At 62.6% G+C, this 55207-nt stretch carries 54 protein-coding genes and 1 tRNA gene (2 of these 55 only partly in view); 27 read left to right on the top strand and 28 right to left on the bottom strand.

Annotation, left to right across the window (positions count from 1 at the left end):
• The 6 genes from AC1DWF_RS01340 to AC1DWF_RS01315 all read right to left on the bottom strand — a co-directional run.
• Positions 1–20: the 5' portion of an arsenate-mycothiol transferase ArsC gene (locus AC1DWF_RS01340; RefSeq protein WP_476782909.1), read on the bottom strand. The gene continues 439 nt to the left of window position 1, outside the view; only the first 20 of its 459 coding nucleotides appear in the window; its start codon is at positions 18–20; its stop codon lies off the left edge, out of view.
• Between the two features lie 3 nt (positions 21–23).
• Positions 24–509, bottom strand: a complete 486-nt coding sequence (locus tag AC1DWF_RS01335; RefSeq protein WP_067965312.1) for a UPF0262 family protein — start codon at positions 507–509, stop codon at positions 24–26.
• Between the two features lie 6 nt (positions 510–515).
• The gene (hisD, locus tag AC1DWF_RS01330; protein ID WP_476782910.1) at positions 516–1808 is read right to left on the bottom strand and encodes a histidinol dehydrogenase; all 1293 of its coding nucleotides are present in this window, start codon (positions 1806–1808) and stop codon (positions 516–518) included.
• 10 nt (positions 1809–1818) lie between these two features.
• A complete protein-coding gene (locus AC1DWF_RS01325) occupies positions 1819–2253 on the bottom strand; it encodes a DUF2948 family protein (RefSeq protein ID WP_476782911.1) in 435 nt (144 codons plus the stop codon).
• A gap of 152 nt (positions 2254–2405) precedes the next feature.
• On the bottom strand, positions 2406–3695 hold the full coding sequence (murA, locus tag AC1DWF_RS01320) for a UDP-N-acetylglucosamine 1-carboxyvinyltransferase (RefSeq protein WP_476782912.1): 1290 nt from the start codon (positions 3693–3695) through the stop codon (positions 2406–2408).
• A gap of 129 nt (positions 3696–3824) precedes the next feature.
• On the bottom strand, positions 3825–4013 hold the full coding sequence (locus tag AC1DWF_RS01315) for a hypothetical protein (RefSeq protein ID WP_476787773.1): 189 nt from the start codon (positions 4011–4013) through the stop codon (positions 3825–3827).
• Between the two features lie 158 nt (positions 4014–4171).
• Between AC1DWF_RS01315 and AC1DWF_RS01310 the strand changes: the two genes are divergently transcribed.
• Both AC1DWF_RS01310 and AC1DWF_RS01305 read left to right on the top strand, forming a co-directional pair.
• Positions 4172–4246 (top strand) — tRNA-Thr (locus tag AC1DWF_RS01310).
• A 282-nt stretch (positions 4247–4528) separates the two neighbouring features.
• A complete protein-coding gene (locus AC1DWF_RS01305; RefSeq protein ID WP_476787782.1) occupies positions 4529–5251 on the top strand; it encodes a DUF1194 domain-containing protein in 723 nt (240 codons plus the stop codon).
• Between the two features lie 43 nt (positions 5252–5294).
• Here AC1DWF_RS01305 and AC1DWF_RS01300 read toward each other — a convergent pair whose 3' ends face one another.
• Positions 5295–6269 (bottom strand): DUF535 family protein, encoded by a 975-nt coding sequence (locus tag AC1DWF_RS01300; RefSeq protein ID WP_476785971.1) that lies wholly within the window; start codon positions 6267–6269, stop codon positions 5295–5297.
• Between the two features lie 159 nt (positions 6270–6428).
• The gene (locus AC1DWF_RS01295) at positions 6429–7979 is read right to left on the bottom strand and encodes a phospholipase D family protein (protein ID WP_476785972.1); all 1551 of its coding nucleotides are present in this window, start codon (positions 7977–7979) and stop codon (positions 6429–6431) included.
• A gap of 171 nt (positions 7980–8150) precedes the next feature.
• Here AC1DWF_RS01295 and AC1DWF_RS01290 point away from each other — a divergent pair, with 171 nt between their 5' ends.
• The gene (locus AC1DWF_RS01290; RefSeq protein ID WP_476787772.1) at positions 8151–8987 is read left to right on the top strand and encodes an endonuclease/exonuclease/phosphatase family protein; all 837 of its coding nucleotides are present in this window, start codon (positions 8151–8153) and stop codon (positions 8985–8987) included.
• A gap of 111 nt (positions 8988–9098) precedes the next feature.
• Entirely contained in the window at positions 9099–10613 is a 1515-nt protein-coding gene (locus AC1DWF_RS01285; RefSeq protein WP_476787771.1) for an acetyl-CoA hydrolase/transferase family protein, read from the top strand.
• 5 nt (positions 10614–10618) lie between these two features.
• Here AC1DWF_RS01285 and AC1DWF_RS01280 read toward each other — a convergent pair whose 3' ends face one another.
• The gene (locus tag AC1DWF_RS01280; protein ID WP_476783440.1) at positions 10619–11392 is read right to left on the bottom strand and encodes an IclR family transcriptional regulator domain-containing protein; all 774 of its coding nucleotides are present in this window, start codon (positions 11390–11392) and stop codon (positions 10619–10621) included.
• 143 nt (positions 11393–11535) lie between these two features.
• Between AC1DWF_RS01280 and AC1DWF_RS01275 the strand changes: the two genes are divergently transcribed.
• The 3 genes from AC1DWF_RS01275 to pcaF are packed head-to-tail and all read left to right on the top strand — an operon-like array spanning position 11536 to position 14397.
• Positions 11536–12393 carry a CoA transferase subunit A gene (locus AC1DWF_RS01275; RefSeq protein WP_476783439.1) on the top strand — a complete coding sequence of 286 codons (858 nt, stop codon included), beginning with the start codon at positions 11536–11538 and terminating at the stop codon, positions 12391–12393.
• Complete coding sequence (locus AC1DWF_RS01270; RefSeq protein ID WP_476783438.1) at positions 12390–13199, top strand: CoA-transferase subunit beta; 810 nt, start codon at positions 12390–12392, stop codon at positions 13197–13199. The genes AC1DWF_RS01275 and AC1DWF_RS01270 overlap by 4 nt, the downstream gene beginning before the upstream one ends.
• Positions 13192–14397 carry a 3-oxoadipyl-CoA thiolase gene (gene pcaF / locus AC1DWF_RS01265; protein ID WP_476787770.1) on the top strand — a complete coding sequence of 402 codons (1206 nt, stop codon included), beginning with the start codon at positions 13192–13194 and terminating at the stop codon, positions 14395–14397. Before AC1DWF_RS01270 ends, pcaF begins: the two co-directional genes overlap by 8 nt.
• A gap of 61 nt (positions 14398–14458) precedes the next feature.
• Here the strand turns inward: pcaF and AC1DWF_RS01260 are convergent, their stop codons facing one another.
• On the bottom strand, positions 14459–15310 hold the full coding sequence (locus tag AC1DWF_RS01260; protein WP_476783442.1) for a sulfite exporter TauE/SafE family protein: 852 nt from the start codon (positions 15308–15310) through the stop codon (positions 14459–14461).
• 276 nt (positions 15311–15586) lie between these two features.
• Here AC1DWF_RS01260 and modA point away from each other — a divergent pair, with 276 nt between their 5' ends.
• From modA to AC1DWF_RS01240, 4 genes are read left to right on the top strand one after another with little or no spacing between them, the layout of a single operon-like run.
• A complete protein-coding gene (modA, locus tag AC1DWF_RS01255) occupies positions 15587–16393 on the top strand; it encodes a molybdate ABC transporter substrate-binding protein (protein ID WP_476783436.1) in 807 nt (268 codons plus the stop codon).
• 18 nt (positions 16394–16411) lie between these two features.
• Positions 16412–17113 (top strand): molybdate ABC transporter permease subunit, encoded by a 702-nt coding sequence (modB, locus tag AC1DWF_RS01250; RefSeq protein ID WP_476787769.1) that lies wholly within the window; start codon positions 16412–16414, stop codon positions 17111–17113.
• Positions 17110–18225: a molybdenum ABC transporter ATP-binding protein gene (modC, locus tag AC1DWF_RS01245; protein ID WP_476783434.1), complete on the top strand. Its 1116-nt coding sequence runs from the start codon at positions 17110–17112 to the stop codon at positions 18223–18225. The genes modB and modC overlap by 4 nt, the downstream gene beginning before the upstream one ends.
• Positions 18226–18237: 12 nt before the next feature.
• Complete coding sequence (locus AC1DWF_RS01240) at positions 18238–18579, top strand: winged helix-turn-helix domain-containing protein (protein WP_476783433.1); 342 nt, start codon at positions 18238–18240, stop codon at positions 18577–18579.
• 1 nt (position 18580) lies between these two features.
• On the opposite strand, the gene proC is transcribed toward AC1DWF_RS01240, so the two are convergent.
• The 4 genes from proC to AC1DWF_RS01220 form a co-directional block, all read right to left on the bottom strand.
• Positions 18581–19396, bottom strand: a complete 816-nt coding sequence (proC, locus tag AC1DWF_RS01235; RefSeq protein ID WP_476783432.1) for a pyrroline-5-carboxylate reductase — start codon at positions 19394–19396, stop codon at positions 18581–18583.
• Positions 19397–19462: 66 nt separating this feature from the next.
• Entirely contained in the window at positions 19463–20578 is a 1116-nt protein-coding gene (locus AC1DWF_RS01230; protein WP_476787768.1) for a metallophosphoesterase, read from the bottom strand.
• 44 nt (positions 20579–20622) lie between these two features.
• Positions 20623–21936 (bottom strand): O-antigen ligase family protein, encoded by a 1314-nt coding sequence (locus tag AC1DWF_RS01225; protein ID WP_476783430.1) that lies wholly within the window; start codon positions 21934–21936, stop codon positions 20623–20625.
• The gene (locus AC1DWF_RS01220) at positions 21905–22903 is read right to left on the bottom strand and encodes a glycosyltransferase family 2 protein (protein WP_476787766.1); all 999 of its coding nucleotides are present in this window, start codon (positions 22901–22903) and stop codon (positions 21905–21907) included. The genes AC1DWF_RS01225 and AC1DWF_RS01220 overlap by 32 nt, the downstream gene beginning before the upstream one ends.
• A gap of 161 nt (positions 22904–23064) precedes the next feature.
• Between AC1DWF_RS01220 and AC1DWF_RS01215 the strand changes: the two genes are divergently transcribed.
• The 3 genes from AC1DWF_RS01215 to AC1DWF_RS01205 are packed head-to-tail and all read left to right on the top strand — an operon-like array spanning position 23065 to position 25891.
• Positions 23065–24240 carry a glycosyltransferase gene (locus AC1DWF_RS01215; protein ID WP_476783556.1) on the top strand — a complete coding sequence of 392 codons (1176 nt, stop codon included), beginning with the start codon at positions 23065–23067 and terminating at the stop codon, positions 24238–24240.
• The gene (locus AC1DWF_RS01210; protein WP_476783555.1) at positions 24237–25004 is read left to right on the top strand and encodes a WecB/TagA/CpsF family glycosyltransferase; all 768 of its coding nucleotides are present in this window, start codon (positions 24237–24239) and stop codon (positions 25002–25004) included. Before AC1DWF_RS01215 ends, AC1DWF_RS01210 begins: the two co-directional genes overlap by 4 nt.
• Positions 25001–25891 (top strand): DUF6492 family protein, encoded by an 891-nt coding sequence (locus AC1DWF_RS01205; protein ID WP_476783554.1) that lies wholly within the window; start codon positions 25001–25003, stop codon positions 25889–25891. The genes AC1DWF_RS01210 and AC1DWF_RS01205 overlap by 4 nt, the downstream gene beginning before the upstream one ends.
• Before the next feature lies 1 nt (position 25892).
• Here the strand turns inward: AC1DWF_RS01205 and AC1DWF_RS01200 are convergent, their stop codons facing one another.
• The gene (locus tag AC1DWF_RS01200; protein ID WP_476783553.1) at positions 25893–27188 is read right to left on the bottom strand and encodes a lipopolysaccharide biosynthesis protein; all 1296 of its coding nucleotides are present in this window, start codon (positions 27186–27188) and stop codon (positions 25893–25895) included.
• A gap of 163 nt (positions 27189–27351) precedes the next feature.
• Between AC1DWF_RS01200 and AC1DWF_RS01195 the strand changes: the two genes are divergently transcribed.
• The 6 genes from AC1DWF_RS01195 to AC1DWF_RS01170 all read left to right on the top strand — a co-directional run bounded on the left by AC1DWF_RS01195 (position 27352) and on the right by AC1DWF_RS01170 (position 35716).
• Entirely contained in the window at positions 27352–29670 is a 2319-nt protein-coding gene (locus AC1DWF_RS01195; RefSeq protein WP_476787765.1) for a GumC family protein, read from the top strand.
• Positions 29671–29782: 112 nt separating this feature from the next.
• A complete protein-coding gene (folD, locus tag AC1DWF_RS01190) occupies positions 29783–30679 on the top strand; it encodes a bifunctional methylenetetrahydrofolate dehydrogenase/methenyltetrahydrofolate cyclohydrolase FolD (protein ID WP_476783551.1) in 897 nt (298 codons plus the stop codon).
• Between the two features lie 71 nt (positions 30680–30750).
• Positions 30751–31713 carry a GlxA family transcriptional regulator gene (locus AC1DWF_RS01185; protein WP_476783550.1) on the top strand — a complete coding sequence of 321 codons (963 nt, stop codon included), beginning with the start codon at positions 30751–30753 and terminating at the stop codon, positions 31711–31713.
• 74 nt (positions 31714–31787) lie between these two features.
• Positions 31788–33440 (top strand): vWA domain-containing protein, encoded by a 1653-nt coding sequence (locus tag AC1DWF_RS01180; protein ID WP_476783549.1) that lies wholly within the window; start codon positions 31788–31790, stop codon positions 33438–33440.
• A gap of 308 nt (positions 33441–33748) precedes the next feature.
• On the top strand, positions 33749–35275 hold the full coding sequence (locus AC1DWF_RS01175; RefSeq protein ID WP_476781350.1) for an ABC-F family ATP-binding cassette domain-containing protein: 1527 nt from the start codon (positions 33749–33751) through the stop codon (positions 35273–35275).
• 90 nt (positions 35276–35365) lie between these two features.
• Complete coding sequence (locus tag AC1DWF_RS01170; RefSeq protein WP_476781351.1) at positions 35366–35716, top strand: MliC family protein; 351 nt, start codon at positions 35366–35368, stop codon at positions 35714–35716.
• Between the two features lie 40 nt (positions 35717–35756).
• On the opposite strand, the gene edd is transcribed toward AC1DWF_RS01170, so the two are convergent.
• The 3 genes from edd to zwf all read right to left on the bottom strand — a co-directional run bounded on the left by edd (position 35757) and on the right by zwf (position 39814).
• Positions 35757–37580 carry a phosphogluconate dehydratase gene (edd, locus tag AC1DWF_RS01165; protein ID WP_476781352.1) on the bottom strand — a complete coding sequence of 608 codons (1824 nt, stop codon included), beginning with the start codon at positions 37578–37580 and terminating at the stop codon, positions 35757–35759.
• Between the two features lie 63 nt (positions 37581–37643).
• Positions 37644–38339 (bottom strand): 6-phosphogluconolactonase, encoded by a 696-nt coding sequence (gene pgl, locus AC1DWF_RS01160; RefSeq protein WP_476781389.1) that lies wholly within the window; start codon positions 38337–38339, stop codon positions 37644–37646.
• A gap of 5 nt (positions 38340–38344) precedes the next feature.
• Complete coding sequence (gene zwf / locus AC1DWF_RS01155) at positions 38345–39814, bottom strand: glucose-6-phosphate dehydrogenase (protein WP_476787763.1); 1470 nt, start codon at positions 39812–39814, stop codon at positions 38345–38347.
• A 258-nt stretch (positions 39815–40072) separates the two neighbouring features.
• Between zwf and AC1DWF_RS01150 the strand changes: the two genes are divergently transcribed.
• Entirely contained in the window at positions 40073–40819 is a 747-nt protein-coding gene (locus tag AC1DWF_RS01150) for an SDR family oxidoreductase (RefSeq protein WP_476781354.1), read from the top strand.
• Positions 40820–40928: 109 nt separating this feature from the next.
• Positions 40929–42053 (top strand): beta-ketoacyl-ACP synthase III, encoded by a 1125-nt coding sequence (locus tag AC1DWF_RS01145; RefSeq protein WP_476787762.1) that lies wholly within the window; start codon positions 40929–40931, stop codon positions 42051–42053.
• Here the strand turns inward: AC1DWF_RS01145 and AC1DWF_RS01140 are convergent.
• The 3 genes from AC1DWF_RS01140 to AC1DWF_RS01130 are packed head-to-tail and all read right to left on the bottom strand — an operon-like array spanning position 42040 to position 43709.
• Positions 42040–42753: an RNA polymerase sigma factor gene (locus AC1DWF_RS01140; protein ID WP_476781356.1), complete on the bottom strand. Its 714-nt coding sequence runs from the start codon at positions 42751–42753 to the stop codon at positions 42040–42042. The genes AC1DWF_RS01145 and AC1DWF_RS01140 overlap by 14 nt on opposite strands.
• A gap of 21 nt (positions 42754–42774) precedes the next feature.
• Complete coding sequence (locus AC1DWF_RS01135; RefSeq protein WP_476781357.1) at positions 42775–43302, bottom strand: plastocyanin/azurin family copper-binding protein; 528 nt, start codon at positions 43300–43302, stop codon at positions 42775–42777.
• Entirely contained in the window at positions 43299–43709 is a 411-nt protein-coding gene (locus tag AC1DWF_RS01130) for a DUF5602 domain-containing protein (protein ID WP_476781358.1), read from the bottom strand. The genes AC1DWF_RS01135 and AC1DWF_RS01130 overlap by 4 nt, the downstream gene beginning before the upstream one ends.
• A 186-nt stretch (positions 43710–43895) precedes the next feature.
• Here AC1DWF_RS01130 and AC1DWF_RS01125 point away from each other — a divergent pair, with 186 nt between their 5' ends.
• From AC1DWF_RS01125 to AC1DWF_RS01115, 3 genes are all read left to right on the top strand, one after another.
• The gene (locus AC1DWF_RS01125) at positions 43896–44279 is read left to right on the top strand and encodes a hypothetical protein (protein ID WP_476781359.1); all 384 of its coding nucleotides are present in this window, start codon (positions 43896–43898) and stop codon (positions 44277–44279) included.
• Positions 44280–44370: 91 nt separating this feature from the next.
• Positions 44371–45045 (top strand): response regulator, encoded by a 675-nt coding sequence (locus tag AC1DWF_RS01120; RefSeq protein WP_476781360.1) that lies wholly within the window; start codon positions 44371–44373, stop codon positions 45043–45045.
• Entirely contained in the window at positions 45042–46520 is a 1479-nt protein-coding gene (locus tag AC1DWF_RS01115) for a sensor histidine kinase (RefSeq protein ID WP_476781361.1), read from the top strand. Before AC1DWF_RS01120 ends, AC1DWF_RS01115 begins: the two co-directional genes overlap by 4 nt.
• On the opposite strand, the gene AC1DWF_RS01110 is transcribed toward AC1DWF_RS01115, so the two are convergent.
• The 3 genes from AC1DWF_RS01110 to AC1DWF_RS01100 form a co-directional block, all read right to left on the bottom strand.
• A complete protein-coding gene (locus AC1DWF_RS01110; protein WP_476841391.1) occupies positions 46489–47775 on the bottom strand; it encodes an NAD(P)/FAD-dependent oxidoreductase in 1287 nt (428 codons plus the stop codon). The two genes, AC1DWF_RS01115 and AC1DWF_RS01110, sit on opposite strands and share 32 nt — an antisense overlap.
• Positions 47776–47825: 50 nt before the next feature.
• The gene (locus AC1DWF_RS01105) at positions 47826–48194 is read right to left on the bottom strand and encodes a four helix bundle protein (RefSeq protein ID WP_476781363.1); all 369 of its coding nucleotides are present in this window, start codon (positions 48192–48194) and stop codon (positions 47826–47828) included.
• Between the two features lie 62 nt (positions 48195–48256).
• Positions 48257–49690 carry a glutamine synthetase family protein gene (locus AC1DWF_RS01100; protein ID WP_476781364.1) on the bottom strand — a complete coding sequence of 478 codons (1434 nt, stop codon included), beginning with the start codon at positions 49688–49690 and terminating at the stop codon, positions 48257–48259.
• 140 nt (positions 49691–49830) lie between these two features.
• Between AC1DWF_RS01100 and AC1DWF_RS01095 the strand changes: the two genes are divergently transcribed.
• The gene (locus AC1DWF_RS01095) at positions 49831–50541 is read left to right on the top strand and encodes an HAD family hydrolase (RefSeq protein WP_476787761.1); all 711 of its coding nucleotides are present in this window, start codon (positions 49831–49833) and stop codon (positions 50539–50541) included.
• Positions 50542–50543: 2 nt separating this feature from the next.
• Here the strand turns inward: AC1DWF_RS01095 and AC1DWF_RS01090 are convergent, their stop codons facing one another.
• The 3 genes from AC1DWF_RS01090 to aceA form a co-directional block, all read right to left on the bottom strand.
• Positions 50544–50990, bottom strand: coding sequence for a PleD family two-component system response regulator (locus AC1DWF_RS01090; protein ID WP_476781366.1), 447 nt, complete (start codon positions 50988–50990; stop codon positions 50544–50546).
• Between the two features lie 243 nt (positions 50991–51233).
• Positions 51234–51476 carry an SMc00767 family acetate metabolism repressor gene (locus tag AC1DWF_RS01085; RefSeq protein ID WP_067965227.1) on the bottom strand — a complete coding sequence of 81 codons (243 nt, stop codon included), beginning with the start codon at positions 51474–51476 and terminating at the stop codon, positions 51234–51236.
• A gap of 62 nt (positions 51477–51538) precedes the next feature.
• Positions 51539–52828: an isocitrate lyase gene (aceA, locus tag AC1DWF_RS01080; protein ID WP_476781367.1), complete on the bottom strand. Its 1290-nt coding sequence runs from the start codon at positions 52826–52828 to the stop codon at positions 51539–51541.
• A 245-nt stretch (positions 52829–53073) separates the two neighbouring features.
• Between aceA and AC1DWF_RS01075 the strand changes: the two genes are divergently transcribed.
• Positions 53074–54516 (top strand): helix-turn-helix domain-containing protein, encoded by a 1443-nt coding sequence (locus tag AC1DWF_RS01075; RefSeq protein WP_476781368.1) that lies wholly within the window; start codon positions 53074–53076, stop codon positions 54514–54516.
• Between the two features lie 3 nt (positions 54517–54519).
• Here AC1DWF_RS01075 and AC1DWF_RS01070 read toward each other — a convergent pair whose 3' ends face one another.
• A protein-coding gene (locus AC1DWF_RS01070) for a putative bifunctional diguanylate cyclase/phosphodiesterase (RefSeq protein WP_476781369.1) crosses the window boundary here: on the bottom strand, positions 54520–55207 show its end. The gene runs 1364 nt beyond the window's last position; the window shows 688 of its 2052 coding nt (coding positions 1365–2052); its start codon lies off the right edge, out of view; its stop codon occupies positions 54520–54522.

Raw genomic sequence — 55207 nt, 5'->3', positions numbered from 1 at the left:
GAGGTGCCGTTTGCCGCCATATGTCATCCGCGCCAGTGAAGCACGCAGATCAGCGTGAAGAGGCGACGGGCCGTGTCGAAGTCGATCTCGATCTTGCCGGAGAGGCGGTCGAGCAGCGTTTGCGATCCCTCATTGTGCAGGCCGCGCCTGCCCATGTCGATCGCCTCGATCTGGCTGGGCGTCGAAGAGCGGATCGCTTCATAGTAGCTTTCACAGATCATGAAGTAGTCCTTCACGATGCGACGGAACGGCGTCAGCGACAGGATGTGGGTGACAACCGCTTCGCCATGCTCGCGCGAGATGGCGAAGACCAGCCTGGCGTCGACCAGCGACAGCTTGAGCCGGTAGGGCCCATGGCCGTCGTCATTGATCGGATGGAAGCTGTTTTCCTCGATCAGGTCGAAGATCGCGACCGCGCGCTCGTGCTCCACGTCGGGCGTCGAACGGCCGATCGATTCGTCGAGTTCGACGTCGACCAGGCGGGAGCGTGCGTGGCCTTTGTCGGACATCGCCGCCTACATGTTCAATCTGATGGCGACGGAGCGCGCATGGGCGTCGAGTCCTTCGGCCTTGGCCAATGCGATCGCCGCAGGCGCCAGCGCCCGCAACTGTTCGGGGCCGAGCTTCAGGATGGAGCTGCGCTTGACGAAATCGAGCACTGTCAGGCCCGAGGAAAAGCGTGCCGAGCGCGCCGTGGGCAGCACATGGTTCGGACCGCCGACATAGTCGCCGATAACCTCGGGCGTATGCTTGCCAACGAAGATCGAGCCCGCGTTGCGGACGCGTTCAAGCAGCGCTTCCGGCTCGGCGGTGGCAAGTTCGAGATGTTCGGCAGCGATTCGGTCGATCAGCGGGATTGCTGCCTCAAAGTCGCTGACCAGGATCACCGCGCCAAAGTCGCGCCAACTGGCCGCGGCCGTCTCGGCGCGGGGCAGGAGCTTGATCTGGCGCTCGACAGCTTCTTCCACCGATTTGCCGAAGGCGGCATCGTTGGTGATCAGGATCGACTGCGCCGATACGTCATGTTCGGCCTGGGCCAGCAGATCGGCGGCAAGCCAATCGGGATCGTTGTCGCTGTCGGCGACGATCAGCACTTCCGAGGGGCCGGCGATCATGTCGATGCCGACGGTGCCGAACACCTGGCGCTTGGCAGCCGCCACATAGGCGTTGCCGGGGCCGACGATCTTGGCGACGGGGCGGATGGTTTCGGTGCCATAGGCAAGGGCGGCAATCGCCTGGGCGCCGCCGACGCGGTAGATTTCGGACACGCCGGCGAGATCGGCTGCGACCAGCACCAGCGGATTGATGACGCCGCCGGTGGCGGGCACCACGATGACGATGCGCTCGACGCCGGCGACCTGGGCCGGCACGGCGTTCATCAGCACCGAACTCGGATAGCTCGCCGTGCCGCCGGGAACATACAGCCCGACGGCCTCGACGGCAGTCCAGCGCGAACCGAGCTCGACGCCGATCGAATCGACGTAGCGGTCGTCCTTGGGCATCTGGCGGGCATGGTGCGAGCGGATACGGTCGCGGGCAAAGCGCAGCGCCTCGACAATCTCGGGGTCGGCGTCGACATAGGCCTGATCGATATCCGCGCGCGTCACGGCGATGCCGAGTGTGGTGAGGTCGGCGCGGTCGAATTTCTTGGTGTAGTCGATTAGGGCCGCGTCGCCACGGCTGCGCACGTCGTCGATGATGGCGCGCACAGTGGCGTCGACGTCGGGCGACACCTCGCGCTTGGTGGTCAGGAAGGCGGCGAAGCGCTTCTCGAAACCGGCGTCGGATTGGCTAAGCGTGATGGCCATGGAAAAATGCTCAGGTCTTGTGAATGGGGCGGGAGGAGGCCTGCCAGGCAGCGCCGGTGTCGGTCAATCTGGCTTCGATCACCTCGACCTCGAGCCGGATTGCGGCATCGCCGGAAAACAACAGCTCGATTGTTCCGGCAGGACCCTCGTCCTGCGCAAAACCGATCGCCAGAAGTTCCAGCACTTCGTCGGTCTTGGTACGCGAAATGCCGAACATCTTGACCGACAGCACGCGGTCGAAATGCAAGATCGAGCGCCGGCGCTCATATTTCGGGCGGAAGAAACCCTTCTTGGTTTCCCAGGCGAAGCGGTTCATCGCCATCGCAAAGCGCTTGGCGGGTGCATCGAAAGCGAGGTCGCCGACCTTGATCACCGCATCCTGTACATGAGCCGAGACGATCTCCAGATCTTCTTCGTCGAGGGCGACTAGCTTGAGCTGATTCATGTCCGGTCGGCTGCCTGTGCGGGAAGGTGATGCTTCCGGCTTTGTTAGGCGGTCTTGGTGCCAAAGGGAAGGCAGTATGGCAGTAGGGCAGTATGGGAATAGGGCGGTCAGAACCGACTGCCTTACTGCCCTATTGCCCTACTGCCTTAAAATCACCCGCTGATGCGCTCGATCACCGCACCGCAGCGCGACAGCTTTTCTTCGAGCCGCTCGAAGCCGCGGTCGAGATGGTAGACGCGGTTGACCGTCGTTTCGCCTTCGGCGGCAAGGCCGGCGATGACCAGCGACACCGAAGCGCGCAGGTCAGTCGCCATCACCGGCGCGCCCTTGAGCTTGGAAACGCCTTCGACGATCGCCGTCTGGCCAGAAAGCGTGATGTGGGCGCCAAGGCGGGCGAGCTCCTGCACATGCATGAAGCGGTTTTCGAAGATCGTCTCGGTGATCTTCGACTTGCCTTTCGACATCGTCATCAGGCCCATGAATTGCGCCTGAAGATCGGTCGGGAAGCCTGGGAATGGCTCGGTGGTGACGTCGACCGGCGAGATGCCCGAGCCGTTGCGCAGCACGCGGATGCCGGAATTGGTCTCGATGATCTCGGCACCGGTCTGGGAGATCACGTCGAGCGCGCCCTGCAAAAGGTCGGCACGCGCACCTTCGAGCAGAACGTCGCCGCCGGTCATGGCGACCGCCATGGCATAGGTTCCGGTCTCGATGCGGTCGGGGATGACGCGGTGGCGCGCGCCCGACAGCGAATCGACGCCTTCGATGGTGATGGTCGAGGTGCCCGCGCCTGATATCTTGGCACCCATGGCGTTGAGGCACTCGGCGAGATTGACGACTTCGGGCTCACGGGCAGCGTTTTCGAGCACTGTTTCGCCACGCGCAAGCGTTGCCGCCATCATCAGCACATGGGTGGCGCCGACCGAAATCTTGGGGAAGGTGTAACGATTGCCAGTGAGGCGGTTCTTGGCGGAAGCCAGGATGTAGCCGTTTTCGACCTCGATCTTGGCGCCGAGCGCCTGCAGGCCGTCGATGAACAGGTCGACCGGCCGCGTGCCGATGGCGCAACCGCCCGGCAGCGACACCTTGGCTTCGCCCATGCGGGCAAGCAGCGGCCCGATGACCCAGAAGCTGGCGCGCATCTTGGAGACCAGCTCATAAGGAGCTGTCGTGTCGACGATGTTGCGGGCGGTGAACGAGATGGTGCGCGAATAACCTTCGCCCTGGCGCTCGCGGCGCCCCGAGACGGAATAGTCGACGCCATGATTGCCGAGAATGCGGATCAGCTGCTCGACATCGGCCAGATGCGGCACGTTTTCGAGCGTCAGCGTATCGTCGGTGAGCAGCGAGGCGATCATCAGGGGAAGGGCAGCATTCTTCGCGCCCGAGATCGGGATGATTCCGGTCAGCTCGTTGCCGCCGACAATTCTGATGCGATCCATTGGCCGTCGTTTCTCCGGGGGAACCCGGTTCTGGCGAGAAATTTTCTTGCCGCCGTCTAGACCATCGCGCTTTCAGGTTCAAGAAACCCGGTTTTGCCGGTCTGTGCGCCAAGTGCCTGCCGTTGCCGATCAGGCTTTCTCGGGTTTTTCCGTCTGTCCCTCAGCCGCTGCAAGGCCTTCCGGCCTCGCATCGGCTTCGCCTGTGCGTCGCGAGCGGGCCTGCGCCTTGCGTTTCATCAGGTTGGCGCGCAACTCGACTGCGAGCCGTGCCTGACGCTTGTCGGCACCGCTTGAGGGCATTTTTGGTTTCGACGACATATGGTGGTCCCCGCTTGTCGATCGTTCATAGCGGCTTGGCAACGGAAATGGCCAGTATTGTGGCGTAAGCGGGCCTGTGGAAAATGATACACGATTTGGTGCAACTGATAACTTGCGCTGCCGGGAATCATGTGGCACAAGCCGCCCCGTTCACGGTTGCTGCCGTAGCTCAGTGGTAGAGCACTCCCTTGGTAAGGGAGAGGTCGAGAGTTCAATCCTCTCTGGCAGCACCATTCTCCTCCCCTAATTGAAATCGTTGGATCCTGCGCTGCAGGGTTGCCGCCCATTCTGACGTTACAAGTCCTGTAACAAATCAGCGTGGGAATCGATGGCTGGCAAGGTTCGGCATCATATCCATCGAGGCGGGCGGTTATTTCGCTTGTCTTGCGATTCGGAAGGAGCTTCGGCTGGCCGGCATCAAACCGCGAAGCGGCGATCTACCAAAACTTGGAATATAACGTATTGTTGAGATGAGGCCGGGGGCTGACCGGAGGCTGAGGTGAACGTGCAGTCGCATCGGCGCAGCCACATTTGTCGCGCTGCCCGCACATTCCGCCGATGCAGATGTCGCGATCGCTTTCGCGGTCGATGTATCATCGTCTGTCGATGCATCTACGGCTGACATGCAGCGCGAGGGCCATGCTGAAGCATTGGTGGCGCCAGAGGTCCTCGCAGCAATTGCCCGCAACTATTTTGGATGCGTGGGGATCACCTATTTTGAGTGGTCCAGCCACGGGCATTTGCGCACCGTTCTGCCGTGGACAACGGTATGTGGGCTGGAGGACGCGAAAACCGCGGCTTCGACTATCCTCAAAAGCGGTACACGCACCGGTAACGTTGGTGGCGATACGTCCATTTCCTTCGCCATTGACCAGGGAAGTCTACTTCTCGACCAGTTCCCTGGAGCGGCGACCAGAAAGATAATTGATATCTCTGCCAATGGCACCAACAACGACGGCTTGCCCGTTCAGCAGAGCCGAATTCAGGCGATCACGAAGGGGTATACAATTAATGCAATCGCTGTGTCGCCACTTCTACGTGGGGTAAAATATGATCTCGCCAGCTATTTTGCCGCGAATATCATAGGCGGTCCGAACGCCTTCGTTCTCACGCCTGCCGCCAAGGGAGACTACGCGACCGCTCTCCGCCGCAAGCTGGTAGGCGAGATCAGTCTGTCGATCGGCAGATGGGAAGTGGATGGTGCAATCTATAACTATCGGCAGTTTTCGATTGAGTAACATTGGAAGGGCGAGTCTGAGGGCCTCGGATATTTGCGGAACGTCATTTGTGCCAGTGGGCAACCGCATCTCTGCCCGACGCACTGCAAATCCCGATGCCGATGTCCCAAAAAGCCCGTTTGCTTTGTTCGCGCCGGTTTGGGCTGTCGATTTGAGGCGCTGCTGGCGCTGGCAACTGGAAACCGAACGGTTCAGCGGGTGCGCCGCCGCGCTCCGTCCAATATTCGTCCAGATCGGCCTGCATCAGCCGCCGGCGTTTGCGGCGGCGCTGGTTGATGACATGCGTTGCATTGGAAACGGCCATGATGTGCGGCGGATTGGTCACCGAAACCAGGCCATGAAGCACGAGCAACATCGCATCCTTGGGCCGCAACCCGCCAAGGCAACGGGTTGCGGAGATGACCGAGCGCTTCGCCTCGGTGCCCTTGGGGCCTTGCATGCCGCCGATCGCCAGGCTGGGGGCGCCGTCTTCGCCACGGACAAGCACGAAGCTGGCCGTCCATAAGCTGTAATCGTCGCTCGCCCGCGACATTTTGAGGGCGAAGACGCCTTCGTGACGGCTGCCGCAATGAGCGGCCAGCAGCATCTGCATGTTGTAGTTTTCGCCGCGTCCGCTGACGCTGCCGAGATCGAGGCGCTCGCCCCGCCAAAGGGCCGCGAGATCGTCGTGCCTCAGCATCTTGGCCGCGATGCGGAAATGCTCCGTCATCAGCTTGAGACGAACGGGGCTTGGGATCCCCTGGACAAAAAAGACATCCAGCGACTTGCGCAGCAGGTCGTCATGCGGACGGCCGAGTGAGTGCAGTCGCGAAAAATCGTCGAGGAATTTTATCCAGCCAAAGGTGCTGACCGGACGGCAGGCGAATCGCAGGCAAAACACCACCGAGCGCTTGAGCGAGACGCGTGCACCAAGGCCAAGCGTCTGGAGGAAGACCGAGGGCCGCCTCGCGGCGCGTGCCGGCAATGATTGGACCGGCGCGACGCACTGATCCAGTTCCGGCTTCCATTCATGTCGCACGGGATCGCTCCTTTAGACTGCTTGCGCCGGTTCCGCGGAATTCTGGAACCGGCCGGGCGATCTAAAGAGCGAGCCGCATTGCGCCTGCATTGCATCTTTTTGTTCAGCGCGCGGCTTTTGATGTGACGTCGATTGGTGTGTTTGGCCGAGCTTGTCAGTTCACAGCTGGGATTCGATCGGCAGATAGCTGATGACCTTGGCCAGCAAGCGGCGCCGGAGGCTAGCGCGTGGTTCGTGCGTGAGTTCGCGTGCGCCGTTGGCGGCACGGTCGCGCCAGGTCAGTCTGCCGCCGTGCAGCGAAAGTTTGTAGCTGCCGCGCGGCGAGATCTGTGCCGCGATCACCGCTTCCACTTCACCGGCCAGCTCGTTTTGGCGGAACAGCACGCCCATTTCGGTGTTGAGCGAGGTGGAGCGCGGGTCGAAGTTGAAGGAGCCGACGAAGCCTGCCTGTCCATCGGCGATGAACGCCTTGGTGTGCAGGCTCGCGCCTTTGGAGCCGAACAGCGACATGTCGGTGCGCTCGTCGTCGGGCTTCAATTCGTAGATATCGATACCGCTTTTCAGCAGCGGCTTGCGGTATCGCACATAAGCGCCGTGGACCGCAGCGACGTCGGTGGCGGCGAGCGAATTGGTCAACACGGTGACCGCAACCCCATCCTTGGCCAGTGTCGTCAACTGATGGGTGCCAGCCTCGCCGGGGATGAAGTAGGGCGAAACGATCTTCAGCTCGCGCTTCGCGGAAGCCAATATTGGTTTGATAGCCGTCATCAGCCAGCTGTCCTGGCCTCCGCCATAGGCCTTTTCCGGCGGGTCGGAGGCGACTTCAGCCTCGTTTGTCCAGCGCAGCTTGCCCATGCCCGACGACGCCCATTGCCTGCTCTCCTCGGTGACACGGTGGATGTAAGGCTCGGCGAGGCCGGTGGTTGCCGTGCGCTCAAGGCGGACGCGTAGCGCCGGCAGGTCGCCTTTCGCCATGCCGGTGACATGACGGATCGGCAGCACCGCCTCGCTGTTCCAGAAGCGGTCGAAGATGGCTTCCGTCTGGTCGACCACGTCGCCGACGAGCAAAAGGTCCATGTCGCGGAAATTGGAATCCTCGGACGCGTCGAAATAGGCATCCCCGATATTGCGTCCGCCAACGATGGCCAGCCGGCCGTCGGCGATCCAGGCCTTGTTGTGCATGCGCCGCGTCGTCCTCACCGCGCGCAGCAAAAGTTCCAGGCCGCGCTGCAGGCCGAAGGCCCGTGCCCAGCTCGGATTGAACAGGCGAACCTCGATGTTGGGGTGGCTGTCGAGTGCGAGGTAGTTCGGGTCGTAGCCCTTGGCGTTGATGTCGTCGAGCATGAGCCGCACGCGCACGCCGCGATCGGCGGCGGTGAGCACCTCGCGCGCCAAAAGGCCGCCGGTCAGGTCGTCCTTCCAATAGTAATATTGCAGGTCGAGGCTGCGCTGCGCGTTGCGCGCGGTATAGGCGCGGACGGCAAAGGCATGAAGATTGGAGGAAAGCAGTGCCAGCCCGCTCTGATGCGGGCGGTTTGCCAATAGCGGGGCAACCATCGAATCGAACGGGGTTTCGTTTTCTGCCGTCGCAAGTGCCTGGGACGGCGCGCCGCGCGCGCGTTTGGCAAAGCGGCCATAGGCATAGACCGCAAACAGGGAGGCAAGGACCAGCGTTCCGACGACAGCTATGGCAATTGCGATGAGATTCATGCGTCGGGCGGCCAATTTGTTAAGTATGGAACCATAGCCTCACGATACCATTTCGGTGGAAGGCTATCGTGACGCATGTGGAAAAACTCGAACACCACGACCATATAGGCTAGAGTTGGCAACACGCCTGCCGCAACTGAACACGAATTTCCCAGAGATTCCAGACAAGTGATGGCTAGCAGACTAGGCTTTGAGATTCCCGCCGCAGCCGGTGCAGGGCACCCGCCTACAGCACAGCCGAAGCAGAACGCGTCTTCGAGCGCTGCAACGGGCAGCCACAGCGAAATCGTCGTTGCCTCATACAACGTCCACAAATGTGTCGGGCTGGACCGTCGTTTCGATCCTCAGCGCACGATGGAAGTCATTTCCGAGATCGGCGCCGATGTGATTGCGCTGCAGGAAGCCGACCAGCGCTTTGGCGAGCGTGCCGGCTTGCTCGACCTCGACGCGCTCGCRCGCGAGACCGGGCTAGTTCCGGTTCCGCTTGCCGGCCGACGCATGAGCCATGGCTGGCACGGCAATGTGGTGCTGTTTCGCAAGGGGTCGGTGAGCTCGGCGCGGCAGATCGTTCTGCCCGGGGCCGAGCCGCGCGGAGCTGTCGTCGTCGATCTCGAACTCGAAGCGGGTCCCTTGCGCATCATCGCGGCGCATTTCGGACTGCTGCGCCACTCGCGCAAGCTGCAGGCTGGTACGCTTTTGACCGCAGCCGAACTGCACAGCGACAAGCCGACGGTGCTTGTCGGCGACCTCAACGAATGGCGGCTGGGCAAACGCTCGTCGCTGCGCAGTCTGGAGCCGGCCTTCGGCCCGATGCATGCGATCGTTCCGAGCTTTCCCTCGCGCTTTCCTGTATTGGCGCTCGACCGCGTCATGGCGAGGCCGCACAATTTGCTCACCGAGATCGAGGCCCACGATACGGCACTTGCGCGTATCGCCTCCGATCATCTGCCGATCCGGGCCGTCATCCGGCTGAACGTCAAGCGTAACGGCTTGGCCGAAGCGGCCTGACGCCGCCCGCATCCGCGTCACAATCGCCCCTTGCACCGACATGAGGATGCCATATCAGGTAGCCTCAATGGGGGCGAGGAACGAAGCGCAACGGCTGGAGCGAGGCGAGACATGGTGCAAACGCGGATAGGCTGCGAAAGCCTGCGATCCAAGGTGATGAGCGCCGAGGATGCGGCCTCGCTGATCAAGTCGGGCTCCACAGTCGGGATGAGCGGCTTCACGGGTTCGGGCTATCCCAAGACAGTGCCCTTGGCTCTAGCGGCCCGCATCGAGGCGGAGCATGCCAAAGGCAATCCGTTCCGGCTGCGTGTCTGGACCGGCGCTTCGACCGGCCCCGAACTCGACGGGGCGCTTGCCAAGGCCGACGGCATCGAGTTCCGTCTTCCCTACAATTCCGATCCCATTGCCCGCGAAAAGATCAATCGCGGCGAGATGGAATATTTCGACATGCATCTGAGTCAGGTCGCGCCGATGGCCTGGCAGGGCTTTCTCGGCCCGCTCGATACGGCGGTCGTCGAGGTTTCAGGCATTTTGCCGGATGGCTCGCTGATTCCGTCGTCGTCGGTCGGCAACAACAAGACCTGGCTCGACCGAGCCGACCAAGTGATACTTGAGGTCAACCGCTGGCAAAACAGCCAGTTGGAAGGCATGCACGACATCTACTATGGCACCGCCCTGCCGCCGCATCGCGTGCCGATCCCGCTGGTGAAACCGGACGACCGTATCGGCGAGAGCGTCTTCCGTTGCGATCCTGCCAAGATCGTCGCCATTGTCGAGACCGATGCGCCCGACCGCAATTTGCCGTTCTCCAAGCCCGACGACGTCGCCCATGCCATCGCCGGGCATTTGCTGGAATTCTACGCTCATGAGGTTGCGAAGGGCCGGTTGCCGGCGTCGCTACTGCCGATCCAGTCGGGTGTCGGCAACATCGCCAATGCCGTGCTGACCGGGCTGGTCGACGGCCCGTTCGAAAACATGACCGCCTACACCGAGGTGATCCAGGACGGCATGCTGGACCTGATCGATTCCGGCAAGCTGCGCATGGCCTCGGCCACCGCCTTTTCGCTCAGCCCCGACGCTGCCGACCGGTTGAACACCGACATGGGGCGCTACCGCGACAAGATGATTCTGAGGCCCCAGGAGATCAGCAACCACCCCGAACTGATCCGACGCCTCGGCTGCATCGCCATGAACGGGCTGATCGAGGCCGACATCTACGGCAACGTCAACTCGACCCACATCATGGGCTCGCGCATCCAGAACGGCATCGGCGGCTCGGGCGATTTTGCCCGCAACGCCTATGTCTCGATCTTCATGACGCCGTCGACGGCCAAGGGCGGCAAGATCTCGGCCATCGTGCCGCAGGCAAGTCATGTCGACCACATCAACCAGGATGTGCAGGTGCTCGTCACCGAGCAAGGGCTGGCCGATCTGCGCGGCCTGTCGCCCAAGCAGCGCGCGCGGCTCATCATCGAAACCTGCGCTCATCCGGATTATCGGCCCGCATTGGCCGACTATTTCGAGCGCGCGCTGAAGCATTCATACGGATTGCAGTCGCCGTCGCTGCTCAACGAAGCGCTGTCGTGGCATCAGCGCTACATCGAGACCGGATCGATGCGTGCCTGATTCGCTTACTGCACGACGAAAAAATCGCTGATCCGCTGCGCCATCTGCCTGAGCATGGGCAGGATCTCAGCTTCCATGTCGGCCGGCGTGTGACGTTGGGTCTGCGTTGAGACATTGATCGCGGCGATGATCGCATTGGAGCGGTCGCGCAGCGGCACGGCTATCGAGCGCAGGCCGATTTCCAGCTCTTCGTCGACGATCGCGAAATCGTCGTTGCGCACCTGAGCGATGATCCCGGAAAGCCGCGTCCTGTCGACGGTCGTCTTGGGCGTGCGCTGTGTGATCGTTGCCCGCGCCAGGAATGTTTCGAGATCGCTTTCCCCGAGGCCCGAAAGCAGCACGCGCCCCATGGCCGTGCAGTGGGCGGGCAAATGCGCTCCGACTTGCAGGTCCACCGCGATGATGCGCGGGCCTGGAACACGCGCGACATAGACCATGTCTTCGCCTGACAGGATCGCCGCCGAACAGGATTCATGCAGCTTGGCTGCGGTCTCGCGCATGAAGGGTTCGGCGAATGTCCATAACGGCACGCCATGCAGCCAGATGCGGGCCTGCGCCAGAAGACGCGGCGACAGCGAGAAGTTCCGTCCCGCCTGTACGGCATAGCCCGTCGCCACCAGTGTCAGCAGGAAGCGCCGGGCGCCGGCGCGGGTGAGGCCTGCTTTTTCGGCGGTCTCGGTCAGAGTCAGTCCGGCAGGATTGGCGGCCAGGATCTCCATGACGGCGAGCCCGCGTTCCAGCGAAGTGACGTGATCCCGGCCGGTTTCGTCGTCGCTCATGCGGCATTCCTCGGGAAATAGCGGCGCAACGAAGTCATCTCATTGACTCCAGCGTCATCTTGGCTCAAAAATGTATCGCATAGAAAACAAATGTTCGCAATACGAACTTTTGAACGGACTTTGGACAAACGGGACGAAACGCGATGACCAAATTTCTCCCCCTGTCGCAGGCGGTCGCCGACAATCTCAACAACGGCGACACCGTGGCCTTCGAAGGGTTCACGCACCTCATTCCCACCGCGGCCGCGCATGAGGCGATCCGCCAGGGCTTCAAGGACCTGACGCTGGTCCGCATGACGCCTGACCTGATCTACGACCAGATGATCGGCATGGGCATGGCCAGGAAGGCGATCTTCTCCTACGCAGGCAATCCCGGCGTTGGCCTGCTGCGCCGTCTGCGCGACGCGGTCGAGAACGGCTTTCCGCATGCGCTCGAGATCGAAGAGCACAGCCATGCCGCCATGGCCAACGCCTATGAGGCGGGCGCCGCCGGCCTGCCTTGCGCGATCTTCCGCGGTTATCGCGGCGCAGAGCTCGCCAGGGTCAATCCGAACATCAAGTCGGTGACATGCCCGTTTACCGGCGAGGTGCTCGCCGCCGTTCCGTCGGTTCGTCCTGACGTCACTTTCATCCATGCCCAGAAGGCCAACAAAAAGGGCGACGTGCTGGTTGAAGGCATCATCGGCATCCAGAAGGAAGCAGCCCTTGCCGCCAAGCGCGCCGTGGTCACGGTCGAGGAAGTGGTCGACAATTTCGACGACCTGCACCCGAACCTGACGGTTCTGCCGAACTGGTCGGTCACCGCGATTTCCGTGGTGCCGGGCGGAGCCCACCCGTCCTACGCCCATGGCTATTACATTCGCGACAACGCTTCTTATCTCGAATGGGACGAGATCGCTGCCGACCGCGACCGCTTCCGCGAGTGGATGCAAAAGAACGTCATCGAAAAGAGCGCCGACGACTTTGCGGCCCGCGTCGAACACCTGAGGAACGTGGCATGAGCGAACTCGGCTTCACCCCCAACGAAATGATGACGATTGCCGCCTCGCGCGCCTTGAAGGGCGACGACGTCTGCTTCGTCGGCATCGGCGCGCCATCGGCCGCCTGCAATGTCGCGCGGCTGACACATGCGCCCGACATCACGCTGATCTATGAATCGGGCACCATTGGCACCGCGCCCGACGTCCTACCGCTGTCGATCGGCGACGGTGAGCTGTGCGACACGGCCGTCACCACAGTCTCGGTGCCAGAGATGTTCCGCTACTGGCTGCAGGGCGGACGCATTTCGATCGGCTTCCTTGGTGCCGCCCAACTCGACAAGTTCGGCAACATCAACACGACTGTCATCGGCGACTACGCCCACCCCAAGACCCGCCTGCCGGGCGGGGGTGGCGCACCGGAGATCGCGACGTCGTCGAAGGAAATCTACATCACCATGGCGCAGTCCAAGCGCGGCATGGTTGAAAAGATCGACTTCTACACCTCCTTCGGCCACGGCGAGGGCGGCGATCATCGCCAGCGTCTCGGCATCGACACCAAGGGCCCGACGCTTTTGATCACCGATCTGGCGATCTGGAAGCCGGACCCCGTCACCAAGGAGTTCACCGTCGTTTCTCTGCATCCGGGTGTGACCCGCGACAAGGTGCAAGAGACTTGTGGTTGGACAGTCAAGTTTGCCGACACGCTTGAGGAAACCCCAGCACCGACTGAATTGGAACTCAAGACGCTGCGTGATCTCAAGGCACGCACCGACGCAGCCCACAAGGGCGAAGCGGTTGGCGCAAAGAGAGGATCGAAGGATGGCTGAGGCCTATATCTGCGACTACATCCGCACGCCGATAGGCCGCTTCGCCGGTTCATTGGCGTCGGTCCGCGCCGACGATCTTGGCGCCGTGCCGCTCAAGGCGCTGATGGAGCGCAGTGCCGGCGTCGATTGGGCAGCGGTCGACGACGTCATCTATGGCTGCGCCAACCAGGCCGGCGAGGACAACCGCAACGTTGCCCGCATGTCGCTGCTTCTGGCCGGCCTGCCTCAGGACGTGTCGGGCACGACCATCAACCGGCTCTGCGGTTCGGGAATGGACGCGCTGATAGCGGCTGCCCGCGCCATCAAATCAGGCGAAGCCGAGTTGATGATCGCTGGCGGTGTCGAAAGCATGAGCCGCGCGCCCTTCGTCATGCCCAAGGCGGACGCGGCGTTCTCGCGCCATGCCGAAATCCATGACACCACCATTGGCTGGCGCTTCGTCAATCCTTTGATGAAGAAGCAGTACGGCGTCGATTCGATGCCCGAGACCGGCGAGAACGTGGCGGAAGACTTCTCCGTGTCGCGCGCCGATCAGGACGCCTTTGCTGTGCGCAGCCAAAACAAGGCTGTCGCCGCCCAGGAAAACGGTCGCCTAGGCAAGGAGATCACGCCGGTGACCATCCCGCAGCGCAAGGGCGATGCGGTTGTCGTGTCGAATGACGAGCATCCGCGTGCCGGCACGACCATCGAAACGCTTGCCAAGCTGCCGACGCCGTTCCGTCAGGGCGGGACGGTGACGGCCGGCAACGCCTCGGGCGTCAATGACGGCGCGGCAGCGTTGATCGTCGCCTCGGAAGCCGCGGTGAAGAAATACGGTCTGACGCCGATCGCGCGCGTGCTCGGCGGTGCGGCTGCCGGCGTTGCGCCGCGCATCATGGGCATTGGCCCTGCACCGGCGACCAAGAAGCTGTGCGCCCGGCTGGGCATTTCACCTTCCGATTTCGACGTCATCGAACTCAACGAAGCATTCGCCTCCCAAGGCATCGCCGTGCTCCGTGACCTTGGCATTGCCGAGGATGCGGAGCACGTGAACCCGAATGGCGGGGCCATCGCACTGGGCCATCCGCTTGGCATGTCGGGCGCCCGCATCGCTGGTACCGCGGCGCTGGAGCTCGGCTTGCGCGGTGGCAAGCTGGCGCTTGCCACCATGTGCATCGGTGTCGGGCAAGGTATTGCGATCGCTCTCGAAAGAGCGTGAGCCGTATCCGGATACCGAAAATGAAAACGCCCGGCATTGCCGGGCGTTTTGGTCAGTAAGCTCACTCGAAGAGACTGAACAGGAATCGCACGCTGATCAGCAACAGGAATATGCCGAAGGCGACTTCCAGTTTCCGCTTCGACAGCGAATGCGCCAGGCGCGCGCCCAAAGGCGCAGTCAGCACGCTGGTTGGCACAAACAAGATCAGCCCGACGAGCGAGACATAGCCCAGCGAGAGCGGAAACTGCAGGGCTGCGACATCCGGGTACTCCGCCGCGCGGGGCCAGCCGGCATAGATGTAGCCGAGCGCACCCGGGATGGAGATCAGCACGCCGAGGCCGGAGGATGTCGCAACCGCCTGATGGATCGGCCGGCCGTAAAAGGTCATGAACAGGTTGGAGAGCTGGCCGCCGCCGATACCCATCAGGCTCGACAGCACGCCGATGATCCAGCCATAGATGTTCATGATGAGCTTGCCCGGCATGTCGAGCCCGAGCCGCCACGAATCCTTGCCGAACAAAAGCCGGATCGCCGAGAAACCGGCGACGACGACGAACACCGCCTTGAACAGATCGGCCGGTGCGTAGCGCGCTATCACGCTGCCCATGATGACGCCGACAATGACCGGTATGGCCCATTGCTTGAGGATCGCCATGTCGACAGCGCCCTTGGCACGGTGTGCGTTGAACGAGCGTATCGAGGTCGGGATGATGATGGCGAGAGAGGTGCCGACGCACAGCGGCATGCGAACCTCCTCGGGAACTCCGACGGACTGGAACAGTTCGTAGAGCACCGGCACGATGACGGTGCCACCGCCGACACCGAAGACTCCAGCGAGCAGGCCGGTAATGGCGCCGGCGCCCAGAAGGGCTACGGCGAGCCAGATGATTTCAAACGTCGATATGCCGGCCATGTCAGGAAAACTCACGCGAGAATGATGCGGGGGCTACAAGACGCAGCGCGTCCGGCGAGGCTCCCCTAGGGTTAGCGGCGCCACATATGGCACGAAGCATTGGGTCAGTCTCCCCCCGAATGCGATGCCAGACTGAGACTCCATTGGCCGTCAAAACATCGCAACAGTTTTGCGGAAAACCACCCGGATGGGTGGTTGCCTGTGATGTGTTATATCCATATGAATATAACGAATCCGTAGCTTTGCTGCGGCTCGCGCAATCATGGAGGACTGACGATGTTCACGCGTAGGGGATTTGGGGTGCGGCTCGCCGCGATGGTCGGTGGTCTTGCAGCGGTGCTATCGCTCGGCCTGCCGGCAGCACGCGCCGATGGCGATGTGGTCGTGTTCGCTGCGGCCAGCCTCAAGAACGCGCTTGATGCCGTTGACGCCGCCTGGAAGGCCGAAGGCGGCAAGTCCGCTACCGCCTCTTATGCCGCAAGCTCAGCACTCGCCAAGCAGATCGAAGAGGGCGCGCCCGCCGACGTGTTCATCTCCGCCGACCTCGACTGGATGAAGTATCTCTCCGACAAGAAGCTCATCAAGGATGGCTCGGAAGTGAAGCTGCTCGGCAACCGCATCGTGCTCGTTGCGCCAAAGGATTCCGCCGCCAAGACCGAGATCGCTCCTAATTTCGACCTCGCAGCACTGCTCGGCGACGGCCATCTCGCCATGGGCGACGTCAAGGCCGTGCCCGCCGGCAAATACGGCAAGGCGGCACTGGAAAAGCTCGGCGTCTGGTCGTCTGTCGAAGGCAAGATCGCCCAGGCTGAAAACGTGCGCGCAGCGCTCAAGCTGGTCTCTACCGGCGAAGCCCCGCTCGGCATCGTCTACCAGACCGATGCGAAGGCCGAACCCGGCGTGAAGATTGTTGGCATTTTCCCGGAAGACTCGCATCCTCCCATCGTCTATCCGGTAGGCCTGACGGCGGACTCGAAGAGCGCGGACGCGGCTGCGTACGTGAAATATCTTCAGTCCGCCAAGGCTAAGGAGCTGTTCGAGGCGCAAGGTTTCACTATGCTTGCGCCCGTCGCTTCCAACTAAAGGCATTCAGACTGACGCATGACATGGCTGGACCTCACTCCTGACGAATGGAATGCGGTCCACCTGTCGATCAAGGTGGGGCTGTGGGCGATGGCCGCCAGCCTGCCTTTCGGCATTGCGATTGCCCTGTTGCTGGCGCGTGGCAAATTCTGGGGCAAGTCGCTGCTCAACGGCGTCGTCCATTTGCCGCTCGTCCTGCCGCCCGTCGTCACCGGCTACTTGTTGCTTTTGAGCTTCGGCCGACGCGGGCCCATCGGCTCGTTCCTCGACGAGCATTTCGACATCGTCTTTTCATTTCGCTGGACCGGTGCCGCCCTTGCCTGCGCTGTCATGGGCTTTCCGCTGATGGTGCGAGCCATCCGCCTATCCATCGAGGCGGTCGACCGCAGGCTCGAGTCGGCAGCCGGCACGCTGGGCGCGAGCCCGCTTTGGGTATTTCTCACGGTGACGCTACCTTTGATCCTGCCCGGCGTCGTTGCCGGCATGATCCTGTCTTTCGCCAAGGCGATGGGCGAGTTCGGCGCCACTATCACCTTCGTCTCCAACATCCCCGGCGAAACCCAGACGCTGCCATCGGCGATCTACACGTTCACCCAGGTGCCCGGCGGTGACGCTGGCGCAATGCGGCTGACGCTGATCTCGATTGCCATTTCGATGATAGCGCTGATCGTCTCCGAGATATTCGCCCGCCGCATCGGCCAACGCATGGATGTCGGATGACACTGCTCGTCGATGTCCGCCACCGCCTCGGCGCGCTGAACCTTGAGGCCCGTTTCGAAAGTGCGGGTCACCTGACCGCTTTGTTCGGCCCGTCCGGCTCGGGAAAAACCTCGCTCATCAACATCATCGCTGGCCTGATCCGCCCTGATGCCGGTCGCATCGTCATAGGCGAGAGGACGCTGGTCGACACGACGGCTCGAAAATTCGTGCCCGCCCACAGGCGCCGGGTCGGTTTCGTCTTCCAGGACGCGCGGCTGTTTCCGCATCTCACAGTGCGCTCGAACCTGCTCTATGGCCGCTGGTTCACTCCGCGCACGGAACGCTACGCGGAGTTCGATCGCGTCGTCGACATGCTTGGCATCGGCCATCTCCTGGCGCGGCGTCCTGCGCTGCTTTCGGGTGGCGAAAAGCAACGCGTCGCCATCGGCCGAGCCCTGCTGGCAAGCCCGAGACTGCTCCTGATGGACGAGCCGCTGGCTTCGCTCGACGACGCCCGAAAGTCTGAGATCATGCCTTATCTCGAACGGCTTCGCGACGAGACCAGGATCCCGATCGTCTATGTCAGCCATTCCATATCGGAGGTCGCCCGGCTCGCCACCGACATCGTGGTGATGGCTGAGGGCAAGGTTGCAGCGTCCGGGCCGACAATCGAGATCATGCAGCGCCTAGACCTGTTGCCGCCGGAAGAGGTGGGCGAGGGCGGTGCCGTGCTCGACATGAAGGTCCTGCACCATGACGAAATTTTTGGCATGACCGTCCTTGGCGCTGCAGCTGGCGAAATGCGTGTACCGCGCATCGGGCTGGCCGAAGGCACGACAGTTCGCGTCCGGGTGAGGGCGCGCGACGTGATGATCGCCACCGAGCGGCCGCAAGGGTTGAGCGCGCTCAATATCCTGCCCGGCCGCATCGCCGAGATCGGCAAGGTCAATGGTGCGCAGATAGACCTTCGGCTCGACTGCCACGGTGATATGCTCGTCTCGCGGATCACCCGCCAGTCGCTGGAGACTCTTCAGCTTAGTGTTGGCCGCGACGTCTTTGCCGTCATCAAGACCGTTGCATTCGATCGCGCCAATCTTTCTCCAGGGGCGCCGCTTGTGCTAACCAGCGACTGACTGGAGCAGCCGATGCCATCTCTGACCTTGCGCTTGTATCTCGACCCAAAGGGCCGCCTGGGGCCGGGCAAGGTCGAACTTCTCGAACAGATTGCCGTCACCGGCTCGATCTCGGCTGCGGCGCGCGCCATGGAGATGTCCTACAAGCGCGCCTGGGACCTTGTCGAAGAACTCAAGGAAATGTTCGGCAAGCCGCTGGTAGCGGCCAAGACCGGGGGCAAGCATGGCGGCGGTGCCGAGCTGACGCTTGTCGGTGAGGAGGTCGTGCGCCAGTTCCGCGACATGGAGCGCGCGGTGAACGAGGCCGCAGCGCCCCACATCAAGGCGCTGCAAGCCGAAGCTGACGCGAAATAGTTTATTTCCCGAGTTCGATCGAACGAACCCGGGCTGCCTCGACGGCCTCCGTGAGCAGGTTCTTCAGCCGGTCTTCGCCCATCAAAACGCTGAGCGCTGCCGCCGTCGTGCCATTCGGGCTGGTCACCTGGCGGCGCAGGACGGCAGGGTCTTCGCGGCTTTCGGCGGCGAGGCTTGCGGCGCCATAAACTGTCTGCATCGCAAGGAGCGAGGCCGTCTTGGACGGAAGTCCGGCATTTTCGGCTGCTGCCGTCAGGCACTCGATGAAATGGAAGATGTAGGCCGGTCCCGAACCGGAAACCGCCGTCACTGCATCCATAAGCCCTTCGTCGGCGATGGTCGCGACCTCGCCGCTGGCCGACAAAAGGTCGCCGACGATGTCCTTGGCTTTTTCGGTGACGTGTTCGTTGGAGTAGAGAACCATCATGCCTTTGCCGATGGCCGCCGGCGTATTGGGCATGCAGCGCGCGATCGGCGTGTGGCTGCCGAGGATCTCGGCGAATGTGGCGACGGGAGTGCCCGCAGCTACGCTGACGAAAGTGGCCTTGGCATTGCCGAAGCGGCGATAGCCTGATGTGACTTCGCGAATGACCTGCGGCTTGACCGCAACGACGATGATCTCGGGGTCGGCATCGACCGGTATGCCGCCAACTTCCGAAGCGACCCGGCTGCCGAGTTCAGCCGCCCGGGCACGAAGCTCCGCGTTGGGCTCGACCACGAAGGTTTCATCAGGCGCGAGCTTGCCCGAATTGAGCCAGCCCGTGAGCATGGCGTAGCCCATGTTGCCGCAGCCGGCGAGGATCAGTCTGATGGTCATGCAAAGCCCTCCGAACGCAACTGACATAGACTGTCTTGAGGCCATGCGGAAGGGTGCTGTGCCACTTCAGCGTGTGCCGTCCAACGCCTTGCTGAAAGCGTTGGTGAAGGTGACGCCGCCACGCGGGCCGGCCTCGGCCAAAACGACGTCCATGAAGGCGTCTGTTATCCGGATCACGGCAAAGCCGCCCATGAAGGCTGCTTTCGGCTTGAACAGGTCGAGCCCGTCGCGCTGGTAGATCATCGCGGTGTCGTGCTGGTGGCCGTGGAAGACGCCAATCACGTTGGTGCCGCCGATGGCTTCAAGCAGCGCGCGCCGTTCGTCATCGCTCCACCAGTGCGGCTCGCCGCGTCCCTTGTCATTGAATGTATGGGCATCCGCGTCCCACCTCTCAGTCGAGAACGGGTCCCAACCATAATGCTGGAACAGCATTACCGGCCGCCCGTCGCTGGCAAAGGTCTTGAGGTCCTGCTTGAGCCAGTCGAGCGCGCTGATCGCGCCCTTGGCGGTGTCGCCGGCGAATCTGTGGGTCTGGACGAGGTGCAGGCCGCCCCAGTCCCATGAATAGCAGTCGGATGGCGCTTCGTAGTCGGTGGCCGGGACCGGTGGCTTGAAGAATACGCTGGGGCGGTGGTTGATCTCGACATAGTCGCGCATCTCGCGTCGGTACCAGTCGACATGCGGTGGCGGGCCGTCCTGGTCGAGATCGTGATTGCCGAGCCCCACATAGACAGGCACATGCACGCGGTCGGGGCCGTTGCCTTCCTGGTAGCGCTGGCTGAACTGCAGAAGCTGCGTGCCTTCATGCGGTTGCGTCACCTGGCCGCCGCCGTCGTCGGTCATGTCGCCGCCGATCACCAAACCGAGCGAACGCCCGATCCTTTGGCCGGCACCCGCCAATCCACTTGGCACGCCGCCGATCTCGCGCGGCCACGCGAATTCGCCGACCTCGTTCAGCGCCGCGATATGCCGGCGCAGATTTTCGTCGGTCTTGCCTTCGGCCTGGCAATTGGGACTGAGACCGCTTGCCATGCGGCAGGCGTGGATGTCGGCCGAAAACAGGAAGGTCGCGTCGATCTTCGGCCAGGTGGCACTACGCGCCGTGGGCACCTTGAGCAACGAGGCGAGGCCGATGCCCAGTGTCTGGGCAAGCATCTGGCGTCTGGAAACAGTGGCGATCATAGCGCGAGAATGTCTTTCTCGCCGCGCATGATCAAGAGCGCTGCTCAGGCACTCGACTTGTGGATGACCGTGCGTGAGACCAGCCGGAGCCCGAGTACGCCGAAGACGAAGAACATCCACACCGGGTCGGTACGGCGGAAGAAGAAGCTTTCGAGGAAGGCGTTGAGCGACGTAAACAGCACCACCATCATGAAGAAGTCGCCGAGGAAGACGTTTTCCTTGTAGAGCGGGATGCGCATGTAATCGCGCATCGGTGCGATCAGGAAGACATAGATCGCCACCACGAGTGCCGGGAGTCCCATGGCCACCGCGAGATCGATGTAGCCATTGTGGCCATGCACGATCCCGCTGATGTCCCAGCCCTGGTCGAAGGTATGATCGATCCTGGTGACAATGGGCGTACCCCAGAAGCTTTCATAGCCGTAGCCGAACCAGGGCTGCCTGGCGATCATCTTGCCGGCAAACTCCCAGATCGTGGTGCGGCCGGTATAGGTGAGATCCGGGAAAAGATGGGCGGCAAGCTGCTTGAGCGGGTCGATGAAGACGATGCCGAGCGTGGCTAGTGCTGTGCCGGTCACGGCAAGCGCAAACACCAGGGGCACGCCAAGCCGCATGCCGATCATTCCGGGCAAAAGCACCAGCAGGATCGAAAGCGGCACAAGGCCCGCCGTGGTCTTCGAGCCGGTATGCGCCATGAAGACCATGGCAAGCAGAAACAGAACGATACCCGACCTGCACCAGCCGCGGCGGAACAGGTAGATGCCGGCGAAACTGAAACAAGCCATGACGGGTGCTGCGATGTTCTTGTGGGAGAAGGCGCCTCGCCAAAGCCCGGAGTGTTCGGGTTCGAAGCCGCCGGAGCCATGGATCGCAACGCTCGGATAGAAAATGACGCCGCCATAGCAAAGCCCGACGACGACGAAACCGGCGAAGGCGAGCACAGTCGAATAGGCTTCGCCGTCACGCGGCAGCGCCAGCACGGTTGCCATGGCGATGATACCGATGAGGGTGAATGTGGCGGCGCGGAAGGCGGCGCCGGGGTCGATGGCATTTGCCACCGAAATCATGAAGAAGCACAAAAGCAGCAGCCACGGCAGGCCCGCCAGTGCGCGCAGCCTGCCCGGACCGGCAAGGGTCAGCAGCGAAAACATGGCAAATGCGCCGAGCGATCCGAAGCCGAGCTGGTTGACGATATCGCCACCGCCATCGAGGTTGGCGCTCGCTGGCTGGAACGGCCGGAACGACACGATGACGATGGTCAGCACCACCGCAGCGACGGCCGTGGCGACGCCCGCTGGGTTGAACGCCGCCGAAAGCGGCGCGGTGTCAGTTCTTCTCAGGCTGCCGGTATTGCTCATTGGCATAACCGAAGTCGGCCATCACACGGCCGAGCGCCACATGGATCGGATAGATCGCCACCGACGGCGAGCCGGTGACGACAAGGCGCTTCAAGGCACGCAGGGGCGAAGCGGCGAGAAGTGCGAGGCTTTTGAGGAAGACGCGCGTATTGGCGAATGGCGTGCCAGCATATTTCTTCTTGGCAACCAGTGTCGAGATGACACCGTTGCGCAAGGAACGGGCGCGGATCCAGTCGGCCTCGAGGCGCCGTTCCGGCACAGTTTCGAACAGTTTTGCTTCGGCGCACCAGCCGAGCTTGAAGCCCTTTTGCGCAGCCCGGCTCAGGAAGTCCGAATCGCCGCCGCCCATGAAGTTGAAACGCAGGTCTAGGAAGGGCGGACCCATGGCCAAAAGTACATGGCGGCCGACGAGAAGGTTGCCCGAGGAATAGAGCGCTGGAACTGGTCCGGTGGTGGAGTAGGGCGGCGCGAAAACCGGATGCGTCGCCCAAACCTGATGTGCAGGGTCGGCGAAGACGGGCACCTGCGGTCCACCGACTATGTCGACACCAAGGCTTTCGGCGGCGGTGCACATGGTTTCAAGCCACAGCGGATCGGCCAGTTCATCGTCGTCGATCACCAGAAGCTTGGTGAAATTCGGAAAGTGCAGGAGCGCTGTGTGCCAGCCGGCATTATAGGCACTGCAATTGCCGCGCTCATGAGCGACGATGACGAGCCCTGCCATCGCACCGCTTTCAAACAACGGCAGCGCGGCGCGCATGCCTTCGCCGCCTTCGGCGTCGTTTTCCATGACGATGACAGCGAATCGCCGCGCGGTTTTTTGCTTGGCGAGCGAATCGAGCGTTGCCAGCAACTGCTGTGGCCGGCGGAAGGTCGGTAGCGTGACCACCACTTCCACATCATCCACCGCCAAAGCAGGCGACATGCCTGCAATGGTCACGGATTTGAGAGGTGGCAGAGCATCCATGAAAGGGCACCGGTTTTAGATGCCCCTCCCTATCACCGGCACCATAACGGTCGGTTAAATAGACCGCGAGCAGGTCGGTGGCCGTATTCCACAGCCCGCGCGAATTGCTTAATGAAGACTTCACCGCACGCTGCTAGGGCATGGGCAGGAATTTTGTTGCGATGCATCTGCTGTTTGCCACATCCATCGTGCCTGACGGGGCGCTTTCCTCAGGCTACGAGATCGCCAATCAGGCGATCATCGATGCGCTGCGCCGTGCCGGCGTGCGCGTGACCGTGCTCGGCTTTGGCTGGCCGGGCAAGGCGCCGTCCGATCCTGAAAACACCATTCTCCTTGCTTCGCTCGATGTGCGTACCGACGCGGCACCCCTGCAGCGCAAACTCGCCTGGCTGGCGAGCGCGGTTGCCTCGGGCCTGACATTCGCGTCAGCCAAGCTGCGCGTGGTTTCCGATGAGACGGTGCGCGAGGCGATCAAGGCAGCCGGCCCGTTCGACGGCTACATCCTCAATTCGGTCCAGATGGTTGCTGCTTTCGAAAGCGTCTTTCAGGACCGGCCTTCGATCTTCGTCGCGCACAATGTCGAGTTCCGCTCGGCGGCGGAGAATTCGCAAGCCGCCAATGGTGCGTTTCAACGCGCCTTGTTCCGGCGAGAAGCAAGGCTCCTCGAAGTCATCGAGAAGCGGTTGTGCCGCAAGGCGCGTTTTGTCTTCACGCTGGCCGAGGAGGATCGCGCCGAGCTCGGCGTTGCCTCCGACACGCGCTCGGTGGCGCTGCCGCTGGTGACGCGTTCGGAGCTTTCGACCGGACGGGGCATGCGAAACATCGAATGCGAGGCGGCTCTGATCGGCACCTGGACCTGGGAGCCCAACCGTATCGGCCTCGACTGGTTCCTGGGCAAGGTCGTGCCGCATCTGCGCAAGGATTTCCGCATCCATATCGCTGGCAGTGTCCCGGCCGGCGTGTCTTCGCCGCATCCCGGCGTCAAGTTCGTTGGCCGGGTGCCGGACGCCCAGGCCTTCGTACGCAGTGCTGCGGTCATCCCGCTCGTCAGCACGTCCGGCAGCGGTGTCCAGCTCAAGACCATCGAGACCTTTGAACTGGGCCTGCCTTCGGTGGCAACTGCACACTCGCTGCGCGGCATCACCCACAAGCCTCAGAATTGCATCATGACCGACGATCCCGCAGCCTTCGCCAGGGCGCTCGAACAAAGCGTCGATCAGAGGGTCGCGGACGTCGACGGCAGCGATTTCCACCGCCGGCAGATCGCGGCACTCGACAGCGCGATTGCGCTTGGCCTCGCCAAGCTTGGTGCCGGCGCGCGTGAGGTGGCGGCGTGAGCGTGGCGGCTGTGCCGGTCCGGCGCATCCTCGGCATCCGGGTCGCCAGCCTGCGACGCGACGAGGCGGTCTCTCATTTGTCTCGGCGGCTCAGGGAAAAGACCTTCACCAAGGTCACCTTCCTCAATGCCCACAATGCCAACATCGCCTGTTCCGACAAGGAATTTGCCGCAACCCTCGACGATTTCCTGGTCCTCGCTGACGGCGTCGGTGTCGATCTCGCCGCGCGCTGGCTCTATGGAGCGCCTTTTCCCGACAATCTCAATGGCACCGACTTCGTGCCTGCCTTGCTCGAGGCGTCGGAGAGGCCGCTGACGGTCGCATTGCTCGGCGCAAAGCGCGCCAATGCCGAGCGCGCCGCGGAGCGGTTGGCCGAGATCGCGCCAAAGCATCGTTTCGTCGTTGTTCACGATGGCTTCTTCACCGCTTCGGAAGAACCCACGATCGTCGCCGATATTGGCGCGCTTCGCCCAGACATCTTGCTCGTCGCCATGGGGGTTCCGCGCCAGGAGTTCTGGATCGCGCGCAACCTGGGACCTGAACATTGCACACTGCCGATCGCCGTCGGCGCGCTGCTCGACTTCCTCAGCGGCTCGGTGCCGCGCGCGCCGAAGTGGATGCGCCAATTGCGCCTCGAATGGTTGTTCCGTCTGATAATTGAGCCAGGCCGGCTGTGGCGGCGCTACATCGTTGGCAATCCGCTGTTTCTTCTCCGGGTGTTGCGGCAGAAACTGACGGGGCAGGGCGGGGAGGACCGCTCTTGAACGCCAATGGCACATCGGTGGCTCCGGATGCCGCACTGGTGACGGCCAGCTATGCCGCCGATTTCGAGCGCTGCCGCCTGCTGTGCGAGACTGTCGATCGACACGTCGTGGGGGCATCGCACCACTACCTGCTGGTTGAGCATCGCGACGTGGCGCTGTTTCGCCAACTCGAAGGCAGCCGCCGCACCGTGATCGACGAGCGCGATCTGTTGCCGTCCTGGCTGCGCGACATGCCCGACCCGACAAGCCTGTTTAAGCGCCGCATCTGGCTGAGTCTCAAGGCACCGCCGCTGCGTGGCTGGCACGTCCAGCAGCTGCGGCGCATGGCCATTGCCGAGCGGATCGAGCAGGAGATACTTGTCTATGTCGATTCCGACGTCGCGTTCCTGAAGCCGTTCGATTGCGCCAGGTTCTGGCACGACGGCAGGTTACGGCTGTTTCGCCGCGACGATGCGCTGCTTGCCCCCGGCCACGAGAACCATCGCATGTGGTCCGCGAACGCGGCCGCCGTGCTTGGCATCGCCGCGCCTGAAATTTCGCCGCACGACTACATCTCCACGCTGATCGCCTGGCGTCGCTCAAGCGTACGCGACATGCTCGCCCGGATTGAAAAGATCAGCGGCCGGCATTGGGTCGAAGCAGTGTGCGCACGGCGCAAATTCTCCGAATGCATGATCTATGGCCGCTTCGTCGACGAGGTCATCGACGGTGCCGGGCATTACCACGGCTCGGAGGAGTTCTGTCGGGTTCATTGGACCGGAACGCCACTTTCGGATGCGCAGTTCGAAGCCTTCGTAGCAGCGATGGCGCCCGAGCAGGTGGCTATCGGCATGCAATCCTTCATCGGTACCGATCTCGGCCGTATCCGCAGGCTTGTCACGGCCTGAACTAAATCGCCCGGGCTGGCCGACGCAGAGCCGAATAGGTCACCGCGGCCGAGGCGAGGTAGAGCAGCGCGAACATGCCGTTCAGCGACCATATAAGCGTCTCGGTGTCGGCGACCTGCAGCAGTAGCATGGACAGCAAGGCAGCCTTCAGTCCTGCGAGCATGGCCAGGTTGCCGGCGCGGATCAGCGTCTGGCCGCGCGCGAACAAAAGCTCTGCGTGATATTCGACGAGATTGCGCAAGGCCGGCACGAACAGCGCGAGCCCAACCAGAGGTGCAGCCTCCGAGACGTTGCGTCCGAGGAAATTGGGATAGAAGTGCAGCACCACGGCGAGGAACAGCAGGGCCGATGTGGAGACAATAAGGATGCCGGCTTCGATGCCGATCTTGACCTTCAGCTTGGCCAACATCTGCGGCGCCCGCATCATGCGCTGCACCAGCATCATCGAGAAGGTGCGGATCGGGATGGCCGTGAGGTCGACCAGCCGCATGACGATGGCATAGATGCCCGCGAGATGCGGCCCGCCCATGGCCAGCACCAGCAGCTTGTCGAATTCCATCTGCAGATAAAACAGCACCTCGGCGCCGGCGACATAGATCGAATCCGAAAGCCGTCGCCAGTAGAGATCCGGTGTCAGCCTCAGCCGCTGGCGCGGATAAAACATGCCGAAAGCCAATGTCAGCGAGACGAGATTGCAGGCGACGTAGAAGCCGGCCCAGGCTTCGACCGTGTGGCTGGGCCAGAAAATGAACAATGCCGCCGCCGCAGATTTTATCGCTGACGTCAGGATAGCCAGTATTGCCGCCTTGCCGAAGCGCCCGAGACCGTTGTTGACGATCATTGCCACCTCGACCGGCCGCCAGAGCAGGGCTTCGGCGCAGATCACGGTGGCGAAAATCGCGGCGGGCAATGTGTTTTTGAAGAACAGGAACCAGGTGAGCGCCGAGGCCGCCGCCAGCAACGGCAGCGACAGCAGCGCCAGCATCAGGAAGCCTGCGGTGTAGCTGCCGATCAGTCGGGGACGTATTGTCGCCGTCCGGTAGAGAGCCGAGATGAAGCCGAAGGCAAGCGTGCGCGACAGCATCACGCCGGCGGCTGAGGCGGTGGCGAAAAGACCGAAATCGGCGATCGACAAGGTGTTGGCGAGCGCCACGAAATAGATCAGCGAAAAGACCAGTCGTCCGGCAGAGCCGCTGATCGCCGAGAAATAGTCGCGCAGGACAGCGCGCCGACCAGACAGGAAACTGCCGATACGCTGGCGCAGCGGCATGCGCGGTATGTCATTTGCCTGGGTCATGATCGGGCCGGAGAATAGGGGCCAAAACTTAATGTGCCGTTCCGCGACGGATGCATAAAATGCCACAAAGGCGGATAATTAACCTTTTGTTTCCCACGCCTGTTTAGCTTGGGTTAACGACCGGACAATGATCCGGACTATCCTGTTGGAAGCTGCCCGAAACATGGACGAATCTGGAAATCGCGACGACTGGAGGCGCAAGCGCTCGCTGCTTGCGCAGGACCAGGACGACGCTACGTCCAAGTCCAAGGGGGCCTCGCTTCTCTCGATCTCCGTTGATGAGCACCAGGAGGCTGGGGCGCAGGATCCGGTGACCCGGCATCGCATGGCGCGCCTGCGCCGTGAAGCCGACAGTGCCGCCCGTGACGCACTCGCCGAGGCCCCGCTTGCGGCGGAGGTGAAGCCGAACAACGAGCGTCCGGCTGTCAAAGAGGCGTCCGCAAGCGAAAGCGCAGCGCCGGCTCCGTCCTCGATGATAGGTAACTGGCGCGACAGACTGCTTGGCCCCACGGTTCCCGCTGCCGCGATGGTTCAGCCTGTGGTCCCGGACATGGCGTCATACGATCAAAGCGACCATGACGATGTCCGTTGGAAGCCGCTGATCGATCCGATGAAAGTCATCGGCGGGATTACCCGCTCGAAGCTGCTGATCGTCTCGACCACATTGGTGGGCGCGCTCATGGGCGTGGCAATCGCGCTGTCGACGCCCAAGATGTATCAGGCGTGGACCGAGATGATCGTCGATCCGCGCAACCTCAAGCTCTCCGACCAGGAATTGACTGTTGGCAATCTGCCTTCGGACGCGACGCTTGCCGTCGTCGAAAACCAGGTGCGCGTGCTGACGTCGGGGTCGGTACTGACCAAGGTCGTCGACAAGCTCAACCTTGCGGAAGATCCGGAGTTCAATGGCACCGCTGGAGGCGGTTTCAGTGTTCGTTCTTTCCTGCGCTCGTTGATTTCCCGCGATGATACGGCAGCTGGAGATTCGGCCGGTCGCAGGCACACTTTGGCGACGACGCATCTCGCCGAAGCGCTGACCATCGAGCGCGGTGCAAATACGTTCGTCGTCTCGATTGGAGCAAAGACGGAAGACGCCGAAAAGTCGGCTCTCATCGCCAACACGATGACTGAAGTCTTCATGCAGACCTTTGGCGAGTTGCAGGCGGGAACCGCGGGACGCGCAACCGACGAACTTAGTGCCCGCCTTAATGAAATGCGCAAGTCGGTTGAAACAGCCGAACGCAAGGTCGAGGCCTTCAAGGCCGAAAATGAACTGATCGATCCGCAGGGACGGTTGATCACCGACGATGAGATCCAGCGCGTCAACGACCAGCTGACTGCTGCGCGCTCGCGTACCTTGGAACTCAACGCACGCGCTGCATCGACACGCGGTCTCGGCGTCGACGCGGTCTTGAGCGGCACCTTGCCGGAGGCGATCAGCTCTCCCACCATCAATGAGTTGCGGGCGCAGTACGCAGCGCTTACCCAGGAGGCCGATCGGGCGGCTGTGAGACTTGGTCCTCGCCATCCCGAACGTCTGGCCATCGAGGCCCAGTTGACCGGCGCGCGCGAGCGCATCGCAACGGAGCTGCGCCGTGTCGCGGCTTCCATCCAGGTCGAGCTCAAGCGCGCCGTTCAGATGGAGCAGGAGCTCGCCGCCCGGCTCGCCCAATTGAAGGTGCGCCAGGGCAGCGTCGGCGATGAGCTTGTCACGCTGCGCGAGCTCGAACGCGACGTCACCGCCAAGCGCGCCGTCTACGAGGCGTTCCTGCTCAGGGCGCGTGAAACGGGCGAGCAAAGGGACATCAACTCGGCCAATGTGACCGTCATTTCGACTGCTTCGCCGCCGCTTCAATCGACCGGGCCGTCGCGTGCCATGATCTCGATCGCCGGCATGCTGCTTGGTTTTGCATCGGGCGTGGGCATCGGTGCYTTGCGTGGCGCGCTCGAAAGCCTGCGCGATACCGCCAACCGCCGTGCTCGCGCCAAGCCGGTGTCGCGCCGCAGGCCCGAGGAGACGACTGGAAGCGAGCCGGACGCGCGGGGCACGGCACCGAGGCCAGAGGCCAGGACAACTCCGTCATTGGTAGTCGCCAGCGCGCGTGAGCATCCCGTTGTCGATCAACCTATGTCAGGGCCACTGATGCAGCCGCCGGCCGGTGAGGTTGGTTTCGCGTCGCCCTATCCGCCCTATCCGCAGGCAGGCTATGGTCCAAAACTGCCGCCTCAAGCAGGCTACGGACCTGCTGTAACAGCTCCAGGTTACGCCGCGCCGTATCCTTATCCACCCGCATATAAGCCGCAGTCGGCTGGCCATTATCCATGGTCGCCCGTGCCGCAGCAGGCAGCCCCCGCGCCTCAGGTTCCGCGTGCCGAGCCGCCGGCAGCGCAAAACCAGATCGACGAGATCAGCGAGAGCCTGCGCGAGGTTCGTAAGGAGTTGAACCAACTCAGGGAGCGGCGCACGCGCCGCTACTTCTGAAATTCTCCCGGGCGGTTTCGAGTTTACGGCACCGGACGCCGCAATGGCGAGGTTGCTGGTCGGAAATTTGATGACAATGCCGCCTCGAACGATGCAGCAGACGGAGTGAGCCATGGCTGAGATCATTGACGGGAAGAGTGTCGCAGCCGAGGTCGTCGAAGGCGTCAAGAAGTCGGCGGCCACACTTGCCGAGCATGGCGTGAAGCCGGGGCTCGCCGTGGTCATCGTTGGCCAGGATCCGGCCAGCCAGGTCTATGTCGCCAACAAGTCGCGCACCGCCAAGGAATGCGGTTTCCATTCGGTCCAGCACACGCTTGCCGCCGAAACCTCGGAAGCCGAACTGGTGGCCCTGGTCGAAGCACTCAATGCCGATCCTGATATCCACGGCATTCTTGTGCAGCTGCCGCTGCCCGGCCACATCGATGCCGGCAAGATCATCCAGACGATCGCGCCGGACAAGGATGTCGACGGCTTCCATTTCATCAATGTCGGCAAGCTCGCCACCGGCGAACTCGACACGGCGCTGGTGCCTTGCACGCCGTTTGGCTCGATGCTGCTGATCGAGCGCAAGCACGGCAAGGACCTTTCGGGACTCAACGCTGTCGTTGTCGGCCGCTCCAACATCGTTGGCAAGCCGATGGCCAATCTCCTGCTTGCCGCTAATGCGACGGTCACCATAGCCCATAGCCGCACCAAGGATCTGCCGGCGCTCTGCCGCACCGCCGATATTCTCGTCGCTGCTGTCGGTCGGCCCGAAATGGTCAAGGGCGACTGGGTTAAGTCGGGTGCGACTGTCATCGACGTCGGCATCAATCGCATTCCGGCGCCTGAAAAAGGCGAAGGCAAGTGGCGCCTTGTGGGGGACGTCGAGTTTGCCTCGGCCGCCAAGAACGCCGGCGCCATCACGCCGGTGCCTGGCGGCGTCGGCCCGATGACCATCGCCATGCTGATGGCCAATACGCTGGTGTCGGCCTATCGCCACGCCGGCCTCGAATATCGKGGGTTCTGAGTGAAAGCGGCGTTGTTGAAACCGGCGCCGCTTCCTTGCCCAAGTCTGCGCTTTCTGTAGATTTGGCTTCGATGTCAGAGCCTCACCCCGAAGGTCGCCAGTTCGCATTCCTGCTGGTCGACAAATTTTCGATGTTCTCGCTCGTTGCCGCCATCGACACCTGTCGGTCGGCCAACCGGTTGCTCGGTCGCGACGTCTATGGCTGGACCACTGTTTCGGCCGATGGCGAGGCGGTGATCGCCTCCAATGGCCTGCCGCTCAAGGTCGATTATTCAGTCGCCGATGTGCCGGCGGTCGACATCATGTTCGTCTGCGTCGGTGTCGCCACCGAGTTTCCCGGCAAGAGCAAGGTGCTCGGCGCGCTCCGATCCTGGGGGCGGCGCGGGGCAGCACTCGGAGCGCTTTCGGTCGGCTCGTACCTGCTCGCCGAAGCCGGCCAGCTCGACGGCTACCGCTGCACTATCCACTGGGAAAACCGTGCCGGTTTCATGGAGAAATTCCCCGATATCGAGTGCACCAACAATGTCTTTGAGATCGACCGCAAGCGCTACACCTGCGCCGGCGTGACCACCTCGATCGACCTGATGCTCGAAATCATCCGCCGCGATTTCGGCACCAATCTCGCCAATGAAGTCGCCAATCAGTTCCAGCACGAGCGTATCCGTTCGGCCGGCGACCGCCAGCGCGTCGGACCGGAGCGTGATCTGACCGGCAAGTCCGACAAGCTCAAGCGCATCGTCGAGCTGATGGCAGACCATCTCGATGAGCCGCTGTCGGCGGTGCAGCTCGCCAAGACCGCAGGCCTGTCCGTCCGCCAGGTCGAGCGGCTGTTCCTGCGCCATCTCAACGTCACGCCCGGGCGCTACTACATGCGTCTCAGGCTCGAGCGCGCCCGCGAGCTTCTGCGCCAGACCAACATGCCCATCCTCGACGTGGCGATCGCCACCGGTTTCACCTCGCACTCCTATTTCGCCCAGAGCTACCGGCTCCAGTTTGGCCGCCCGCCAAGCGAAGAGCGCCGCACCACCTATTGATCGGTCCCAGGGTTGTCAGTCCGAGGCCCCTTGTTTAGCCTCGCTGGCATCAACCTGAATCGGCGAGGGACGGCATGAAGGCGTTTACACGAGGCATCCTGGCGTCTGCCCTCATGCTGTCGGCAATGGCAGCTGCGCATGCCGCCGACCGGACCATCATCGTGCTCGACGCCTCGGGCTCGATGTGGGGCCAGATTGACGGCAAGCCCAAGCTGGAGATCGCGCGCGAGGCGCTGCGCACGGTGCTGAAGACGGTGCCCGCCGACACAGAGCTTGGCCTGATGGCCTATGGTCACCGCGAAAAGGGCAGCTGCACCGACATCGAGCTTGTCGTGCCGCCGGCCGCCGGTTCGGCGAGCGCCATCACCGCAGCCGCAGACAGCATGAAGTTCCTAGGCAAGACGCCGCTTTCCGCCGCCGTCAAGCAGGCCGCCGAAGATCTGAAATACACCGAGGAGAAGGCAACCGTCATCCTCATCACCGACGGGCTCGAGACCTGCAGCGCCGATCCATGCGCGCTCGGCAAGGAGCTAAAGCAATCGGGCGTCGACTTCACCGCTCACGTCGTCGGTTTCGGCCTGACGGCGGAAGAGGGCCGGCAGGTCGCGTGCCTCGCCGAAAATACCGGCGGCAAATACATCCAGGCCTCCGACGCCAAGGCGCTGGAGGAGGCGCTGGTACAGACGGTTGCAGCACCTGCGCCCGCGCCGGCCTCAACTCCGGCACCCGAACCGGCCAAGCCCGAATTCAATTTCGTACCCGAAGTGACGATGGCTGCAGGTGGTGAACCGCTCAGCGATGCCGGCAACGCTTGGGAAATCTACAAGGCCAATGCCGATGGCACCAAGGGCGAGCGCCTCACCACCGAATACAACAACTACAAGGGTTCGCTGGAAGCCGGCGACTACATTGTCCGTGCCATACTTGGCGAGGCAGCAGTCGAGCAGCCGCTCAAGGTCGAGGCCGGCCAAGTCTACAAGCCGCTTTATGTCCTCAACGCCGGCACGCTGATAGTCCGCCCGCGCCCGAGTGAAGGTGCTGAGGTCAATGATGGCGCAACCGTCGTCATCGAATATCCCGGCGGCACTGGCCCTGCCACCAACTATGGTCAGACCAGGATCGTGTTGCCCGCCGGCGCGCAGAAGCTGACGGTCAAGATCGGCGAAGGCGAAACGAGCGAGACAATCCAGCTTGCCGCCGGCCAGGCCCTCGAAAAGGATGTTGTGGTCGGCGTCGGCCATGTGCTGGTCAATGCTATCTATGCTGAGGGTGGCGAGAAGGTCGACGCGTCGGGCCTCGACGTGAAGATCTACAAGGCCAGGAAAAAGATCGACGGCACTCGCGAGCAGGTGACCTATGCCTTTGGCTCCGACGCCAAGTTCGATCTCTCCGCTGGCAACTATGTCGCTATCGTGAGGATGGACCAGGCCGAGGTCGAGCAGCCCTTCAACGTGAAGGTCGGCGAGCGTGGCGACGTGACGGCGGTTCTCGACGCCGGTGTTCTGGCGGTCAGCGCGCCTGGCGCCAAGACGATCAAGGTGTTTTCGGCCAAGAAGGACATCCAGGGTGAGCGCAAGGATTTCGGCGTGGGCTACGACGAGAAGCACCAGGTGACCTTGCCTGCCGGCGACTATGTCGTGGAAGTCGACCGCGAGGCCAATGGTGGCAAGAAGGAAGGTACGGCCACCGTCCATGCCGGCGAGCGCAGCGAAGTGACCATCCAGTAGGATTGCAACTTGCAGCGAGCGCGGCTATTTAGGTCGCGCAACGCGTCAACAAACAAAGGAGGGCTGCGTGTACACGTTTTTTCGTCACCATCGTCAGCGCGGCCCCGTCCACGCCCTGCATACAAGTTTGCAGGGCTGACCACAGACGATCGCCAAAGCGTATCTCTTTTTGGTCTGCCCTTCGTGGTGATGCAGCGCTGAGCCTTTGAGTTCGCGCCTGCACAGTGACAATCCACCGGGCCTAGCCTCCCCAGATGCATCCTTTGACCGGATGCGGGATGACGGTCCGGACAGACCAGAGAACGACTATGGCATTGATCAATCTGAGGTCGCTTGGCGTAACCCTTGGCGCACCGCTTTTTTCCAATCTCAACCTTTCCATCGAGCCGGGCGACCGCCTCGGCATCGTCGCCGCCAATGGCCGCGGCAAATCCACGCTTTTGCGTTCCATATCAGGCGGCTTCGAACCGACATCGGGTGACATCACCCGCGCGCGCGGTCTGCGCGTCGGCCATGTCGAGCAGGACGTGCCGGCCAGCCTGAACGCCGCGACGTTTTTCGAGGCGGTCCTTGGCGCACTGCCGCTGGATCAGGCCGAGAGCGAAAGCTGGCGCGTCGACATCGTGCTCGACTCGCTCGATGTGCCCGAAGCGATGCGCGAACGTCCGCTGTCGCAGCTGAGCGGCGGCTGGCAGCGGCTGGCGATGCTTGCCCGCGTCTGGGTGACCGAGCCCGACGTGCTGTTGCTCGACGAGCCGACAAACCACCTCGATCTTGCCCGGATCAGCCAGCTCGAAGACTGGCTGAACGCGCTGCCGCGCGATGTGCCAGTCATCATTTGCAGTCACGACCGGGCCTTCTTCGATGCCGTGACCAACAAGACGCTGTTCCTGCGCCCGGAAAACTCGCAGGTCTTCTCGCTACCTTACTCCAGGGCACGGGCTGCACTCGATGAAATCGATGCCTCCGACGAGCGTCGGTTCCAGAAGGATATGAAAACGGCGCAGCAGTTGCGGCGGCAGGCAGCCAAGCTCAACAATATCGGCATCAATTCGGGCAGCGACCTTCTGGTGGTGAAAACCAAGCAGCTGAAGGAAAGGGCCGAAAAGCTGGAGGATGCTGCCAGGCCCGCGCACCTGGAGCGCTCGGCGGGCGCCATCAAGCTGGCCAATCGCGGCACGCATGCCAAGGTGCTGGTCACGCTCGACGATGCGCCTGTCACCACGCCCGACGGAACGCTGTTGTTCAGGACTGGCAGGCTATGGCTGCGCCAGGGCGACCGCGTCGTTTTGCTGGGCCGCAATGGCACCGGCAAGACGCGGCTCGTCAACATGGTCAGGCAAGCAATCGGCGCGCCGGAAAACGCCGGCGATGCCGTCAAGGCGACGCCGTCTCTGGTGCTTGGCTATGGCGATCAGGGCCTGTCCGATCTCGAAGACCGCGACACGCCGCTCGGCGTGCTTACGCGTCGCTTCGAGCTAGGTGAACAGCGCGCCCGCACCTTGCTGGCCGGTGCCGGCATGGGAATCGATATGCAGGCAAGCCAGATCGGCCGGCTTTCGGGCGGGCAGAAGGCGCGCCTCGGCATGCTGGTGCTCAGGCTGACCAACCCGAACTTCTATCTGCTCGACGAGCCGACCAACCATCTCGATATCGACGGGCAAGAAGCACTGGAAACCGAACTGTTGAAGCACGAGGCGAGCTGCCTGCTGGTGTCGCATGACCGCAGCTTCGTGCGCGCCGTCGCCAACCGGTTCTGGCAGATCGAGAAAAAGCGACTGGTCGAGGTCGAGGGGCCGGAGGACTTTTTCACCGATGTGGCGGGCGCCGCTTAAACGCCGCCAGCTTGCCGAGGCCCACAAGCTTCGGCAAGCTGTCGCCGCATGCTATTCGGTTTTAAGATTTCGGCTTGGATGGAGGCCCATATGCGTTCGATTTTGACGGCAATCTTGCTGGCATCTGCTCTGAGCGGCGCGACGGCCTCGACCGTCACCATCGACTTGCCCGGCGATGCGGCGGTCGAGCGTCAGGCCGTAACCTACAGATGCGGCAAACGCGAAGTGAAGGCCGAATACATCAACACGGCGAACAACTCGCTGGTCGTGCTCGGTCTCGGCGACGAGACGGTCATTGCGGTGACAGTACTCAGCGGTTCCGGCGCCAGATACGCTGGCCAGCAATATGTCTGGTGGACCAAGGGCGACAACGCCGACTTCTACGACCTGACCAAGGGCGAAGATGCTCCGCCGGTGTTCTCTTGCACGGCGGAGAAGTAGCGCAAAAGCTGCACGTTATGCTTGAGCTTCTGCCGTACCTTCAGGCCGTCCCGAACACGCTCGCGCCGTGGTCGGCGCGGCCGGCCATCTGGCGGAAGCCGGCAAACAGCTCGCGACCGAAGCCGTATTCGTTGCCGGAGAGGTCGCAAACCGGGGCCGGACGCAATGCCAGGTCGCCGGCCGGAACCAGTACTTCGAGCGTGCCTTCCTCGGCGTCGAGCCGGACGATGTCGCCGTCATGGACGCGGCCGATCGGCCCGCCTTCAAGCGCTTCGGGCGTGACGTGGATGGCCGCAGGCACCTTGCCGGATGCGCCAGACATGCGCCCGTCGGTGACCAGTGCCACCTTGTGGCCGCGGTCCTGCAGGATGCCGAGCACTGTGGTCAGCTTGTGCAGTTCCGGCATGCCGTTGGCTTTCGGTCCCTGGAAGCGGATGATCGCGACGAAATCGCGGTCGAGCAGTCCGGCCTTGAAGGCATCGTTGAGACCCTGCTGGCTGTCGAACACCAAAGCCGGTGCTTTGATGATGCGGCGTTCTGGCTTCACTGCCGAGGTCTTGATGATGGCATGGCCAAGATTGCCGCCAAGCACCTTGAGCCCGCCGTGCGGTTGGAACGCCTTGGATGCCGGCGCCAGCACCTTTTCGTCGCCGCTCAGCTTGGGAGCTGCCTCGCGCACAACCGAACCGTCGGCGCCGAGCTTGGCTTCGACCGCATAGGGGCGCAGCCCTTCGCCCCACACCGTCTGCACGTCTTCATGCAACAGGCCGACGTCGAGCAGTTCGCGGATCAGGAAGCCCATGCCGCCCGCTGCCTGGAAGTGGTTCACGTCGGCAAGGCCGTTCGGATAGACCCGCGCCAGCAGCGGAACCGCGTCCGACAGGTCCGAAATGTCCTGCCAGGTCAGCCGGATGCCGGCGGCAGCCGCCATGGCAATCAGGTGGATGGTGTGGTTGGTCGAGCCGCCGGTGGCGTGCAGGCCAACGACGCCGTTGACCACCGAGCGCTCGTCGATCATGCGCCCGGCGGGAATGTATTCATTGCCGAGTGCGGTGATCGCCAGCGCGCGCTTGGCGGCTTCGCGCGTCAGCGCCTCGCGCAGCGGCGTGCCCGGATTGACGAAGGAAGCGCCCGGCGTGTGCAGGCCCATGATCTCCATCAGCATCTGGTTGGAGTTCGCCGTGCCGTAGAAGGTGCAGGTGCCCGGCCCGTGATAGGATTTCGACTCCGCTTCGAGAAGTTCGGCGCGGCCGACCTTGCCCTCGGCATAGAGCTGCCTGATCCTGGCCTTTTCGTCATTCGGCAGGCCAGTCGTCATCGGCCCGGCGGGAATGAAGATCGCCGGCAGATGGCCGAAGGTCAGTGCCGCGATCACCAGCCCCGGCACGATCTTGTCGCAGACGCCGAGATAGACCGCCGCATCGAACATATTGTGGCTGAGGCCGACGGCTGCCGCCATGGCGATCACGTCGCGCGAAAACAACGACAGCTCCATGCCTGGCTGTCCCTGCGTGACGCCATCGCACATCGCCGGCACGCCGCCCGCGACCTGGGCAATGCCACCGGCTTCGCGCGCCGCATCCTTGATCAGCTGCGGGAAAGTTTCGAATGGCTGATGCGCCGACAGCATGTCGTTGTAGGAGGTGATGATGCCGATATTGGCGACCTTGTCGCCGCCGAGCGCCACTTTTTCCGAGGGGCTGCACACTGCAAAGCCATGGGCGAGGTTGCCGCAGGATAGCACGGCACGGTTGGCCGTCTTCCCAGCCGCCTCGGCGAGGCGGCCGAGATAGATCTCGCGGCTGACCTTCGAGCGCTCGCGGATACGCTCGGTGATGGCTTGGATGTCGTTCCTGGCGGTCATGGCCTTAGTCCTTTCAACTCGGCGCCCAAAGCTTGGGAGGGGCATCGGGCAATGGACGTCCGCTCAGGGCGCCCAATAAATCTCGGCGGCGCGCGGTGCCCGGTCGAGCACGGTGCGGATCGGCAGAGCCGTTTCCGCCGCCATGGCGGCATCGAGCACGGAACGCTTTTCAGCACCTTCGATGTGCACGACCAGCAGCCCGGCGCCGACCAGTGCGGGAAGTGTCAGTGTCAGGCGCGGCTCGCCCGCGCTTGCGGCATGCACCGGCATGACGATGCGCGCCGAAGTCGGGTCGAGTAGGGCATCGAGCCCTTGTGCGTCGGGGAAAAACGAGGCTGTGTGGCCATCGCCGCCCATGCCCAGGATCGCGGCATCGAGCGGCCAGGGCAGGGCGCGGATTTCGGCATCGGCCATCGCCGCAGCGTCTTCGACCGTAGCAGCCTCATGATAGAGCGGCGCGAATCGCGCGGCAGCGGCATTGTTCTGCAGCAGGTTCGCTTTGGCCAGCGACGCGTTGGAACGCGCAGAGGTCTCGGGAACGAAACGCTCGTCGACAAGCGTCACGATGACCTTGCTCCAGTCGAGTTCTTCCCGCGACAGCGCTGCCATGAAGCGGCCTGGCGTGGTGCCGCCTGACACGGCGAGGAACGCCTCGCCTTGTCGTGCAATCGCTGCCCGCAGCACGTCGGCGACCTTGGCGGCAAGTGCTGCCGCCAGTTCATCGCTCGTTGCAAACTCGTTCCAGCGGGCCAGGGCCATGGTGCTCAATTGCTTTCGTGCCAGGTGCGGCCGTCGCGTTCGATCAAGGCGATCGACGCCGATGGGCCCCAGGTGCCGGCGGTGTAGCCTTGGGCTTCCTGGCGGCTGGCTTCCCAGGCGTGCTGGATCGGATCGATCCATTTCCATGCCGCCTCGACCTCGTCGCGGCGCATGAACAGCGTCTGGTTGCCGCGCACCACATCCATGATCAGCCGTTCATAGGCATCGGGCGCGCGTCCGTCGAAGGACTGGGCGAAACTCATGTCGAGTGGAATCTGGCGCAAGCGCATGCCTCCCGGACCCGGATCCTTGATCATGATGAACTGCTTGACGCCTTCGTCGGGCTGCAGGCGAATGACCAGCTGGTTGTTGAAGATCGGACCGGCACTTTCGTCGAAGATCGAATGGGGGATCGGCCGGAATTCGATGACGATCTCCGAGACGCGCGAGGCCAGCCGCTTGCCGGTCCGCAGGTAGAAAGGCACGCCGGCCCAGCGCCAGTTGGCGATCTCGGCCTTGATGGCAACGAAGGTCTCGGTGGTGCTCTCGGCACCGAGTTCTTCGATGTAACCCTTGACCGGTCCGCCAGCGGAAGCTCCGGCACGGTACTGTCCGCGCACGGTGTGCTTTGGAGCTTCATTGCCATTGATGCGCTTCAGCGCGTTCAAAACCTTGAGCTTTTCGTCGCGTACCGCATTCGCCTCCATCGAGGCCGGTGCCTCCATGGCAACGAGGCAGAGCAGCTGCAGCATGTGGTTCTGCACCATGTCGCGCAGCGCACCTGCCTTGTCGTAATAGGTGACGCGGTCCTCGAGGCCGACGGTCTCGGCGACGGTGATCTGGACATGGTCGATATTGGCCGAGTTCCACAGCGGCTCGTAGAGCGCATTGGCAAAACGCAGTGCCATCAGGTTCTGCACCGTCTCCTTGCCGAGATAGTGGTCGATGCGGAAAATCTGGTGCTCGCCAAAATCGTCGCCGATGATGTCGTTGAGCGCCTTGGCCGACTCAAGGTCCCGGCCGATCGGCTTCTCCACGACAATGCGCGAATCCGGGGTGACGAGCTTGTGTTCCTTGAGATGGTCGGAGATGTCGCCGAACAGGCTGGGTGCCACGGCGAGGTAGAAGACCCGGATGCGCTTGCTGTCGGCCACCGACTTCTTCAACTCGGCAAAGCCATCACCTGACTTGGCGTCGATCGCGACGTAGCTCAGCCGGTCGAGAAAGGTCTTGAGCTCAGCTTCTTCGATATATTCCGGTTTGACGTGATCCGAGATCGCCTTCTTGGCGAAAGCGCGGAATTCCTTGTCGTCCATCTTGGTGCGCGAGGCGCCGATGATGCGCGTCGGCTCGGAAAACTGGTGGTCCCGCTGGCGATGATACAGCGCCGGCAGCAATTTGCGTTCCGACAGATCGCCGGTGCCCCCGAAAATGATGAAGTCGAAGGGATCGACGGGGATGATCTGGCTGGTCATTTTCTATCCGTTTCCAAGACGGTCGCGATGTCGCCGCCCGATATATGCTAATCGATTTAAAAACGCCAGTGCCTAGGTGTCACAGTTTCGTTTTCGACGTGGCGGTCGCACCAGCCCAACATAGGGCCTCGGCGTTTGGAAATCCAAGCACAAGCCGCTGGCCCGATACATCAGCTGCTCTGCCTTGCGTCGAGCATTGCGGTCAACTGTGGCGGCGGCTAGATCGATCAGGAAGAAAATCGACAGGGCGGAAAGACGATGCGTCTCAAGGATAAGGTAGCGATCATCACCGGGGCTGCGGCCGGTTTCGGCGAGGGCATGGCCAAGCGCTTTGCCGAGGAGGGCGCCAAGGTGGTCGTCGCCGACCTGAATGCCAGGGAAGCCGAGCGTGTCGTTGCCGAGATCGGCAAGGACGCGATTGCGGTCACCACCGATGTGTCGTTGCGTTCCGAGTTCGACGAACTTGTCTATGCCGCCAAGAGTGCTTTCGGTCGCATCGACATCATGGTCAACAATGCCGGCTACACCCATCGCAACGGCGACCTCGTCGATGTCGAGGAGGATATTTTCGACCTCATCACCGCCGTCAACATGAAGGCGATCTATCATGCGGCGCGCGCCGTGGTGCCGATCATGGAGCGCCAAGGTGGTGGGTCGATCCTGACCACGGCGTCGACCGCAGGCCTCAGGCCGCGCCCAGGTCTGACCTGGTACAATGCCTCGAAAGGCTGGGCGATCACGGCCACCAAGTCGATGGCGGTCGAACTGGCGCCGAAGAACATCCGCGTCAACTGTCTCTGCCCGGTGGCCGGCGAAACCGGCATGCTGGAAAAATTCATGGGCAAGGACACGCCCGAAATCCGCGAGAGGTTCAAAGCCTCGATCCCGCTCGGCCGTTTCTCGACGCCGCTCGACATCGCCAACGCGGCTCTGTTCCTCGTCTCCGACGAAGCTTCACTGATCACCGGCGTGGCGATGGAAGTGGACGGCGGCCGCTGTATTTAGGCGATTATTCCCTGAGGTAACCGCCTTTTCGAGCCTGAATCGTGGCGTTTACGCTTGACCGGCGATGCCGGAACCCTATTCCAATGGCTCAAAACCAGCAGGAAACGCCATGCACAGGGTTGCGATCAGCGGTACCGGCATCTTCACGCCGGAGGAAGTCATCACCAACGCCGAGTTGGTGGCCTCCTACAATGAATATGCCCACCGCCAGAACAAGCTGCACGCCGACGCCATCGAGGCCGGCGAGCGCGCGCCGATGGCGATGTCGTCGGAAGAGTTCATCGTCAAGGCGTCCGGCATCGAGCGGCGCCATGTCATCTCCAAATTCGGCATCCTCGATCCAGGCATCATGCATCCGGTGCTGCCCGAGCGCGCCGAGGACGAGCTCTCGCTGATGGCCGAGATTTCGGTCAAGGCCGCCGACAAGGCGATGAAGAAGGCGGGGCTGACCGCTGCCGACATCGACGCCGTCATATGTGCCGCCTCCAACCATGAGCGCGCATATCCGGCGATTGCCATCGAGGTGCAGCAGGCGCTCGGCATCAAGGGCTTTGCCTTCGACATGAACGTTGCATGCTCCTCGGCGACCTTCGGCATCCAGCTTGCCACTGATATGATCCGCACCGGCTCCGCCCGCGCGATCCTGATGGTCAATCCCGAGATCACGTCCGGCCACCAGGAATGGCGCGACCGCGACTGCCACTTCATTTTCGGCGATGTCTGCACGGCGGTCGTTTTGCAACGCGCCGACGAGGCCAAGGCGGAAAACCTCTATGAGGTCGTGTCGACACGCTGCCTCACCGAATTCTCCAACAACATTCGCAACAACAACGGCTTCCTTCGCCGCACCCGTGAAGGCCACATGGCCGACCGCCGCGATATGCAGTTCCACCAGGAAGGCCGCAAGGTCTTCAAGCAGGTGGTGCCGATGGTCGCCGAACTGATGCTCAGCCATCTCGCCGACCAAGGCATCGAGCCGGCCAGCCTGTCGCGGCTGTGGCTGCACCAGGCCAACAAGGCCATGAACGACCTGATCGGTTCGCGGGTCCTGGGCCACGACGCGACGCGCGATGAGCAGCCCAACGTGCTGCAGGATTATGCAAACACTTCGTCGGCCGGTTCGATCATTGCGTTTTCGAAATTCTCCGACGACCTGCCTTCGGGCAGCCTGGGCGTGATCTGTTCCTTCGGCGCAGGCTACTCCGCAGGCAGCGTCATCGTCAGGAAGATGTGACCGGGCGTTCTAGCCCGCGCAGTCGCTCGACCACCTGATCGGCCATGCGTTCGCAGCGCGCGCCGTTGAACGGGAAAAGCTCGGCAAAGCCGCTCGACAGGCGTTTTTCAATAGCCGCCCGCATTAATTTGCGGGCGCGGTGCAGCCGCGTCTTGACCGTCTCCGGCTTGAGCGCGAGCTGAGTCGCGGTCTCGTCTATGCTCATCTCCTCGACGTCGCGCAAGATGAAGACGATGCGAAAGGCAGCCGGCAGCTCGTCGATCGCCTGTTCAAGCAGAGCGCGGACTTGCCCGCGAGCCAGCTCGGCATCTGCACCTGGTGGTGTCAGCGATGTCGGAAACATGATCACCTGGCCTCCGTTGGCCGCGATATCCAGTTCGTCCAGTTCGGCCACAGGTCGCAGCCTGCGGATGCGCGTGAGCGCCTCGTTGAGAGCGATCTTCGTGAGCCATGTCGAAAACATCGCATCGCCCTTGAAGCTGTCGAGCCGGGTGAAGGCCCTGACATAGGCTTCCTGCACTACGTCCTCGGCCTCCGCGTCATTGCGCATGACGGCGCGGGCGACCCGAAAGAGCCGCTGGTTGTTGCGTTTGATGAGCGCGCGGATGGCGTTCTCGCCGCCTTGGCGCGCGAGTGCCACCAGTTCCTCGTCGCGGCGCCCGTCGAGATCGACCTGTTGCCGCAAGTTTGCCAGCTGCATGCTGTCGCCTCCCTTTGCCGTTCAGACCCGGCGGACGATGCCCTTGGCGATGATCTCGTCGACAGGCGGAAACCCGTTCAGTGCCACATCGGGCAGCGGCGTGAGCGAGGGGTCCGCTGCACTGGGCGCCACCGGCTGCGGCGTGCCGACCACGAAGCGTCCGACCATGCCGGCGTGCTCATGCGGCACGCAGTAATAGTCATACACCCCCGGCACGGTCAGCGTCACCGAGAAGGACTGGCCCGGCAGCAGATAGTCGGAATTCCACGGCTTGGCGTTTGCCGGGATGCGCAACGGTCGGTCGAAGACGTCAGGGTGATAAGACGTCACCGTGTGAGAGTTGCCCGGGTCGCGATTTGTCCAGCGCACAGTCTGCCCCGGCTCGATATGTATGCCGGCAGGGTCGAACCAGACATGCGCGCCATCGTCCTTGCCATGCATTTCGACATCAACGATGTCGTTGCTTGCGGAGAAAGCCAGCCTGGAGAGGAGCGCGGCGAGGAAAAATCCCCCGCCGGCTCCGATCATCTGTCGGCGCGTGGCGATCATTTCGCCACCCGCGCCTCGTCAGCCTTGGCCACATGCCACAGCACGACATGGACATGCGGCTCCTCTACCCCGGGATGGCCGGCATTGTAGTAGACGCTGACATGGTCGACATTGCCGCCGGGCGAGGCGAGGTCGTCGAAGCGCTTGTTCGGATTGAGGTCCTTGATCGGCAGCATGTAGATGGTGCTGACCAGCTTGCCATCATGGTCGTAGGCGAGGAACGGGCCGGCCGGCAGGGTTGCCGGATCAACGAAGAGCTGGCCCATGCCGGGCAAGAAGTCCGGCAGCTTGACCAGGCTGCTGACGGCTTTGAACGCGCCTGGGGGTGGGGCCTTCGCCACGTCCTGGGCGAGCGCGGGCAAGGCACCGGCGAGCATGAGAGCGAGTGCGGCGGAAACCATTTTCATTGGAGCATCTCCCTGTGAACGCCCCGCATCGCGCGGCGGCTTCGAACCATTGGATGCGGCTTTCCCAAAAAGGTTCCCGGAAATCGTGGCGGCAAGCCTCCGGATCGATCCTCCGCCAAGGCCTGCAATGTAAGTGCAATCTTGGCGGCGTAGCTGCGGGCATATCGTCCAGAATTGGGATCAGACATGTCTTTCACCAATGCCTGCCGCGCTGTCGGCGTTTTCGTCGCCGCTGCGACGGTTTTTCTCGCCGGCTGCCAGTCGGACATCATGAAGAACTATGTTGGCCAGCCGCTTGAATCGGTCATCATCGACTACGGACCGCCGGTTGCCGTGCTCGAGCTGGGCCGTGGCCAACGCGCCTATCAATGGCGGAAAATATCGACGAATGTCGTGCCGGGTTCGACGAGCGGCGAAATCAGGGGCACCAGGCGCGGCACGCGGTACGAGGAGATGACGACGCCAGGTTATGTCCAGGAGCAGGAATGCTTCTACACATTCTACGCCAGCATGTCGGACGGCCGTTGGTACATCACCAATTTCCGCAAGCCCAAGCTTGAATGCGAGTGACCCAGTCGGCCTTTAGGCGTGTCGATGTTATGCAAGTCGCGCCGGCCGGTGTCGCGATAGTCAATCCCTGGTCCTTTTGAAGGAACCGCTCATGCGCATTTTGCTGCTCGAGGACGAGCCGGAGATGGCCTCGGTGCTGAAGTCAGCGCTCGCGCGCCGCAATGTGATCGTCGATCATGTCGCGACGCTTGCCGATGCCGAGGCTGCGGCCGAGTTCGGGCCCTATGACGCGGTGGTGCTCGATCGCCGTGTATCTGATGGCGAGGGGCTCGATCTGATCCCGAAGCTGCGGGCGCTGCGTGTCGATGCACCGATCCTGATCCTGACTGCGCTCAGCGGCATCAACGACCGCGTCGCCGGGCTCGATGCCGGTGCCGACGACTATCTGGTCAAGCCGTTTGCCATGGAAGAGCTTATGGCGCGGCTTCGTGCGCTGCACCGGCGTCCTATTGCTTTGAAGGCCGAGCAGACGGTGATTGGCCGTCTCACCTACGATTTCCACCATCGCGAAGCTTCCGTCGGCGACAAGCCGCTGGAGCTTTTGCGGCGCGAGCAACTGGCGCTGGAGGCACTTCTCCGCCGGCCCGGCCGAACCGTCCTGCGCGCGACGCTCGAAGAGTCGGTMTATGCCATGGGCGACGAGATCGGCTCCAATGCGCTCGATTCCCATGTCTCGCGCCTGCGCCGCAAGCTCGACGATGTCGCTGCCGGCGTCGAAATCCGGGCCATCCGCAACCTCGGCTACCTCTTGCGTGCCGTGGCATGAAGAAAGCCGGCCCACGTTCGCTGCAATGGCAGCTCGTGCGCAGGCTGATCCTGCTTCAGGCTGCGACTTTGTTCGCCTTTGTCGGTCTTATCTGGCTGGTTCTCTTCCTGCTCGAGCCGCGGCTGCTCACTGATAACGAAACCGCGGTGGAGGCTGTCGCAGGTGCTGTAAACAGGGATGTAAACGGCAACATTGTCCTGCTCGATACGGAGGAACTGCGCGCGGCGCGAGAAAATTACCCGAAATTGTGGCTGATCGTTCGCGACAAGGCGGGCAAGACCCTGAAGGAAGGGCAGATCCCGGCTGTCTATAACGACGAAAATATCGGGTTGCCGTGGGGAATCGACAACGTGCTGTTGCGGTTTCCGATCTATGATGTCCGGCCGGATGCGAAGATGGCCAATCGCGAAACCGCCGCCGGTCCGGTTCGGATCCTGACGTCGACGATGTACTCGCGTACGGACATGGACGGCGTTGATGTGACCTTCCAATTGAGCATCGATGGAACGCGCGATGTCGATGGCCAAATAGCGTGGCTGAAGATCGGCCCGATCGTTGCCTTGATCATCATCGTGATCCTTCTTCCATTCTTTGTCGTGATGGGAGGGACGACCCTGGTCGCCACGCCAGCTGTGGTGCGACGCTCGCTGGCCGGTCTTATCGCAACTGCCAGCCAGGCGGGGCGCATCGACATCGAAAACCGCGCTGTCCAGCTTCCAACCGAACAGGTGCCGACCGAGGTCGCGCCGCTGGTCCAGGCCTTCAACAATGCGCTGTCGCGACTGGGCGAGGGCTATGACCAGCGCAACCGCTTCCTCACCGATGCGGCACATGAATTGCGCACGCCGATTGCCATCCTCCGCACCCGCGCCGAACTGCTGCGCGAGGACCCCGAAAGCGCGCGCCTTCTGAAAGACATCGAGCGTCTGTCGCATCTGGCGCAACAGTTGCTCGACCGGCAGGTGCTCGACCATTCCGCCGGTGCCCGCGAGGTCGTCGATCTTGTCGAGTTCGCGCGCCACATTGCCGCCGATTTCGCGCCGCTCGCGCTGGCGGCAGGCTATGATTTTTCCTTCGAGCCGGCAGCTTCGAGCGTGCTGGTCAACATTCAGCCGTCGCAGATACAGCAGGCCGTCACCAATCTTTTGCGCAATGCCATCGACCATGGCGGCGGTGAGGGCACCATATCGGTGGTGGTGGACGCCAAAGGCGGGCTAGAGATCCGCGACGAGGGTCCTGGCATCCCTTACGAAGAACACGAACGCGTCTTCCAGCCGTTTTATCGGCTGCGCCCCCGAAACACCGGCGCAGGCCTGGGGCTCAATCTTGCCCGTGAAATCGCTAAACTGCATAGCGGCAACGTCGAAATCCTGGTGGGTCCATGGCACGGTGCCCGCTTCAGACTACAACTGCCGCTGGTCGACGGGCTGCAAGCAGCCGAGGCTAAATCCGATCGCGCAGCGCAAACCAGTTGAGCGCCAGAAACAACAGTGGCGCGCGAAAACGCCGGCCGCCGGGGAAGGGCGGTATCTTCAGGTCCTCGATCAGCTTGAGCCTGTCGCGGTTGCCGGCGACCGTCTCGGCATAGAGCTTGCCGAAGAAATTGGCCAACATCACGCCATGGCCGGAATAGCCGCCGACCGAGATGACATTGGGCATCACCTCGCGCACGAAAGGTTTGCGCGGCATGGTGATGCCGACATAGCCGCCCCAGMCATGGGTGATTTCCACATCCTTGAGCGTAGGGTAAATCTCGGCGATCTGCTTGCGGATGTGGATATGGATGTCCTTTGGGTCGTTGACGCCGTAGATTTCACGTCCGCCGAACAATAGTCGGCCGTCCGGGGACTTGCGGAAATAGCGCACCACAAAGCGGGAATCGTCGACCGACTCTCCGCCCGGGATCACCTTGGACTCCGCACCTAGCGGCACCGTCGCGCCGATGAACGAACCGATCGGCATGATGTGAGACGCACTTATCGGTTCCAGATTGCCGCCATAGGCGTTGACGGCGATCAGGCATTTCTGCGCGGTAATCGTGCCGCGCGGCGTTGTCACGCGTACCTTGCCGCCTTGTGAGGTAATGCCGGTCGACTGCGTGTTCTCGAACAGCTGCGCGCCGGCTTCGGCAGCAACTCGCGCCGTGCCGATTACCAGTTTGAGCGGGTGGATATGCCCGGTGCCGGTGTCGCGCGTGCCACCATAGTAGTGCGTCGAACCCAGCCGCTCGGCGGTCTCCCGCGCATCCATGAACCTGACATGCGGGTAGTTGAAGCGGCTCGCCATGATCTCGGCATGGGCTTTGTAGTCGTCGACAAAGCGCGGCTTGTGCGCCACCGACATCTGCCCCGGCATGTAGTCGATATCGATGCCATGGGTGGCGGCGAAGTCGAACAGATGCGCCTTGGCTTCCTCGGCGAGGTCGAACAGTGCCTTTGCCCGGGTGAAGCCATATTCGCCCTCCAGCTCTTCCGCCCAGGCGCGCTGGCCGGTGCCAAGCTGGCCGCCATTGCGGCCCGATGCGCCATCGCCGAAGCGATGCGCCTCGATCAGCACGACATTTGTGCCGGATTTTGCCAGATGCGCTGCCGCCGAAAGCCCGGTGAAGCCGCCGCCGATGATGACGACGTCGGCCTGCCTGTCGCCGTCGAGCGCTGGATACTCTGGGCGCGGTCCGGCGGTGTCTTCGTACCACGACAAGCCGGGAGAGATCGGGGATTGGTAGGGCATGATGGGCTTTCAGTAGGGCAGTAGGGCAGTAGGGCAGTAGGGCAGTAGGGTTATTCGTTCGATAGCTTTCGGATCAGCAATCGCAGCAGCTTGCCGACGCTTTCGCTCGTTGTCATTGCCTGCCGAATTGCCTCGGGAGTCGTGATACCAACGCGCTCGGCAATGAGCAGGTGTGTCTCCATTTCTTTGAGCGATCCTTGCGCAATCCTCAGGAACTGCTGGTAGGAGCCACGGTTTTCACGACCGTAACCCTCGGCGATGTTGGCTGGAACGGAGACGGCAGCGCGTCTGACCTGGCTGGTCAGCCCGTAAAGCTCCTCCTTCGGCCAAGTACGGGTCGAGCTGTAGATCGCAGTCGCCAACTCCATTGCCTGCTGCCAGACGACAAGGTCCTGATACGAGTTGATCTCGGTCGCCACGCTCGATCCCCCTCGCTGCCGCGCAACTGCCTCACTGCCCTATTCCCCTACTGCCTTACCCTTCACACATTCAGCAGCAGATACTCCCGCTCCCAGGGGCTGATGACCTCCATGAAGGTCTCGAACTCGGCCCGTTTGATCGCCGCATAGGTGGTCGCAAACGACTGCCCCAAAAGCGACGTCAGCTCTTCGTCGCCCTCAAACAGGTCGACCGCTTCGAGCAGGCCGCGCGGCAGGTCGATCTCGTCCTCGTTGGCCGTGGTCAGCACCGGCGCCTCAGCCTGCAGCTTGCTGGTGAGGCCGATCAGCCCACAGGCAAGCGAGGCCGCCAACGCCAGATACGGGTTGGCATCCGACGATGGGATGCGGTTTTCGACACGGCGGCCGCCGGGATCGGAGCGAGGCACGCGGAAGGCGGTGGTGCGGTTGTCGTAGCCCCACTTGTTATTGACCGGGGCGGAGGCCGCCTGGGTCAGCCGGCGATATGAGTTCACGTAAGGCGCAAACATCACCAAGGCGTTCGGCACATGCTTCTGCATGCCGCCGATGAAGTGGAAGAAGGCATCGGTTTCCGAACCGTCTTCGGCGGAAAAGATGTTTTTTCCGGTCTTCTTGTCGATGATCGACTGGTGGATGTGCATCGCCGAACCTGGCTGTCCCTGGATCGGCTTGGCCATGAAGGTGGCGTAGATGTCGTGCTTCAGCGCCGCCTCGCGAATGGTGCGCTTGAACAGGAACACCTGGTCGGCGAGTTCAATCGGATCGCCATGGCGCAAATTGATCTCGAGCTGGCCGGCACCTTCTTCGTGGATCAGCGTGTCGATCTCCAGGCCCTGAGCCTCGGAGAAATGGTAGATGTCGTCGATCAATTCGTCGAATTCGTTGACGCCGGCGATGGAATAGCCAGCACCTCCGCCGATCGGGCGGCCGGAGCGGCCGACGGGCGGTGTCAGCGGATAGTCGGGATCGGGATTCTTGCGAACGAGGTAGAATTCGATTTCAGGCGCAACGACCGGCTTCAGCCCAAGCTTGTCATAAGCGGCGACCACGCGCTTGAGCACATTGCGCGGCGTAAACTCGACCTGGCGCCCGTCCTGGTGGGCGAGGTCGCAGATCACTTGCGCGGTTGGATCGTCTTCCCATGGCACGACGCTCAGCGTCGAAAGATCGGGCACCAGCTTCAGGTCGCCGTCATCTTCCGGATAGGCAAAACCGTTGCCGTCTTCTGGATAACCGCCCGAAATCGTCATCATGAACACCGCCGAAGGCAGCGCCAGCGAGGTGTTGGAGGTGAATTTGGACGACGGCATCATCTTGCCGCGAGCGACGCCCGCCTGGTCGGGCGTGATGCACTCTATGTCTTCGATGCCCCGCCATTCCAGCCATTCGGAGGCTTCTTTCCAATTGCGAACACCACGTGTGTTTTTCACAAAAGCGGGCGTGCGGGCGCGAGCCCCCCGAGTGGTCGGACGGACTTCCTTCTTTGCAGGCGGCATCAATCACCAGGTTGTGGTTGCAGATTCCCGAGTATAGCCGTGCCGCGTGAAGGAAGAAAAGGGGGGCTGGCAGGCGATTCCAGCAAACTGTTACGGCCAAGCCGCTGGTTTTGAGCCGATTTCTGACCTAGATGATCGCCATGACCTCCAAATCGACCCAACTATCCACCATCGGATTCGATGCCGACGACACGCTGTGGCAGAATGAACAATTCTTCCGCATGACGGAGAAGCACTTCGCCGAACTGCTTGCCGAACATGGCGAGCAGGAGCACCTGATGGCCCGGCTGCTCGACGCGGAGAAGCGCAACCTCGGTACCTACGGCTTCGGCATCAAGGGCTTCACCTTGTCGATGATCGAAACCGCGATCGAGGTGACTGAGGGCCAAGTGCCGGCCTCGGTGATCGAAAAGATCCTGGCCGCCGGCCGCGAGATGCTGAGCCACCCGATCGAGACGCTGCCCCATGTCCACGACACGCTTGAAGCACTCGCCGGGCGCTACCGCCTGGTCCTGATCACCAAGGGCGACCTGTTCGACCAGGAGCGCAAGCTGGCCCAATCGGGGCTTGGCGATTTCTTCGATGCCGTCGAGATTGTCAGCGACAAGTCACGGCCGACCTACGAACGCATCTTCGCTCGCCATGGCGACGGTGCGGCCCGCAGCATGATGATCGGCAATTCGCTGAAGTCAGACGTCGTTCCGGCGATCGAGGCCGGCAGCTGGGGTGTCTACATTCCCCACGACCTGACCTGGGCCTACGAACATGTCGATGAGCCGACGGAAGCCAAGCGCTTCCGCAAGCTGCCGCATCTCGGTGAGCTTTCCGACCTGTTGAAGGCCTTGGACTGAATTCAGGCTCGTCCGACGAGTTTTTCGACGACAGGCTGCAGCCGCTCCGGCGTGATCGGCTTGGCCACCACGATGTCGACTGCGCTCGACAGCGAAAGGCTCTCAGGTGTTCCCTGACGGTTGGACAGCAGGATCACCGAGGGCAGGTTCGCGCCTGAGGCGAGCCTCAGCGACAAGATCGAAGGCATCAGCGCATCGCAATCTGCGTTGTCGCTGCCACCGTCCAGAATGATCGTGCCCGGCGCCATCTTGCGCAGCATGGCCAAGGCGGTATCGGGTGATTCCGAGATCGTCTTGAGGCCAGAGCGCTCGACGATCTTGGCGACGACGACACGGTTGATCTGCGAGCGGCCAACGATGAGCACCTTTGAAAGATCGGCGACAAGGCGGTCAGGAGTGCGCGCATTCGTATCCGGGCCTTGGCCCGAATTGAGGTCATTGCGTTTCATTTGGCTTAGCCGACAGCTGAGGGGCGTCTGTTCAATGCGTGGTTGCGTTCGGTACCTTACGTTCGCGTCAACTGCGAGAAGTGTCAAGTAATACACTCAAAATGACGTGCGACTTTAGTCTTAGACGATAGCATTTCTTCTCGCTAATCAAAGTCCAATGCATAGTGCCGCTAAAGACAAACCCCGCCCGCAGCCGGGGCTGCGAACGGGGTCCGGGGGGCAGGGGCAGGAATGCTTTGACTGCTAGCCGTGCGGCTGCTGGGTCACGATGACAGGGATCAGCAGGTCGCCCCAGTTGCCATCGCCGCCGTGGTGGCGAGCCGAGCGGACCAGTTCCACCGACACGCCGGCCTCGACTGCCTTCATGACCGACTGGTTGAGTCGGTGCAGGTCGTTGGCGACGATGCGGATCACGGCCTGCTGGTCAGCACTCATGGTCGTGGCCTGTTCTTCGGCTCGTTCCTTGACGCGGGTGCGCGGTGCCATTGTGGTTCTCCTCGGGGTGTTGCCTTGCCCTTGTGGGGCGTTTCTGTCGTTTGTCGCCGGGCCTATTCGGCGGCCGGGCGGAACTGTTCGTGTTCGGTCGATTCATGCATCGCGGTCGTCGACGACTTGCCGCCGGTGATCGCCATGGAGACGGCATCGAAGTAGCCGGTGCCGACCTCGCGCTGGTGCTTGGTCGCGGTGTAGCCGTTCACTTCGGCGGCGAACTCCGCTTCCTGCAGCTCCGAGTAGGCAGCCATCTGGCGATCCTTGTAGCCGCGGGCCAGCTCGAACATGCCGAAGTTGAGCTGGTGGAAGCCAGCCAGCGTGATGAACTGGAATTTGTAGCCCATCGCGCCCAGCTCGCGCTGGAACTTGGCGATCGTCGCGTCGTCGAGGTTCTTCTTCCAGTTGAACGACGGCGAGCAGTTGTAGGCCAGCTTCTTGCCCGGATGCGCCTTGTGCACGGCTTCGGCGAACTTCTTTGCCTGGGCGAGATCGGGCTTGCCGGTTTCCATCCAGATCAGGTCGCAGAACGGAGCGTAGGCGATGGCGCGGGCAATGCAGGGCTCGATGCCATTGCGCACCTGGTAGAAGCCTTCCACGGTCCGACCGGCGTCATAATCGACGAAGGGCTGGTCGCGCTCGTCGATGTCGGAGGTCAGAAGCTTGGCGGCTTCCGCGTCGGTGCGGGCAACGATCAGCGTAGACGTGCCCATCACGTCGGCGGCGAGACGCGCCGCGTTCAGGTTGCGGATGTGCGCCGCAGTGGGGATCAGAACCTTGCCGCCGAGATGGCCGCACTTCTTTTCCGAAGCCAGCTGATCCTCGAAGTGGACGCCAGCGGCACCCGCCTCGATGAACGCCTTCATGATCTCGAAGGCATTGAGCGGGCCACCAAAACCGGCTTCCGCGTCAGCCACGATCGGGGCGAACCAGGTGTCGACCGACAGGCCCTTGCCTTCGGACACCTCGATCTGGTCGGCGCGCTGCAGCGTGCGGTTGATGCGCTTGACCAGCTCAGGGGCCGCATTGGCCGGGTAGAGCGACTGGTCGGGATACATGGCGGACGCGGTGTTGGCGTCGGCGGCGACCTGCCAGCCCGAGAGGTAGATCGCCTTGAGACCGGCGCGGACCTGCTGCATCGCCTGGTTGCCGGACATGGCGCCCAGCGCGTTGACGAAATCTTCCTCATGGATGAGCTTCCACAGGCGGTTGGCGCCCATCTCGGCGAGGCTCTGCTTGATCTGGACCGAGCCGCGCAGCCGCTTCACATCCTCCGGCGAATAGGGGCGCTCGATGCCATCGAAACGGCCTTCCGGGGCTGAAGGGACGAGGTTGTAAAAATCAGTCATTGTCGACTCCGTCTGGTCACTTTGGGGCTTGAGGCGGTCGCCGCGTCTTGGCTTCTTGCGGCGATTTCTATGTGACTTGTTTGACATCGCAGCGCCGAAGCAGCCAGAAAATTCAACAATTTGGCCGTGAGATAAGAGAAAACCTGTGTTGCGTTTGACAAAGGCCCGCTGTAAATTTGTAAAAAATGTAAAAGATCGGGTAGGGCAAAACCCCTACTTTCGTTGTAAAAATGGTGTAAAAGCCGATGGCCGAGCAGAAAATCTTCGCCGGACCGCGCATCCGACGCATCCGCAACCAAAAGGGCCTGACCCAGACGGCGATGGCCGAGGGGCTTGGCATTTCGCCGTCGTATCTCAACCTCATCGAACGCAACCAGCGGCCGCTGACGGTCCAGCTGATCCTCAAGCTCGCCTCGGTTTACAAGGTCGAGCCGGAGGAGCTTCAGGGCGAGGCGCGCGGTTCGATCGCTTCGCTTCGTGAGGTCTTCGCCGATCCGCTTTTGGCCGGCGAACTGCCGGGCGATCAGGAGCTGGTCGAGATTGCCGAGGCAGCGCCGAATGCGGCGGCGGCGGTGATCAAGCTGTTTCGCGCCTATCGCGAGCAGGCCGAGCGTCTGTCCGATCTCACCGAACTGCTAGCGCGTGAAGGGCACACGACGGCACTGTCAGGCGCGCGCCTGCCGATCGATGAGGTACATGAGGTCTTCGAGCGCCGGCCCAATCATTTTACCTCGCTGGAAGAGGAGGCGGAGGCCTTCACGACGTTGCTCGACCCAGGCGATGATCTGTTTGGCGCGCTGAAGGCCTGGCTCAGGCGCGAGCACGGCATCGTCGTCAAGGTGCTGCCGGTCGCCACCATGCCCAACTGGCGCCGACGCTACGACCGCCATTCGCAGCGTCTTTTCCTGTCCGAGCGGCTGTCACCCTTCGACCAGCTGCGCGAAGTGGCGATGGAGGCGAGCCTCATCCGCATGCAGGTGGCCGTCGCCGCCGAGATCCAGGCGCTGAAGCTGACGTCGGACGAGGCGCGTCGGCTCGCCCGTTTCGAGCTCGGCCGCTACGCCGCACATGCGCTGATGATGCCCTATCAGGCGTTCTTCGCAGCCGCTCAGCGCGCGCGCTACGATGTCGACGTGCTGCGCTCGCGCTTCGGCGTGTCGTTCGAGCAGGCCGCCAACCGGCTGACAATGCTCCAGCGCTCCGGCGCGTCTTCGGTGCCGTTCTTCATGCTCGAGGTCGACAATGCCGGCAATCGCTTCCGCAAGGCGGGCGCGCAGGGCTTCCCGCAAAGCCGCTTCGGCGGAGGGTGCCCCAAACTGCCGGTGCATGCCGCCTTCACCCAGCCCGGCCAAATTTTTGTCGAGGCGGTCGAGATGCCCGATGGCGCCGAGTTTCTGTGCGTTGCGCGAACGCTGGAGGGTCCGCAAGGCGCCTTCAGCGAGCGGCCACGGCGCACCGCGATCCTGCTTGGCTGCGACATCGCCTTCCGCGACGAGATCGTCTATGGCGCAGCTTTGCCCGCACCTGCCGTCGGCGCCAAGCCAGGCGCGGTCGCCGCGACGCCGATTGGCCCGGCCTGCCGGCTTTGCGAGCGTTCCGGATGCCTGTCGCGCGCCGAACCGCCGATCACCCGCCCTCTTGGTCTCGACGAGATGGTGACGGGGCTCTCGGCTTTTGACTTCCAGTAGACATCAGGCGATCAGTCTGGATGCAGTCTCATCCGTGCCCAGGCCGGTGTGGGCCAGGAGACGCGCGGTGCCGGAATCGAGCGGCCGCCCATACAAGAAGCCTTGCGCCTCGTCGCAGCGCCGATCCTTGAGGAACGCTGCCTGGAAATCGGTCTCGACGCCTTCGGCCAGCACCGGGATCGACAGCTTGTGACCAAGCTCGATGACTGTCTCGATGACGCTGGTTGCCTGCGCCTGCCGGCCAAGCGCGTTGAGGAAGCTGCGATCGACCTTGATCTTGTCGAAAGGGAAGGAAAACAGCGTCGACAGCGACGAGTAGCCGGTGCCGAAATCGTCCATGGCGATCCGAACGCCCAGGGCCTTGATCTGGCGCAGGATATGGAGCGCCTGCCCGGGATTTTCGATCAGCGCTGTTTCGGTGATCTCGATTTCGAGGCGGGTGGGGGCCAAGCCGGTCTCGGCCAAAATCTCCTTGAGACGCTCGGCGAAATTGGGGCGCATCAACTGGATCGGCGAGACATTGACGGCCACGCCCAGTGGTGCCGGCCACAGGGTTGCCTCCTGGCAAGCCTGCACCATCACCCAGTCGCCGATCTCAACAATGATGCCGGTCTGCTCGGCCACCGGGATGAAATCGGAGGGCGCGACCTCGCCGAGCGCGCTGCTGGTCCAGCGCAGCAGGGCTTCGAAG

This window comes from Aminobacter sp. P4_D5, from assembly GCF_056401815.1.
Note: the sequence above shows the minus strand (reverse complement) of the source record. Positions and strands in the feature narration are given on the sequence as shown.

Excerpts from the sequence above, each read along its gene's own strand:
- zwf (WP_476787763.1), bottom strand. The coding sequence starts at position 39,814 with ATGACCAGCCAGATCATCCCCGTCGATCCCTTCGACTTCATCATTTTC.
- AC1DWF_RS01275 (WP_476783439.1), top strand. The coding sequence starts at position 11,536 with ATGACCAAATTTCTCCCCCTGTCGCAGGCGGTCGCCGACAATCTCAAC.
- edd (WP_476781352.1), bottom strand. The coding sequence starts at position 37,580 with ATGACCGCCAGGAACGACATCCAAGCCATCACCGAGCGTATCCGCGAG.
- modB (WP_476787769.1), top strand. The coding sequence starts at position 16,412 with ATGACATGGCTGGACCTCACTCCTGACGAATGGAATGCGGTCCACCTG.
- murA (WP_476782912.1), bottom strand. The coding sequence starts at position 3,695 with ATGGATCGCATCAGAATTGTCGGCGGCAACGAGCTGACCGGAATCATC.
- AC1DWF_RS01145 (WP_476787762.1), top strand. The coding sequence starts at position 40,929 with ATGCACAGGGTTGCGATCAGCGGTACCGGCATCTTCACGCCGGAGGAA.
- AC1DWF_RS01285 (WP_476787771.1), top strand. The coding sequence starts at position 9,099 with ATGGTGCAAACGCGGATAGGCTGCGAAAGCCTGCGATCCAAGGTGATG.
- AC1DWF_RS01140 (WP_476781356.1), bottom strand. The coding sequence starts at position 42,753 with ATGCAGCTGGCAAACTTGCGGCAACAGGTCGATCTCGACGGGCGCCGC.
- proC (WP_476783432.1), bottom strand. The coding sequence starts at position 19,396 with ATGACCATCAGACTGATCCTCGCCGGCTGCGGCAACATGGGCTACGCC.
- AC1DWF_RS01215 (WP_476783556.1), top strand. The coding sequence starts at position 23,065 with ATGCATCTGCTGTTTGCCACATCCATCGTGCCTGACGGGGCGCTTTCC.
- AC1DWF_RS01240 (WP_476783433.1), top strand. The coding sequence starts at position 18,238 with ATGCCATCTCTGACCTTGCGCTTGTATCTCGACCCAAAGGGCCGCCTG.
- AC1DWF_RS01270 (WP_476783438.1), top strand. The coding sequence starts at position 12,390 with ATGAGCGAACTCGGCTTCACCCCCAACGAAATGATGACGATTGCCGCC.
- AC1DWF_RS01230 (WP_476787768.1), bottom strand. The coding sequence starts at position 20,578 with ATGATCGCCACTGTTTCCAGACGCCAGATGCTTGCCCAGACACTGGGC.
- AC1DWF_RS01335 (WP_067965312.1), bottom strand. The coding sequence starts at position 509 with ATGTCCGACAAAGGCCACGCACGCTCCCGCCTGGTCGACGTCGAACTC.
- AC1DWF_RS01185 (WP_476783550.1), top strand. The coding sequence starts at position 30,751 with ATGTCAGAGCCTCACCCCGAAGGTCGCCAGTTCGCATTCCTGCTGGTC.
- AC1DWF_RS01115 (WP_476781361.1), top strand. The coding sequence starts at position 45,042 with ATGAAGAAAGCCGGCCCACGTTCGCTGCAATGGCAGCTCGTGCGCAGG.
- modC (WP_476783434.1), top strand. The coding sequence starts at position 17,110 with ATGACACTGCTCGTCGATGTCCGCCACCGCCTCGGCGCGCTGAACCTT.
- AC1DWF_RS01100 (WP_476781364.1), bottom strand. The coding sequence starts at position 49,690 with ATGCCGCCTGCAAAGAAGGAAGTCCGTCCGACCACTCGGGGGGCTCGC.
- AC1DWF_RS01180 (WP_476783549.1), top strand. The coding sequence starts at position 31,788 with ATGAAGGCGTTTACACGAGGCATCCTGGCGTCTGCCCTCATGCTGTCG.
- AC1DWF_RS01175 (WP_476781350.1), top strand. The coding sequence starts at position 33,749 with ATGGCATTGATCAATCTGAGGTCGCTTGGCGTAACCCTTGGCGCACCG.
- AC1DWF_RS01125 (WP_476781359.1), top strand. The coding sequence starts at position 43,896 with ATGTCTTTCACCAATGCCTGCCGCGCTGTCGGCGTTTTCGTCGCCGCT.
- AC1DWF_RS01095 (WP_476787761.1), top strand. The coding sequence starts at position 49,831 with ATGACCTCCAAATCGACCCAACTATCCACCATCGGATTCGATGCCGAC.
- AC1DWF_RS01295 (WP_476785972.1), bottom strand. The coding sequence starts at position 7,979 with ATGAATCTCATCGCAATTGCCATAGCTGTCGTCGGAACGCTGGTCCTT.
- AC1DWF_RS01220 (WP_476787766.1), bottom strand. The coding sequence starts at position 22,903 with ATGGATGCTCTGCCACCTCTCAAATCCGTGACCATTGCAGGCATGTCG.
- AC1DWF_RS01090 (WP_476781366.1), bottom strand. The coding sequence starts at position 50,990 with ATGAAACGCAATGACCTCAATTCGGGCCAAGGCCCGGATACGAATGCG.
- AC1DWF_RS01075 (WP_476781368.1), top strand. The coding sequence starts at position 53,074 with ATGGCCGAGCAGAAAATCTTCGCCGGACCGCGCATCCGACGCATCCGC.
- AC1DWF_RS01280 (WP_476783440.1), bottom strand. The coding sequence starts at position 11,392 with ATGAGCGACGACGAAACCGGCCGGGATCACGTCACTTCGCTGGAACGC.
- hisD (WP_476782910.1), bottom strand. The coding sequence starts at position 1,808 with ATGGCCATCACGCTTAGCCAATCCGACGCCGGTTTCGAGAAGCGCTTC.
- aceA (WP_476781367.1), bottom strand. The coding sequence starts at position 52,828 with ATGACTGATTTTTACAACCTCGTCCCTTCAGCCCCGGAAGGCCGTTTC.
- modA (WP_476783436.1), top strand. The coding sequence starts at position 15,587 with ATGTTCACGCGTAGGGGATTTGGGGTGCGGCTCGCCGCGATGGTCGGT.
- AC1DWF_RS01225 (WP_476783430.1), bottom strand. The coding sequence starts at position 21,936 with ATGAGCAATACCGGCAGCCTGAGAAGAACTGACACCGCGCCGCTTTCG.
- AC1DWF_RS01135 (WP_476781357.1), bottom strand. The coding sequence starts at position 43,302 with ATGATCGCCACGCGCCGACAGATGATCGGAGCCGGCGGGGGATTTTTC.
- AC1DWF_RS01260 (WP_476783442.1), bottom strand. The coding sequence starts at position 15,310 with ATGGCCGGCATATCGACGTTTGAAATCATCTGGCTCGCCGTAGCCCTT.
- AC1DWF_RS01150 (WP_476781354.1), top strand. The coding sequence starts at position 40,073 with ATGCGTCTCAAGGATAAGGTAGCGATCATCACCGGGGCTGCGGCCGGT.
- pcaF (WP_476787770.1), top strand. The coding sequence starts at position 13,192 with ATGGCTGAGGCCTATATCTGCGACTACATCCGCACGCCGATAGGCCGC.
- AC1DWF_RS01315 (WP_476787773.1), bottom strand. The coding sequence starts at position 4,013 with ATGTCGTCGAAACCAAAAATGCCCTCAAGCGGTGCCGACAAGCGTCAG.
- AC1DWF_RS01130 (WP_476781358.1), bottom strand. The coding sequence starts at position 43,709 with ATGAAAATGGTTTCCGCCGCACTCGCTCTCATGCTCGCCGGTGCCTTG.
- AC1DWF_RS01170 (WP_476781351.1), top strand. The coding sequence starts at position 35,366 with ATGCGTTCGATTTTGACGGCAATCTTGCTGGCATCTGCTCTGAGCGGC.
- AC1DWF_RS01200 (WP_476783553.1), bottom strand. The coding sequence starts at position 27,188 with ATGACCCAGGCAAATGACATACCGCGCATGCCGCTGCGCCAGCGTATC.
- pgl (WP_476781389.1), bottom strand. The coding sequence starts at position 38,339 with ATGGCCCTGGCCCGCTGGAACGAGTTTGCAACGAGCGATGAACTGGCG.
- AC1DWF_RS01085 (WP_067965227.1), bottom strand. The coding sequence starts at position 51,476 with ATGGCACCGCGCACCCGCGTCAAGGAACGAGCCGAAGAACAGGCCACG.
- AC1DWF_RS01325 (WP_476782911.1), bottom strand. The coding sequence starts at position 2,253 with ATGAATCAGCTCAAGCTAGTCGCCCTCGACGAAGAAGATCTGGAGATC.